Below are 55,234 nucleotides of genomic sequence, written 5' to 3' on the forward strand. Positions count from 1 at the left end.
GCAAACCCCTTTCTGGTGGCCTGGAACAACGTGTACCCCAGATGCGCCACGACCAGCCCGACCAGGCTCATGATGCCCAGGATCAACAGGTCGGGGGCCTGCCCTTGCAGCGCGGCTGCCCGGCCCGCCTCGATCGGGAAGGTCATCGGATTGGCCAGCATCCACGACTTGAACTTCTCCGGGAAAGCGCTGCCCGGGAAGAAGATCGGCGACATGAACATCGTGCTGATGACCACGAAGCCGACGATATGGGTTACGTCACGCACATACACGCCAATGGCCGCCAGGAACCAGGACAGCCCCAGTACCAGCAGCACTACCGGAATCAGCAGGACGGGAAGCCAGACGATCTGCCAATGGATGTGTGCGCCGAGCACGAACGCCAGGCACGCCAGTACCACCACACCCACCATGAAGTTGAACAGCGCGGCCCCCATGTTGACGACCGGCAGCACTTCCAGCGGGAACACCACCCGCTTTACATAGTTCGCATTGCCAGTGATCGAGATCGGCGCCCGCGAAATGCACTCGGCAAACACGTTGAACATGATCATGCCCAGGAACAGCGGCACCGAGAAATTGCCCTCCGCACCGGGGATGTTCCAGCGTGCCTTGAAGATCGTCCCGAACACGAAGCTGTAGATGGTCAGCAACATCAGGTTATTGATGATGTACCACAGCAGGCCGCCATAGGCCCCGCGGTAACGCCCTTCAATTTCGCGCCTTACCAGCGAAAGGGTGAACGTCTTGTTCCGCCATAGCTGGGCCCACGGACCCAGCACAAGCGTATGCAGCAGCTTTCCAATACGCCCACTCATCAGCGGCACCCGATCTGCATAGTCAAGGAGATATCTTGCATCAACCCAGCGCCCGCTCCAGATCCACCTGCAGATCCCCCAGATCCTCAACACCCACGCTCAGCCGCACCAGCGCATCGCTGATGCCCAGCTGCTCACGGCGCGCAACCGGGATCGACGCGTGCGTCATCACCGCCGGGTGGTTGACCAGGCTTTCCACGCCGCCCAGCGACTCGGCCAGGGTGAACAGCTCGGTCTTCTCGCAGAAGCGCTTGGCCGCCTCGAACCCGCCCTTCAGCACGATCGAGACGATGCCGCCGTAACCAGCCATCTGCTTGCCGGCCAGCTCATGCTGCGGGTGCGAGGGCAGGCCCGGGTAGATCACCTTCTCCACCGCCGGGTGCTTTTCCAGCCACTGGGCCAGCGCCAGCGCGTTGGCGCAGTGCGCCTTCATGCGCAGCGGCAGGGTCTTCAGGCCACGCAGGGCCAGGAAGCTGTCGAACGGGCCCTGCACGCCACCCACCGAGTTCTGCAGGAAGGCCATCTGCTCGGCCAGTTCGGCGTTGTCGCCAACCACCACCATGCCACCGACCATGTCCGAGTGGCCGTTGAGGTACTTGGTGGCCGAATGCAGCACCAGGTCCGCGCCCAGTTCCAGCGGACGCTGCAGCATCGGCGAGGCGAAGGTGTTGTCGACCACCACGATCAGGCCATGGCGCTTGGCGATGGCGGCGACCGCGGCGATGTCCACGATCTTCAGCATCGGGTTGGTCGGGGTCTCGATCCACACCATCTTCGTCTTCGACGTGATGGACGCTTCAAACGCAGCCAGGTCGGTCAGGTCGACGAAGCTGAAATCCAGTCCGGCGGTGCGGCGGCGCACGCGCTCGAACAGGCGGAAGCTGCCGCCGTAGATGTCATCCATCGCCACCACGTGGCTGCCAGCGTCCAGCAGCTCGATCACGGTCGAGCTGGCCGCCATGCCCGAGGCGAAGGCGAAGCCGCGGGTGCCACCTTCCAGCGATGCCACGCAGCGCTCGTAGGCGAAGCGGGTCGGGTTGTGGGTACGCGAGTACTCGAAACCCTGGTGCTCACCCGGGCTGGACTGCGCATAGGTCGAGGTGGCGTAGATCGGCGGCATCACCGCGCCGGTGCTGGGGTCGGGCGACTGGCCGCCGTGGATGGCCAGCGTGGCCAGGGCGAGGGCGCGATCCTGGGAAGTAGCGTTGGACATGTTCTTTCCTGATGGGCGCCGAAGCTCGGCGCCGTCGAAGGTGCGGAAGTCTACCAGCGCGGCCTTAACGACCTTTGACGCGGATAAACCGGGATTCAGCAGCGAACGTCTGCGATCGGCGGCTTACTGCACGCGACGGCGCAGATAGTTCAGCAGGTCGATACGGGTGATCAGGCCCAGGAAGGCATTGCCGTCCATCACGATCGCCACCTGGCCGCGGTCGAACACCGGCAGCAGCGCCTCGATCGGCGACTTCACGTCCAGCCGGTCCAGCTTGCTGACCATCGCCGTGGCAACGGTGTCGCGGAAGCGTGCTTCGTCACCATAGACGTGCAGCAGCACGTCGCTTTCGTCGACGATGCCGACCAGCTGGTCACCGTCCATCACCGGCAGCTGCGACACGTCGTACAGCTTCATGCGCTGGTAAGCGGTGGTCAGCAGGTCGTTCGGTCCGATCACGACAGTGTCGCGCTGGCCGTACGGGCGCAGGATCAGGTCGCGCAGGTCGCCGTGCTGCGGGCGCTGCAGGAAGCCGTTGTCCAGCATCCAGTAGTCGTTGTACATCTTCGACAGGTACTTGTTGCCGGTATCCGGCACCAGCACCAGCACCTTCTTCGGCGTGGTCTGCTCCTTGCAGTACTTCAGGCCGGCGGCCAGCAGCGTGCCGGTGGACGAACCGCCCAGGATGCCTTCCTTGCCCAGCAGTTCGCGCGCGGTGTGGAAGCTCTCGGCATCGCTGATGGCATAGACCTTCTTCACGCGGCTGAAGTCGGAGATCGACGGCAGGAAGTCCTCGCCGATGCCCTCCACCAGCCAGCTGCCCGACTTGTCGTTCAGATTGCCGTCGTTGATGTACTCGGCCAGGATCGAGCCGACCGGATCGGCCAGCACCAGCTCGGTCTTCGGCGACAGCTTGGCGAAGGCGCGCGACAGGCCGGTCATGGTGCCGGAGCTGCCACAGCCGAACACGATGGCGTCGAGGTCGCCGCCCATCTGCTCCAGGATTTCCGGGCCGGTACCGAATTCATGCGCGGCCGGGTTGTCCGGGTTGCCGAACTGGTTGATGAAGTAGGCGCCCGGGGTCTGCTCGGCGATGGTCTTGGCCAGGTCCTGGTAGTACTCCGGATGGCCCTTGGCCACGTCCGAGCGGGTCAAGCGTACTTCGGCGCCCATCGCCTTCAGGTTGAAGATCTTCTCGCGGCTCATCTTGTCGGGAACGACCAGGATCAGCTTGTAACCCTTCTGCTGCGCGACCAGGGCCAGGCCCAGCCCGGTGTTGCCGGCGGTACCCTCGACCAGGGTCGCACCCGGCTTCAGGTCGCCGCGCTGCTCCGCCGCCTCGATCATCGACAGGCCGATGCGATCCTTGATCGATCCACCCGGGTTGGCGCTTTCGAGCTTCAGGTAGAGCTCGCAGACGCCGGTGTCCAGGCGCTGGGCCTTGACGATCGGGGTCTGGCCGATGAGTTCGAGGACGGAAGAATGAATGGGCATTCGGAGGACTTTCGGTTCGCGCCGCAGGGGGCCGGACCGATGATTATCCGTCGGATGGCGATGAATGTCAGGTCGGCGCGGAGACGGGCCGCAAGCCCGCAGAAAGAGATGCGGACGGCCCCGGATCGACGAGGAGACCGGTACCGCCCGCATCGGTGAGTTGTGCCTGCAGGCCAAGGCACCACCGCCTGTGGTGCCTTGGCGCGGCCGCCTCATCGGCGGTGCCGCGATGCCGGGGCAGGAGCGCCCGGCGGGGCCATCGATGGCCGGGTCACGCCGTTCCGGGCGTGACGGGGTGCGTCAAAGCGTGGGGGACGTCGTTGGGAGCGGTGTTTCGTACATTCGCAGAAGTCGTTGCTTGGCCAGCAGCTTCTCGCGCTTCATGCGACCCAGGGTGACATCATCGATCGGGAGTACACCCAACTCCGCGTCCATGCACTTCTTGTTCAACTTGCGGTGCTGGTCATGGAGTGCCCTGAACTCCGGATCACGCGCGCGACGTGCGTCGATCTCGCTCTGGGGCTGATCTTCAAACATGATGGACCTCCTTCGACAGATACACGAACGCCCCGGCCGCAAGGCACGGGGCGTTGTTCATGGAGGAGCGCCGGTCGATGGCCACCTGGACGCCTGCAACGACCTGCGGCACTGGCCTGCGCACGTCGATCTGCTGCGGTTCGCGCCCTGCTTGCATCGGCCCGGCCCTCCCATCGTCCGGTCAGCGGCATTGCGTCCCGGACGATTGACCCTACGCCTGCTCAAGGCGGGGTACAAGACCCCTGCGTCAAAAAGACCGAACCCCGCCGGGGCGGGGTTCAGGCTGAATGCTCATCACAACGAAAAACAAACAATATCAAGCAATTACGGGGCGATGATGACCTCGGCCGAACGTGCCTGGGTGGAGGCCGCCTTCTTGCCGGCAAGCTGGATCCGGTTGCTCGCGACACCCGCCGCAACCAGGGCATCGCGCAGGGCCTCGGCACGCTTCTGGCCTACGCCGTTGGCACTGTCGTAAGCCTCGATGCGCAGGCGGCCCTTCTTGCCGATGTTCAGGTATTCGGCCAACGCCTTGGCCTGGTTGCGGGCGCCGCCGGACAGGCTGGAGGCGCCAGCGGCAAACGCATCGCCACGGAAGGTGAAGACCTCGCCGCGGCCATCGAACTTCGAGCCCGGCAGCTTCTGACCGGACACCAGCTCGGCTTCCTCGCGGGCCAGCTTGGCGGCGTTCTGCTGGGCGGCGCTGAGGCGCTGCTGCTGCTTGCCGGCGACGCTGGTCAGGGCGTTCTCGGCGTCCTGGCGGGCCAGGGTCTCGGCCTCGGCGGCCTGGCGCAGGCGTTCAGCCTCCTCGGCCTGCATCTGTGCCTGCATGCGCAGCTGTTCGGCTTCCTGGCGGGCACGCGCGGCATCGCGGCGGCTGGCCTCGATCAGCAGGTCGCTGCGGGTCCGCTCCAGGCGGTCGACCTCGCGGGCGGCCAGCGCGGTACGCACGGCCGTCTCGGCGATCTCCACCCGGCGCTCAGCCAGGTAGGTGGCCAGCTCCTGGTCGCGGCGCTTGGCCTTGTCCAGGGTGGCGATGGCCTGCTGGGCCTGCATGCGCTCGAAGGCGCCCAGCTCAGCGGTATCCGGGTTGGCCTGGATGGCCATCAGGCGCTGGCTCAGCTGCGCCACCATCGGGTTGTCGGCGGCCACGGCCAGGGTCGGCAGCGCCAGCAGCGCGGCCAGGGTTGCGGCAGTCATCGGCTTCACCGGCGATCCTCCCCGGTCGACAGCTGGCGTTGCAGCTGGTTGACCTCGTTGCGGCGCAGCTGCAGCTGCGCGGTCACGGTGGCTTCCTCGCTGCGCACGCGGGCCAGGTCGGCATCGGCGGCGGCACGCAGGGCCATGGCCGGGGCATTCTTGCGCTCGCGGCGGTCGCCGGCGGCGCGCTGGGCCTGCTCCAGCCCCTGCCGGGCCAGCCCGATCAGGTCCGGGGCGTACTGGTCGGCATCGGCCTGGGTGGCCTTGTCGACCGCCTGCCGGGCCTGGGCCAGTTCCATCGCGCCATCCTGCGCCCAGGCGGGGGCAGACAGTGCGAATGCAAACGCCATCACATACAGGCTGTGGCGCATTCGTGCGAAGCTAAGTCGTTTCATTGGGGAGGCCGTACCGGTTGTCGGTTCACGGCCATTGTCGTCAAGCCGACACCGTGCTGGCAACGGGCGTCGGCCGTTTCGTTGGGGAAAATTCGCAATGGATATCGGCTACTTCCTGAAGCTGATGACCGAAAAGAACGCTTCGGACATGTTTCTGACCACCGGGGCACCGGTCTACATCAAGATCGAGGGGAAGCTCTATCCGCTGGGCAACACCGGCCTGCCGCCGGGCATGGTCAAGAAGATCGCCTACTCGCTGATGGACGAAGGCCAGGTGCCGCAGTTCGAGCGCGAGCTGGAACTCAACATGGCCATCGCCCTGCCCGATGCCGGTCGCTTCCGCGTCAATGTGTTCAAGCAGCGCGGCGAAGTGGGCATGGTCATCCGTGCCATCCGCAGCCGGATTCCGAGCATCGAGGAGCTGAACCTGCCGCAGGTGCTGAAGGACGTCATCATGACCCCGCGCGGGCTGGTGCTGGTGGTGGGGTCCACCGGTTCCGGCAAGTCCACCTCGCTGGCGTCGATGATCGACCACCGCAACAGCACCACCACCGGTCACATCCTCACCATCGAAGACCCGATCGAGTACCTGCACAAGCACAAGATGTCGATCGTCAACCAGCGCGAGGTCGGGCTGGATACCCATGCCTTCCACAACGCGCTGAAGAACGCCATGCGTGAGGCGCCGGACGTGATCCTGATCGGCGAGATCCTGGACGCAGAGACGATGGAAGCGGCGATCGCCTTCGCCGAAACCGGTCACCTGTGCCTGGCCACCCTGCACTCCAACAACGCCGACCAGACCATCGAGCGCATCCTCAACTTCTTCCCGGAAAGCGCGCACAAGAACGTGCTGATGAACCTGGCGCTGAACCTGCGTGCGGTGATCAGCCAGCGCCTGGTGAAGAACAAGGAAGGCCGTCGCCTGCCGGCCACCGAAGTGCTGCTCAACACGCCGATGATCCGCGACCTGCTGCGTCGCGGCCAGGTGCACGAGATCAAGGCGGCGATGGAAGCATCGCTGGAAGAGGGCATGGAGAGTTTCGACCAGTGCCTGTTCCGGCTGGCCAAGGCCGGCACCATCGAGCAGGAGGAAGCGCTGCGCGCGGCCGACTCGCGCGATGGCCTGGCACTGAAGTTCCGCCTGTCCGAAGGCAGCAGCGGCGAGCATGACCCATACGCGGATTTCTCGGCCGGCGCACCCAGCATCACCCACGGCTTCTGACCGCACGAAAAAGGGGACGGAGGGGATTAAGTCGTATATGCACTTACGACTCAATCCCCTCCGTCCCCTTTTCCTGAAGAATTCAGGGGCCGTCTCATCCAATGAGACCCCTCATCCGTAGGTTTCCTCAATGGAAACCATCCGCAAGCTGGCCATTCTGGCCGATGCCGCCAAATACGACGCCTCCTGCGCCTCCAGCGGCTCGGGCAAGCGCGATTCGCGCGCCAGCGGCGGTATCGGCAGCACCGAGGGCATGGGCATCTGCCACAGCTATACGCCCGATGGCCGCTGCGTATCGCTGCTGAAGATCCTGCTGACCAACTTCTGCGTCTACGACTGCGCCTATTGCGTCAATCGCGTGTCCAGCAATGTGCCACGCGCGCGCTTCAGCGTGGACGAGGTGGTCACGCTCACCCTGGACTTCTACAAGCGCAACTACATCGAGGGCCTGTTCCTCTCCAGCGGCATCATCCGCAATGCGGACTACACCATGGAGCAGATGGTGGAGGTGGCCCGGCAACTGCGCGAAGAACACCGCTACGCCGGCTACATCCACCTCAAGACCATTCCCGAGGCGTCGCCGGAACTGCTGGCCAGCGCCGGGCGTTACGCCGACCGCCTGTCGATCAACGTCGAACTGCCCACCGAAGCCGGGCTGAGCGCCTTGGCGCCGGAGAAGACGGTGCATTCGATACGCGGCGCGATGGGCGAACTGCGTTGGCGCATCGAGGAAGCCAAGGAGGCGCGCAAGGCCCCCGCAGCGGTGGCGCCGACGGCCAGCCGCAGCGCACGCCCGCGCCCTCCCCGTTTCGCCCCGGCCGGGCAGAGCACGCAGATGATCGTCGGTGCGGACGGGGCCAACGACCAGCAGATCCTGGCCAGCGCCGACAGCCTGTACGGCAGTTACCGGATGCGCCGGGTCTACTACTCCGCGTTCAGCCCGATTCCCGATGCCAGCCGGCAGCTGCCGCTGCAGCCTCCACCCCTGCAACGCGAGCACCGGCTGTACCAGGCCGACTGGCTGTTGCGCTTCTATGGCTACGGCGTGGACGAGATCACCGACACCACCCAGGGCGGAATGCTCGATCTGGACATCGATCCGAAGATGGCCTGGGCGATCCGCCATCCCGAACGCTTCCCGGTCGATCTGAACCGTGCACCGAAGGAAATGCTGCTGCGGGTGCCCGGCCTCGGCGTGCGCAATGCAGAGCGCGTGCTGATGGCGCGCCGGCACGGGCGCCTGCGCGTGGCGGACATCGCCCGCCTGAAGGCGCCGATGAGCAAACTGCTACCGTTCGTGCTGTTGGCCGACCATCACCCGCGCAAGGCACTGGATGACCCGGCCGCGCTGCGAGCACAACTGGCCCCGCCGCCGCGCCAGGGATCACTGTTCGATGCACCGCCGGCAGCCTGACGCGCCGCGCTGGTCGCAGCGGGTGGATCCGCCGTGGTCGCTGCAGGCCTGGCGCGACGGCGCGCGTGATGCGCTGCTGCGGGGCGTGCGGCCCGAGCAATTGGACTGGCTCGAAGGCGGCGAGGCATCGCTGCTGGATGCGCCGCCGGTGCAGCAGGCACCGGTGGCAGCACAGGCAAGCGTTCCCGGCGTCCCGCGCGAATTCCTGGAACTGGCCGACACCTGCCTGTGCCATGGCGAACCGCAGCGCCTGTCACTGCTGTACCGGCTGCTGTGGCGGATCACCCATGGCGAACGCGCGGTGCTGACCAATCCCGCCGATGCCGATGTGCTGCGTGCGATGACATTGGCCCAGGCCGTCCGCCGTGACACGCACAAGATGAAGGCATTCGTGCGCTTCCGCGAGCTGCCCGGCCAACCTGATGCGTTCATCGCCTGGTTCGAGCCACAGCACCACATCGTCGACCGGGTCGCGCCGTTCTTCGCACGCCGCTTCACCGGCATGCGCTGGGCGATCCTCACTCCTTCGCGCAGCGTGGCGTGGGATGGACAGGCGCTGACCTTCGGCCCCGGCGCACGCCGCGAGGACGCCCCGGCCGAAGATGCGCGCGAGGCCCTGTGGCAGACCTATTACGCCAGCATCTTCAATCCGGCCCGGCTCAACACCCGGATGATGATGCAGGAGATGCCGGCCAGATACTGGCGCCACCTGCCCGAGGCGCAGCTGCTGCCGCGCCTGGTGCGCGATGCGGGCGATCGCGTGCAGGAAATGCATGACCGGCCCGCGCAGGCACCCCAGCGCAGGATTCCCATGCGTGGGGACGCTGCGGCAGCGCGCCCAGATACCGCCAGCCTGCAGACGCTGCGACAACAGGCCAGCGCCTGCCGCCAGTGCCCGCTGTGGGAGACCGCCACGCAGACGGTGTTCGGCCAGGGGCCGGCCGATGCGCAGGTGATGGTGATCGGCGAGCAGCCTGGCGATACCGAGGATCTGCGCGGCCAGCCGTTCGCCGGCCCTGCCGGCCAGTTGCTGGACCGCGCATTGGCCGAGCTGGGAATCGATCGCGCCACGCTGTACCTGACCAACGCGGTGAAGCACTTCCACCATGAGCGGCGCGGCAAGGTAAGGCTGCACAAGCGGCCGGAAAGCCGCCACATCCAGGCCTGCCGGCCGTGGCTGATGGGCGAGATCGCGCGCGTGCGGCCGCAGCTCATCGTCTGCCTGGGCGCAACCGCGGCAGCCTCGGTATTTGGCCGTGATTTCAATCTGTCGCGCGACCGTGGACGCTGGCACACGCTGGAGGAAGGCACCCGCGGCTACGCCACCGTGCACCCGGCGTGGGTGCTGCGGCAAGGCGATGGCGCGCGCCGCGAACGGGCCTATGCACTGTTCCGCGATGATCTCGCGCAACTGCTGCAAAAAGGGGACGGAGGGGATTAAGTCGTGAATGCACTTGCGACTTGATCCCCTCCGTCCCTCTACTTTCAGGCTGCGTCGGGCTGGTTTTCCGGGCGCGCGCGGTCGAAGGCGTCCAGCGCCTGACAGGCGGCCTCGATGCGGCGAAGGGTCGGGTACGGCGCAAGGTCCAGGCCAAAACGATGGGCGTTGTACAGCTGCGGCAGCAGGCAGAGGTCGGCCAACCCGGGGCGGTCACCGTGGCAGAAGGTGCCGGTGTCACGGCTGTTGGCCAGCATCGCCTCCATTGCCGCGAAGCCCTCGGCCATCCAGTGCAGGGTCCACTGCATACGGGCATCGGCCGGCAGCTGCAGACTGCGTTCCAGGTACTGCATCACCCGCAGATTGTTGATCGGGTGGATGTCGCAGGCCACCAGCTGGGCCAGTGCCCGCACCCGCGCGCGGCCGGCGGCGTCGGCCGGCAGCAGCGGCACCTGCGGGAAGCGCTCGTCCAGGTACTCGACGATCGCCAGCGACTGCGTCAGCGCATGCCCTTCGTGCAGCAGGGTCGGCACCAGCTGCTGCGGATTGAGCCTGCGATAGGCGTCGAGGTGTTGTTCGCCGCCGTCGCGCACCAGATGCACCGGCCGGGCCTCCCAGGCCAGGCCCTTCAGCTCCAGGCCGATGCGCACGCGGTAGGCGGCGCTGGATCGCCAGTAGGTGTACAGCACGATGCCGTCGTCGACCGGAATCTCCATGGCCGCCTCCATGCTCAGGGCTTGGCGGCCTGTTCGATGCGCTGCTCGATCGCACCGAAGATGCTGTTACCGGCGGCATCGAGCATCTCGATGCGGACCACGTCGCCGAACGACATGAACGGCGTGCTCGGCTTGCCGTCGCGCAGGGTTTCGACCACGCGCTGCTCGGCGAAGCACGACGCACCCTTGCTGGTGTCTTCATTGGCGATGGTGCCCGAGCCGACGATGGTGCCGGCGCCCAACGGACGGGTCTTGGCCGCATGCGCGACCAACTGGGCGAAATTGAACTGCATGTCCACGCCCGCTTCCGGCGCACCGAACCACTTGCCGTTGATGTGGGTCAGCAGCGGCAGGTGCACCTTGCTGTCCTGCCACGCAGCGCCCAGTTCGTCGGGGGTGACGAACACCGGCGACAGCGCCGAGCGCGGCTTGGACTGCAGGAAGCCGAAGCCCTTGGCCAGCTCGCCCGGAATCAGGTTGCGCAGCGACACATCGTTGACCAGGCCGACCAGCTGGATGTGGCCCGCCGCCTGTTCGGGGGTGGCCGCCATCGGCACGTCGTCGGTGATCACCACGATCTCCGCTTCCAGGTCGATACCGTAGTCCTCGCTGACCACCTTGACCGCATCGCGCGGGCCGTAGAAGCCGGCGCTGGTAGCCTGGTACATCAGCGGATCGTTGTAGAAGCTCTCCGGCACCTCGGCGCCACGGGCACGGCGCACACGCTCGACGTGCGGCAGGTAGGCGCTGCCGTCGACGAATTCATAGGCGCGCGGCATCGGCGCGGCCAGGGCCTGCGGGTCGAGGTCGAACACACCGTCGGCGTCGCCGGCATTGAGCGATTCGTACAGGGCGTTCAGGCGCGGCGCGATGTGGCTCCAGTCTTCCAGAGCCTGCTGCAGGGTGGCGGCAATGCCGGTGGCGCGCACGCCGTGGCGCAGGTCACGCGAGACGACGATCAGGGTGCCGTCGCGGCCGCCTTCCTTCAAAGAACCAAGCTTCATGGGTGGGTGTCCGGAGTCGTGGGCAAACAAGTTTCAAGTGTAATCAAATCTGCGGCGGCGCCAAGCTGCAGCGCGGCATCGGCCCACCCTACCGTAGTGGGGGGTTCGGCAGGGCTTGCAGCCCTGCACCGGCTCAATGCAACAGCAACGGCAACGTCAAAAGCGGCTCTGGCTTTCTGCTGGTTGGGCGGGGCGGTGTGGGCCGGCAGGACACGCCGTAAACCCGTCCATGGGGGCTCGATGGCGCCATCCATGGCGCCAACGGTCCTGCCCACCCACACCGCCGCACCCCCGACAGGTTCCCAATGACTGATCGAACATCCACATCATTCATCGTCGAGATCCGTCAGACACCGAAATTGATCGAATGAGATTCGACAGATCGCGGAAAACTGTCGAAGGCGGGGTGGGTCCGGTGACAGGGGCGTGAGCCGCATGGATGCGGCGACCGAGCTTACATGGACGTACTTGCAGCGCCCCCTGCCACCGGACCCACCCCGCCTCCCACAGGAACCCGGCCTTTGACGTTGCGTCAGCCTCTGCGGGTGCAGGGCGCAGCCCTGCAGAGAGAACCCCTACCTGAACAGGTCTTTTTGCGTGAAGTCTCAAACATCGTTTAGACTTGCGCAGTCTGCAGCGGCCGTCCGTTTCCCTCCGGGATCGCCGGCGACCAGGGTCCGCCCTCTTCGCCCGCCCCCACTCCGACGCCGTTCGTCACGCATTCCAGCCTGCGCTTCGTGCCGGCTGCACCCAATTCTCGCAGCGCGGTTCACGGGAACGCTCCGAGTCAGCCGATCAGTTTGATCTGCCCCCGTCTGTCCGTTCGGACAGGCGTTTCTTGTACTTGGAGCAAACTCAATGTCTTTTGAATCGCTGGGCCTGGCGCCCTTCCTGCTGCGTGCGCTTGCCGAGCAGGGCTACGAAAACCCGACCCCGATCCAGCAGCAGGCGATCCCGCTGGCACTGGCCGGTCGTGACCTGCTGGCCGGCGCACAGACCGGCACCGGCAAGACCGCCGCCTTCGGCCTGCCGCTGCTGCAGCACCTGGGCACCGCCTCGCAGGAAGTGCGCAGCGGCCCGCGCAAGCCGCGCGCGCTGATCCTGGCACCGACCCGCGAACTGGCCACCCAGGTGCACGACAGCCTGCGCGGCTACAGCAAGTACCTGCGCATTCCCAGCGCCTGCATCTACGGCGGTGTCGGCATGGGCAACCAGCTGGACATCCTGCGCCGTGGCGTGGACCTGCTGGTGGCATGCCCGGGCCGCCTGATCGACCACCTGGAGCGTCGCAGCATCGACCTGTCCGGCATTGAACTGCTGGTGCTGGACGAAGCCGACCGCATGCTCGACATGGGCTTCCTGCCGTCGATCAAGCGCATCCTGGCCAAGCTGCCGAAGCAGAACCGGCAGACCCTGCTGTTCTCGGCCACCTTCGAGGACAACATCCGCCAGCTGGCGCTGGAGTTCATGCGCAACCCGGAACAGATCCAGGTGACGCCGAAGAACACCGTGGCCGAAACCATCACCCACCGCGTGCACCCGGTCGATGCCGGTCGCAAGCGCGACCTGCTGCTGCACCTGCTGGCGCAGGACAGCCGCGAGCAGACCCTGGTGTTCGCCCGCACCAAGCACGGCAGCGACAAGCTGGCCTCGTTCCTGGAAAAGTCGGGCATCAAGACCGCGGCGATCCACGGCAACAAGAGCCAGGGACAGCGCCTGCGTGCACTGGGTGACTTCAAGGCCGGCCGCGTGACCGTGCTGGTGGCGACCGATATCGCTGCGCGCGGCATCGACATCAACGAGCTGCCGAAGGTGATCAACTTCGACCTGCCGATGGTGGCCGAGGACTACGTGCACCGCATCGGCCGTACCGGCCGCAACGGCGCGACCGGCCAGGCGATTTCGCTGGTGGCACAGGATGAAGTGAAGCTGCTGCGTGCGATCGTGCGCCTGCTGGGCCGCGACATGGACATCCGCGATGTGCCGGGCTTCGAGCTGCAGACGCCGATCCGCTGGGGCAACAGTGCGCCGGGCAAGGCCGAGCACGATACCGGCGAGCGCGCACCGCGCAAGAGCCATGCGCGCCGTCCGCACGGTGATGCGCCGCGCCACGCGCACGCAGGCCCGAAGAAGGCCGGCGGTGGCCGTCGCGAAGGCGGTGGCAATGGCCAGCAGCGTGCAGGTGCCGGCCAGGGCCAGCGCCGTGGTGGTGGCGGCAATGGTGGCGGCCGCGGTCGTGGCCAGGGTGGCAACGGCGGCGGTCGCGCCGGCTGATCCCAGCTGACATCGAGGGTGCTTCCCGCTGCGCGGGGACTATCGAGGGACGGCGCTGACGCGCCGTCCTTTTTTTGTTGCCGGCTACCGGGTGATAACGCACGCGGTGGCAGTACCGAGGGCGGATGGGCATGGGGGCAGCGCAGAACACGCTGTAAATACGTCCATGTAAGCTCGATGGCGCCATCCATGGCGCCAACGGTTCTGCGCTGCCCCCATGCCCATCCGCTTCAAGCATTGCCTGCGCCTTCTTCTCCCGCCGGGTAGCCGGGAGAAGAAAGATCAAATTCAAATTCAAATTCAAATTCAAACTCAAATTCAAAGGCAAAAGCCGAAGTCGCAATTCCTGGCTTTGCTTTTGCTTTTGCTTTTGTATTTGCCCTTGCTCCCGCCTTGGGGTCTGATGCGTCCGCGCCCGCAGGAAACTGTCATGGGAGGCAGGGGGCCTCAGCCAGGACCGTTGGCGCCAAGGATGGCGCCATCGAGCCCCCATGGATGGGTTTACGGCGTGTCCTGGCTGAGGCCCCCTGCCTCCCAAGCACAACAGAAACTCGGCGCCAAACACCTCAACCCCGCGCTTTCGCCGGATTCACCAGATTCCCGAAGAAGATCGCGTTGATCAGCAGTCGGTCCGTTCCGTGCCAGTACTTGCGGTGTGCCGGGTCATCGGCAAACAGCACCACGTTGCCCTGCCCCTGCGCCGACACCAGCAGCCATGCACTGCCTGCCACCCGCGTGCGGTTACGCTCGGACAGGTAGCCGTTCACCCGCGGCGGCGTGTCGATGCGCACCACCGTGGAGAACGGGTTCGCGCTCGGCTGCAGCGTCCCCGTGTTCTCCTTGTTGATCGCCAGCTGCCGGCGCGGCACGCCGAATGCCAGCGGATGGCTGGTATCCACGTCGGCACTGAGAATGTTGCCGCTGACCCGCTCGATCGCGGCAATGTCGCGCTGATCGCCGAACGCACGGCGGCTTTCGTCAGCAGCGTCTTCTTCCTTGCCGAGCTTTTCGCCGTCGGCGAGCTTCTGCTCGATCGCCCACTTCGAGGCACTGCCGTAGGTCACCAGTGAACCACCGGCCTGCACCCAGCGCTTCAGTGCAGCCACCGCCGTGGCATCGACGCCCGTGTAGGTGCCACCGGACAGCACGATCGTGGTGTAGCGGTCCAGCGGTACCTTGCCCAGCTGCTGCGGATCCAGCTTGCTGGCTGGCAACTGCAGCTGCTGGTCTAGCAGGAACCACGCCGATCCGATTTCGGTGGCGGCCACGCCCTCGCCCATCACCAGTGCCACCGCAGGCTTGCGCAGCGCCTTGACGCCGTCACTGCCGAGGTCGATGCCTTCGCGGCTGCGGCCGCTGGACAGCGCGTGGACCTGTACGCCCGCCTCGCGCGCGGCGGATGTCACTGTCTCGAGCAGCGCCGCGCCCTGCAGCGATTGCCCGGCAACCGGAATGACCAGGCTGCCGGCGGCGAAGCTGACGTCACCCTGCGCGGTCGCGGTGGTGAACGGCTGGAATGCCGCGCGTGCATTCACGCCCTTGCCCTGCAGCGCGGCCAGCGCGCGCCCGGCGTTGTAGTCGCGCCAGTCGATGGCGTAGGCGAATCCGGCCTCGCCGCCCAGCACCGCGCCCTGCTCCAACGGCAGCGCGGCCACGCGTGCGCCGCCTTCGATACGGCTGCGACTGCCCGCAAAGGCCAGGCCGTAGGCTGGTGCGATCGCATAGCTGGTGCTGCCGTAGAACACATCACCCTTGATCGGCGGCGTCTCGGCAAAGATCGAATGCACCAGGCGGAACTGCGCCTGCTGCACCGGCACCACGTAGGCGCTGCCGGCATCGAAGCGCTGCCCATCGACAGTGACTGCACGGTCCAGTGCGCGCACCTCGATCCGGTGCAGCAGCAGCAGTTCCAGCAGGCGACGGGTCAGGGCCGGGTCATGCGCATCGCCGAACACGAAGCTTTTCACAGGCTGCTGCGCAGCCTGCTTCAGCGCGCTCTGGAAGAACTGCTTCTGCAGGTCGAACAGGCCGCTGCGCTCGGTCACCGCGCCACGCACCGTGCCCAGCCCGGTGGCGACCTGGTTGCGGATGGTGAAGGGGAAGGTCAGCAGGCCATTCACCGATTCCTGCACGCGGCCGCGCGAGCTGGCCTGCTCGACGGTAACGCCGACAGCGCCATGGAAGTCCGGATAGGTGGAACCGTACACCGGCGAGAAGTTGTCGAAATTCTCGCCGGTGTAGTACAGCGACCCCAGCGCATCCAGCGCCTGCGCGTGGTACTTGGCGAGGGTCTTGTTGAATTCATACGACGCCGCCGGAATCAGCGGGCTGTGCATGCTCTTCGGCGAGGGCTCGAAGTAGTAGGTGCTGTCCTTGCCCATTTCGTGGAAGTCGATCTGCACGTTCGGGTACCACTGGTGGAACACCTCCACCTTCGGCCGTGAGTCCTGCTGGGTCAGGGCCAGCCAGTCGCGGTTGAGATCGGTGAAGTAGTGGTTGGTACGACCCTGCGGGAACGGCTCGACGTGTTCCTTGTCGGCGGGGTCGGCAGAAGCTGGGTCGGACGCCCAGGCGTTGTGCCAGTTGGCAGCACGGTCACGACCATCCGGATTCTGCGCCGGATCGAACAGCACCACTGCCTGCTGCAGCCATTGCTGGGTTTCTGCGCTGCGGTTGGCCACCAGGTAGTACGCCGTCAGCATCGCTGCCTCGGCACTGGAGGTCTCGTTGCCGTGGACGCTGTAGCCCAGCCACACCACCACCGGGCTGTCACCGGCGGCGCTGCGCGGCTGCGCCGGATCGGCCAGGGTCGCGTGCTGCTGGCGGATCTGTTCCAGCCGCGCATGATTGCCTGCAGCGGTGACGGTGGCGATCAACAGCGGGCGGCCTTCATAGCTGCGGCCGATCTCGCGCACGCTGATCTTGTCCGAGCGTTTCGCCAGTTCCTGGAAGTACGCCACCAGCTGGTCGTGCCGTGTGTAACGGCTGCCGATCGAGTAGCCGAGGAACTGCTCCGGCGTCGGCACCGCTGCATCGAACGCCGCTGCGTCGGTGACCTGCGGAAAGAAGTACGCGCTCTGTGCCTGCGCCGGCTGCGGCGAGGACAGTGCGGTGGCGGCGGCAAGCAGCAACGGAAGAACGGCACGGCGATGCAAGGACACGGTGACTCCCCTGGAACACAACGGCAGACGATCGCGCGGCCGGTCCCCTCAGGTGACCGGCCGCGGCGGATGGATCAGAAGCGGTAATCGAAGCCCAGCGTGAAGTAGCGGCCACGCAGGTCGTACTGGCTGAAGTCGTACGGCGCGCGGATGCCCGGGAACGAGGCGTCGTACGGCGGCGTCTTGTCGGCCAGGTTCTGCACCTTGGCATACACGGTCAGCTTGTCGATGCCGGTGTAGGCCAGGTACAGGTCGTACTGGCTGTAGCTGCCGACGCGCTGCTGCACGGCTTTGGCGGCGGTGCTGGCCTCCTGGCGGTAGCTGCTGGTGTAGTACCAGGTCACGGCTGCGTTGAAATCACCGTACTTCCAGTCCAGCGTGGTGGTGGCCTTGTCCTTGGGCAGGGTCGCGCCCAGGTTGCTGCCGGCGTAGTCGACCAGCGGCCCACCGACCACGGTCGGGCGACGGTAGTCGCGCACGTGGGTGTAGGCCGAGGACACGGTGAAGTCACCCAGTGCCGCGGTCGGGATGCGCTGGCGCAGCTCGACATCGATGCCCGAGGTCTTCAGCTCGCTCAGGTTCTGGTAGCGGTTGTAGACCGCCTGCAGCTTGCCACGCTCATCGCGCTGCACGGCGCCGGCCACGTTGTCGTTGACCAGGGTCTGGGTGTTGTTGGTGCCGACCAGGTTGTCCAGCTGGATGCGGTAGTAGTCCACGCTCAGGTTGGTGTTGGCCCACGGCGACAGCACCACACCGAAGTTGACGCTCCTGGTGCGCTCCGGCTTCAGTTCGTTGTTGCCGACGGTGAAGAAGGTGGGGTTCTGGCGCGAGCCCGGCACGTCCGGATCACGCGGGTCGACCACGCTACCGTAGGCGATGCTGGTGCTGTTGGAGTTTTCCGACAGCGACGGTGCACGGAAGCCCTTCGACGCCGACGCACGCACCAGCAGGACATCCAGCGGCTGCCAGCGCAGGCCGATCTTCGGCGAGAACGCATCGCCGAAATCATCGTAGTGATCAGCGCGCGCGGCGGCGGACAGCTCCAGCGTCGAGGCCAGCGGCACGTTCACTTCGGCGTAGGCCGCACTGACCTGGCGCTTGCCGTGCACTTCAGCAATGGCCGGGCGCACCTGCAGGCCGGCATCGATCTGCCACGGGTTGTTGGAGTCGAGCTTTTCGCGGCGCCACTCGGCACCCGCAGCGAAGCCGATCTCGCCGGCCCAGGTATGGCCCAGGCTGCCGGAAATCTTCGCATCGATACCCTGCAGCTTGGATTCGGCCGGACGCAGCGTGGCGATGTTGATCGAATCACGCACCGACTGCGGCGTGGCCGCCGGGTTGAGCAGGTTGTAGCTGCCCGTGGCCAGCGCGTCGGCCAGCGCCCAGCGGTTGGCGAAGCCACCGGACACGCTCTCACGCTCGCTGCTGCGCGCACCGAATGCAGCCACTTCCCAATCCCACTTCGCGGTGGTGCCGCGCAGGCCGAACACACCGCGGTAGGCGGTGGAACGGTTGGTCTTGATCGTGCCGCCCAGGTCGAAGAAGGTGTACTCGACGGGAATCGCGCGACCGTACGGGTTGTACGGATTGTTGGCCGGCAGCAGCGACGACACCGGCTCGGCCAGTCCGCTGTTCGCGTTCAGTGCGAAGCGGCCGCTCTCCAGGGTGAAGAACGGGCTGCTGCCGAACCACGCGGCACTCTTGATCTGGCTGTACAGCACTTCGCCGAACGCTTCGACGTTGTCGTTCAGGCGGAAGGTACCGTTGGCGTAGGCCTGGTAGCGCTTGGTCGAGGGGATCAGCGTGGTGAACGGTGCCTGGTTGAAGCCGCAGGTGTCGCCGGCCAGGCCGTCGATCGGTGCGCTGGCGACGCGGGTGGTGCCGGTCGGGCAGTTACCGTTGGCATCGAGCATCGGCACCGAGACGCCGTTGACCAGGTAGCGCGCGCCCTTGGCCGACCAGCCGTTCCAGCGGCCACCCGGCTTGTCGGTGTAGATGCCGCTCCTGGTCAGGTTGCGCTCGTCCTGGTCCAGGCGCTCACGGTTGTACCCCTGCAGGCTGAAGAGGATGTTGTAGCCATCGGTGTCGAGATCACCGAGGCCGCCGACGAACTTCAGGTTCTGCTCGTGCAGGCCGCCCTGGTCGGCACCGCCGAAGCTGCCGCCGATCTCGGCGCCTTCGAAGTTCTGCCGGGTGATGATGTTGACCACGCCGGCCACGGCGTCGGAGCCGTACACCGCCGAGGCGCCGTCCTTGAGCACCTCAATGCGCTCGACCGCGACCAGCGGCAGCGCATTGAGATCGACGAAGGTGTCGGACAGACCGCCGGCCGGGAAGCCGTAGTTGGCCAGGCGACGGCCGTTGAGCAGCACCAGCGTGTTTTTCTGCGACAGGCCACGCAGGCCGATGCCCGCCGAGCCGGACGCCCAACCATTGTTGGTGGTTTCGTTGCTGGCGTTGCCGGTGTTGGCCGAGATCGAACGCAGTACATCGGCCACGGTGGCCTTGCCGGTCTGTTCCAACTGTTGGCGGCCGATCACCTGCACCGGGTTGGAGGCCTCGGTATCGGTGCGCTTGATGTTGGAACCGGTGACGCGCACGGCGGCCAGGGTACTGGCTTCGCCACTGGCATCGGCGGAGGTTTCGGCGGCGGCGGACAAAGGCGCGGCCAGAGCGACGGCCAGGGCCGCCACGAGCAGGGTGTGCTTGGGCATGACGATGTGGGGGAGGTGGAAAGGGCGACGTAGTTCCGCAGTAGTCCATGCCTGGCCGGGATCCGGCCAATAACATCTCTTCATACGGATATAAGAGAAACTATCATCTCTTCATCCGGATGGAAAGAGTTACTTCACGAAAGCCCAACATCCGCTCAGGATGGCCGGCCACCTGCGGCGTACAATCGCGCCATGGAAATCTTCAAAGTCTTCATGCTCGAGGCGGCGCACCGCCTCCCCAACGTGCCGCCGGGGCACAAGTGCGCGCGCCTGCATGGCCACTCGTTCCGGGTGGAACTGAAGGTCGAGGGCGAGCCGGGGGCGCAGACCGGCTGGATCATGGATTTCGGCGACGTGAAGGCGGCCTTCCAGCCGATCTACGACCGCCTGGACCATCACTACCTCAATGACATCCCCGGCCTGGAGAACCCGACCAGCGAGAACCTGGCGGTGTGGATCTGGAACGAACTCAAGCCCAGCCTGCCGGCGCTGAGCGAGATCACCGTGCACGAAACCTGCACCTCCGGCTGCCGCTACCGCGGCCCGACGGCCTGATCAACCCATTGATCTGAAAGGTGTTTCAAAGGCGCCTGGGGCGCCTTTGTTATTTTTGTTGCATTGCCGCATCAACGGCGTATGCTGCAATGCATCAAGCCACTCCCTGATGCCCCCATGGCCGCCGCCTTCAGCGATCGCTTCAGTGATGCCACCCGCCAGCTCGCAGCCGCAGCAACCCGCGCGAACCGGTTGGCGTTGGAGAACGCGGAAAGCATGTTCGGCGTGCAGCTGAAGGCGATGGAGCGCAACCTGACCGCGACCGGCGGCTGGTTGGGGGAACTGGCCCGTAGTGACGACACGGCCGGGATGCTCAACAAGGGCGCACAGCTGTGGCAGGACAACCTGCAGCGGCTGGGCCAGGCCCAGCAGGACGTGGTCGGTCTCGGCCTGCAGGCCGGCAAGGCCTGGTCCGAACTGGTGCAGGGCTACAACGAATCAACGGCGGACGCGAACAACCACTGACGCGACGCAACGCTCATTGCGTGGGTCCCTCCCCCCACGCAATCCGGACCCGGCAGATCCCTCCCTCTGCCGGGTCTTTTTTTTGCCTGGCGTCTGCATTGAAGAGCGCTTCCTCGTCTGGATTCGCCGCGAACTGAAGGGCCCCGCCGGGACAGGCAGGGGCCTGGGCAAATGTCCCCCGGCGCCGGCCGTTGGCCGTCACCTCCTCCTTTACTTTGCCCAAACCCCTGCCCGCCCCGACGAGGCTCGGCGTGCGGTGAGGAAAGCGCAGCACGCGCGGCCGCCTTTCAAGGAAGCGCCGACAAACTCCGAACGCCGGGCGGATGCCCTTGCGTACGAAGTAAAGGGGGAGGTGACGGCCAACGGCCGGCGCCGGAGGACATTCGTACGCAAGGGCATCCGCCCGGCGCCACGCAGAATGAATCCGCCACACGCGTGTCTTCGTCCCGATTCCCCGCGAACTGACGGGCCCCGCCGAGACAAGCAGGGGCCTGGGCAAATGTCCCCCGGCGCCGGCCGTTGGCCGTCCCCTCCTCCTTTACTTTGCCCAACCCCCTGCCCGCCCCGACGAGGCTCGGCTTGCGGTGGGTAAGGCTGCGAACAATCTGCCTTCAATGAGGCGCCGACGAACTCCGAACGCAGGGCGGATGCCCTTGCGTACGAAGTAAAGGGGGAGGTGACGGCCAACGGCCGGCGCCGGAGGACATTCGTACGCAAGGGCATCCGCCCGGCGCCACGCAGATTGAATCCGCCGCACGCGATGCAGGAACGGCTCAGCGCCCGCGAGCACCGTGCCAGTGCTGGTGCCACGCCTGGAACATCAGCACGTTCCACAGGTGCGTGTGCCACTTGCGTTCGCCACGCAGGAACGCTTCCCAGATGCCGCGCACGCGTGCCGCATCGAAGCAGCCCTGGTTGCGCAGCAGCTGCGGGTCCAGCAGTGCCTCCGCCCAGTCGCGCAGCGGGCCCGCCAACCAGCGCGCCATCGGCGGTCCGAAGCCGCGCTTGGGGCGATACACCAGCGGCTCGGGCAGGTAGCGCGCCAGCAGGTGCTTGAGGATCCGCTTGTGCTCACCGTCGTGGTACTTCAGGTGCTGCGGCAGGCGCCAGGCCAACCGCACCACCTCCATGTCCAGCAGCGGCGCGCGCGTCTCCACGCCCGCCGCCATGCCCGCGCGATCGACCTTGGCGAGGATGCCCTCCGCCAGATCCATGCGGAAATCCAGCAGCTGGATGCGGGCCTCGGCCGGCAGCGCCGTGTCCTGCTGCTGGAAGATCGTCATCGGCTCGCGTGCACCCAGCACCACCTGCGCCGGCTGCCGCCAGCGCGTCACGCGCTGCAGGTAGTGACCTTCCACGTCGTTGGCGGCGACTTCCGCCACCAGTGCGCGCCAGCCGCCCAGGCGGCCGCGCTCGACATTCATGCGGTTGCCGCTGCGCCGCGCCAGATCACGCACCCAGTCCGGCAGGCCACCGCACAGGCGCGCATTGCGCAGCGCGCGGCCATAGCTGGGGTGGCCGAAGAACAGTTCATCGCCACCGTCGCCGGTGAGGGCCACCGGCTTGCGCGCGCCCAGCAGTTCACTGGCCAGCAGGGTCGGCAGCTGAGAGGCATCGGCGAACGGTTCGCACCAGACCTGCGGCAGCCGCTGCAGCAGATCCAGGCCTTGTCGCGCGTCCATCCGGTGCAGGTGGTGTTGCACGCCCAGATGCCGCGCGACCTGCGAGGCCCAATCGCTCTCGTCATGGCCGGGATCGTCGAAGCCAACCGTCCACGCTTCGATCGGAAGCGTCGACTGTGCCTGCATCATCGCCGTCACCAGCGAGGAATCGGTGCCGCCGGACAGGAACGCGCCGCAGGCCAGCGGCGAATGCATGCGTGCGGCGATGGCCTTCTGCAGCACAGCTTCCAGCTGGTCGGTCGCCTGCTCCAGGCTCGGCGCCGGCAGCAGCGGTTCCTGCAGTGCGCTCTGCATCGCATCGCGTGCGCACCAGTAGCGTGAACCACTCTGTGCGGTCTGGCTGGAGCCGCCAGCCGCATGGTCATTCAGATCGATGCGCAGCATCGCGCCTGCCACCAGCTTGTGGATGCCGCGGTAGATGGTGTGCGGTGCCGGCACGTAGTCATGGCGCAGCAGCAGGCTCAGCGCATCCTGGTCGATGCTCGGGGCGAAACCGGCAAAGGCCTGGAGTGCCTTCATTTCCGAGGCGAACAGGAACCGGCCCTGGTACCAGCCGTAGTACAGCGGCCGCTCGCCAACCGGGTCGCGGGCCAGCCACAGTTCGCGCGACTCGCGGTCCCATACGCTGAAACCGAACGCGCCCTCGATGCGGGAAAGCGCCCGTTCCACGCCCCATTCGATGATCGCCTGCAGCAGCAGCCGCGCATCGCTGCAGCTGCGTGGCAGATCGCGCAGCTGCGACTGCAGGTCGGCCCGGTTGTACAACCGGCCATCCAGGCACAGCACGTAACGGCCACAGTCCGAACTCAGGGGCTGCAACGGCGTATCGGTTGGCGCCCGGCAGTGGCCCAGCGCCAGGCCGGCCTCGGCATCGGTCCAGTAGCCGATGCGCCCCCGGCCGCGCTGCTGCAGGGCGCGCAGCATTGGCGCCAGCTGCTGCAGCAGGTGTTCGTCCTCGGCGGGCGGCAGCCAGGCCCCGACCACGCCGCTCATCGGGCACCTCCGCAGCGGCAGCGGCGGGACGGGTTCAGCAGGCAGGCGGCGGCGGGCGACATGGGAGCGACACGCGGAGCGGAGGAGACTCCATGCTCGGCCCGCCCCCGGCCCTGCGTCAGTCGCATTGCTGTCAGCGATGGTCACCGTGCGTATCACGAAGGTAACGTTTTGTAACAGCATCAGGCTATGCTGGACGCCAAGTTGTTGCCAGGCCTGAGGCCCGGCCCGTGCGCCAGCAACCCCGGCTGAATGGCGCCCGCCCCCGGGACCCGGGCGGCCCGAAGGCTGGGATAGCATCGCCGCGCTCGTGCCGTGGCGGTACGTGTGCGTCCACGGAGGCCTTGAAAATGCTGGATATCGTACTGGTCGAAGACGATGCCCGCCTGGGTACGATGGTCAGCGACTATCTGCAGCGGCATGGCTACCAGGTGGCCCACGAGCGCAGCGGTGAGCGTGCGGTGGCCCGGATCCTGGCCGACAAGCCCGCCCTGGTCCTGCTCGATGTCGGCCTGCCCGACCAGGATGGTTTCGAAGTGTGTCGGCAGATCCGCCCCCACTATGACGGCATCATCTGCGTGCTGACCGCCCGCACCGACAACATCGACCAGGTGCTGGGACTGGAACTGGGCGCCGATGATTACATCGGCAAGCCGATCGAACCACGGGTGCTGCTGGCCCGCCTGCGCGCCCACCTGCGCCGCCACCGCCGGGTCGAACCACGCGACGGCAGCCTCCGCTTCGGCGAGCTGAGCATCGACCCGTCCACCCGCAACGTGCACCTGCAGGGCGCGCTGCTGGAGCTCACCACTGCCGAGTTCGACCTGCTGTTCCTGCTGGCCAGCAATGCCGGCCAGATCCTGGACCGCGATGCGCTGCTGCGCGGCCTGCGCGGGATCGCCTTCGACGGCCTGGACCGTTCGATCGATGCACGCATCTCGCGCCTGCGCCGCAAGCTGGGCGACAACCCTGAACAACCGGAGCGGATCAAGACCGTGCGTGGCCGCGGCTACCTGTTCAGCCGCTCGGCATGGGGATGAAGCGCACGCCCTCGGCGATGCGCGGCCACGCCTTCCACTTCCTGCGCTACGGCATCGGCTTCCTGGTCGCCCACCTGCTACTGATCGTGCTGGGCCTGTGGGCCTGGGATGCGCTGCTGGAAGACCGCACCGAAGCCGGACTGCTGGCCGAGATGCGCGGTACCCATGCCCTGCTGCAGCACCGCTTCGCCGAAACCCCGCGCGAGCAGTGGCCGACGCTGGCGCGCGAACTGGACGCCGACTTCGCCTATGCCCTGCGCATGGTGCCGTTGGCAGAGGCGATGAAGGCGCTGCCGGCCAGCCAGCGCCCCCCCTTCAGCAACGGCCGGGTGCAGATCGACCTGGAGCACATGCGCAGCCTGCAGCGGATCGGCGACAGCGACTACGCGGTGATGCTCGGGCCGTTGGACGAAGCGCTGCCTGACGAGGGCTGGCAGGACAGCGAAGTGTCAGGCGTGGCGATCCTGCTGCTGATCCTGATGGTGGCCGTGGCGCTGCCGATGTACGTGATGGTCTACCGCCTGTGGCGCGACGTCTCGCAGCTGGCCCAGGCCGCCCGGCAGATGCGCGACGGCCAGCTGGATACCCGCGCGCCGCGCGCCGGAACCGCGCTGGTGCGGCCGCTGGCCAATGCCTTCAATCACATGGCCGAGCAGCTGCAGCAGCTGCTGGAAAGCCAGCGCGTGCTGGCCCAGGCAGTGGCGCACGAAGTCCGCACGCCGCTGGCGCGGATGCGTTTCGGCCTGGCCGACCTGGAGGACACCGCGCTGGACGAGATCCAGCGTGATGCCTTGGGCGGCCTGCGCACTGATGTCGATCGGCTGCAGCACCTCACCGATGCCGGCGTCGAGTACGCCGCGCTCGGCCGCTGCCATCAGCTGACCCGCCAGCGCCTGCAGCTGGCGGCACTGGTACGTGGCGTGGTGGCCCAGTTCGCACCGCTGCCGATGCCGGTACAGCAGGTGCTGTCGCCGGCGGGCCTGGTCAACGTCAACCGGCACATGCTGGAACTGGCACTGCGCAACCTGCTCGGCAATGCCCTGCGCTATGCGCGGCGGCAGATCCGTATCGCCAGCACGGTCAACGACGGCTGGCTGTGCCTGCAGGTGGAGGACGATGGCCCCGGCATCGCACCCGAACTGCGCGGCCAGGTGCTGCAACCCTATGTGCGGCTGGATCCGGGTAGCCCCGGTTTCGGCCTCGGACTGGCGCTGGTGCAGGTGGTGGCCGACAAGCATGGCGGCCAGGTCGAAGTAACCGATTCGGAGCTGGGTGGTGCCTGCATCCGACTGCACCTGCCGTTGGAAAGCGGCGCTGCCGTGGAGTGCGATGCGGCCTGCTAGACCGCTGGTTCCGCACGCGGCAACGCAAACGCGAACAACGCGCCGCGCTCGCTGTCACGCAGTTCGATGCGACGGCCGTGCAACTGCACGATGCGCTGCACGATCAGCAGGCCCAACCCGCCGTTCTCTCCACGTCGCGCGCCCAGCGCGGCCGGTGCCTGGAACAGCTGCGTGCGCAGTGCAGGGGCAACACCAGGTCCATCATCGGCCACGCTCACCTCCACGCTGTCCGGCGTCGCGCGCAGGCACACCTCGATCCGCCCACCGTCGGGCGCATGCCGCAGCGCGTTGTCGAGCAGGTTGGTCAGCACCCGCTCGACCAGGCCCAGATCGGCGCGCACCAGCGGCAGGCCGGGCGGGAAGTCCGCGTGCAGGTACTGGTTGCGAGCCTGCGCCGCCAGCTCGAATTTCTGCAGCACGTCCTGCAGCAGCTCCGGCAATGCGAACACCTCCCACTCCAGGCGCACTTCGCCATGTTCCAGCCGCGCCAGCTCGAACAGCGCACGCGCCAGCCGGCCAACCTTGGCGCTCTGCGCCAGCGCGATACCGAGGTAGCGGCGGCGCTCGTCCGGCGACAGCGTGGCGTCTTTCAGCGCCAGCGTTTCCAGATAGCCGTGCAGCGATGACAACGGCGTGCGCAGGTCGTGCGAGATGTTGGCGACCAGCTCGCGGCGCTGCAGGTCCTGCTGGCGCAGCTGCTGCCACTGCTCGCCCAGCCGCTGCGCCATCTGCGCGTGTGCGTGTTCGAGGATCACCAGCTCGTCGCGCTCACCGGGACGCAGCGGCTCCGGCGGCGGCAACGGCGTGGGTGCGTCGATGTCGAAGGCCTGGATGCGCCGGGTCAGCCGCCGCAGCGGGCGCGTCACCCAGTAGAAGGCCACCAGCCCGGCCAGCAGGCCCAGGCTGCCGACCAGCATCACCGACCACAGCGTGGTGTTCCACTGGCTGCCGGCGGCAAGGTCGTCGGACAGCATCTGACGGTGTTCGCCGACCAGCACCACGTACACATAACCGGCCTGGCGACCCTGCACGATCAGCGGCGCGGCACTGAACACCTTGCGGCCGTCCGTGCTGCGCGGGTCATCGCCCAGGATCGGCAACGGCGCACCGGCCAGCAGCCGGCGCAGCGGTGCCACGTCCACCCGGTTGCGCACCAGATGGCCTGTCGGCGCATCGTGGCCGAGGATGCGGCCCTGGTCGTCCAGCAGGTAGACCTCGACGCTGGGGTTGACCGCCATCAGCTGGCCGAACAGCGCGCGCACGGCGGCATCACGCATGCCGCTGGTGTCCATCAGTTCGCTGCGCTGGGCAATGTGCTCGGCCAGGCCCAGCGACAACCGCTGCACCACTTCCTGCTCGTGGCGGGTGTTGGCGCGCATCTGCAGCGCCAGCAATGCCATGCAGCACATCAGCATCAGCGCAGCGATCACCGCCGCCAGCTTCTGCCACAGGTTCGGCTTGATCATGCCGCCGCCCCGGCAGGATCGACCAGCTTGTAGCCACGGCCCCACACCGTCAGCAACCGCCGTGGATTGGCCGGGTCCGGCTCGATCTTGCTGCGCAGGCGATTGATGTGGGTGTTGACCGTGTGCTCGTAGCCATCGTGCTGGTAGCCCCAGACCTGGTTGAGCAGTTCCATGCGCGCGAACACCTGGTCCGGATGACGGGCGAAGAACAGCAGCAGGTCGAACTCGCGCGGGGTCAGCTCCAGTGCGTTGCCATCCACTGAGGCGGTACGCGCGACCGGGTCCAGCTGCAGGCCGCCCAGCTCGATCGCGCCGGCATCGATGCGCGCGCTCTGCGCCATCGCCTCGGCCCGGCGCAGCAATGCGCGCACCCGTGCCACCAGTTCCGGCATCGAGAAGGGCTTGGCCAGGTAATCATCCGCCCCCAGTTCCAGGCCGACGATGCGCTGCGTTTCGCTGCCTCGCGCGCTGATGATGATGATCGGCACATAGCGCGCCATCGCGCGTGCACGCTGGCACACCTGCAAGCCGTCCACGCCGGGCAGCATCACGTCCAGCACCAGCGCATCCCATGGCCCTTCCTGCTCGAGCAGGCGCAGGCCGGCATCGCCGCTGGCGGCATGGGCGACGTCGTAGCCCTCATCGCCCAGATGCATGCGCAGCAGGTCGGCGATGTGGGCATCGTCTTCAACGATCAGCACGCGTTTGGTGGACATCGGCAGCTCGGGGCCAGTTGGGAGGCTGGCTGCATTGTGGCGCGGGATGGACGCCGATACCTCACGAAAAATTGAATCCTGCGTGAGGATTCGTTGACCCGGGCGGGCGCAGCATGGCCCCGTCGCCCCTTCCCGGAGTCCGCCATGTCCCTTACCCGACGCCATCTGCTGGGCCTGGGCGGTGTTGCCACCGCCGCCGGCCTGCTCGGCCTGGGGGCCTGCAGCCGTGCCGCCCCGGCCGCCGCTGAAGCGCGCCCGTCGCGACAGTTCGAGGTCATGCGCAGCGATGCCGACTGGCGCCAGCGCCTGACCCCGGCGCAGTACGCAGTGCTGCGCCAGCAGGCGACCGAGCGCCCGTACAGCAGCCCGCTCAACAAGGAACACCGGCAGGGCACGTTTGCCTGCGCCGGCTGTGCGCTGCCGCTGTTCTCCTCCTCCACCAAGTTCGAGAGCGGCACCGGCTGGCCCAGCTTCTGGGCGCCGCTGCACAACGCCATCGGCGAAGACCGCGACGTCACCTTCGGCATGCTGCGGGTGGAGGTGCACTGCCGCCGCTGCGGTGGCCACCTCGGCCATGTGTTCAACGACGGGCCTCGCCCAACCGGACTTCGCTACTGCATGAACGGCGCGGCGATGGTGTTCGTTCCCGGTGCCGCTGAGGGCGGTACTGCCGATGGCTGGCGGGTGCCGGTCGGTTCTTCCCCTGCTTCCGGAGCCTGACGATGCTGCTGTTGCTGCTTGCCTACCTGGGGGGCGCGCTGACCCTGCTCAGTCCCTGCATCCTGCCGGTGCTGCCGTTCGTGTTCGCGCGTGCCGACCGCCCCTTCCTGCGCAGCACGCTGCCGCTGCTGCTGGGCATGGCACTCACCTTCACCGTGGTCGCCAGCCTGGCTGCGGTGGGCAGCCAATGGGTGGCACAGGCCAACCAGGTCGGACGCTGGATCGCCCTGCTGCTGATGGCGCTGTTCGCACTGGCATTGCTCTGGCCACGACTGGCCGACCACCTGCTGGCGCCGTTCCAGCGCGTGGGTGCCCGCTTGAGCGCGCGTGCCGATGCGGCCGACGCAGCGGGGCGTGGCGGTGCGTGGACCTCGCTGCTGATCGGCATCGCCACCGGCCTGCTGTGGGCACCCTGCGCCGGGCCGATCCTCGGCCTGGTGCTGACCGGTGCCGCGCTGCACGGGGCCAGCGCCGGCACCAGCACGCTGCTGCTGGCCTACGCGCTGGGCGCAATTACCGCACTGGCGCTGGCGGTATGGGTAGGTGGCCGCGTGTTCCGCGCGCTGCAGGCGCGGCTCGGCCTCGGCGATGTGCTGCGCAAGGTACTGGGCGTGGCCGCACTGCTGGCGGTGGTGGCGATCGGGCTGGGCTGGGATACCGGCCTGCTGACCCGCCTGTCTACGGTCAGCACCGCGCGCATCGAGCAGGGCCTGCTGGATGCCGTTCCCGGTGCGCAGCCGGCAGCACCGTCGATGATGATGGCGGGCCCCGATGCGAATGCCAATGCACCGCTGCCAGTGGAAGGCACCCTGCCCGCGCTGGATGGTGCCACCGGCTGGCTCAACAGCCCACCGCTGACGGCCCAGCAGTTGCGCGGCAAGGTGGTACTGGTCGATTTCTGGACGTACTCCTGCATCAACTGCCTGCGCGCGATGCCGTTCGTGCACGAATGGGAGCGCCGTTATCGCGACCACGGCCTGGTAGTGGTCGGCGTGCACACCCCGGAGTTCGCCTTCGAGCGTGACCCGCGCAACGTCATGAAGGCGGTGCAGCAGCTGAAGGTTGAGTACCCGGTGGCACTGGACAACCAGTACACGATCTGGCGCGCGTTCAACAACCGCTACTGGCCGGCGCAGTACTTCGTCGATGCGCAGGGCAACATCCGCGGCCACCAGTTCGGCGAGGGCAACTATGCGCGCTCGGAACAGGTGATCCGTCGCTTGCTGACCGAGGCCGGCCAGACGAACCTACCGCCGCCGGCCGATCCGGCCGCCGCCGATCTGAAGGGCGTGGCTGCGCAGGCCGACATGGGCAATCTGCGCTCGCCGGAAACCTATCTGGGCCACGCCCGTGCCGAGCAGTTCGCCTCGCCCGGTGGGCAGCGCAGCGACACCGCGTTCGACTACACGTTGCCGGCCAGCCTGGCGTTGAACCAGTGGGGCCTGTCCGGACGCTGGACCGTTACCGACGAGGCTGCGCAGCTGCAGCAAGCCGGTGGCCGCATCGCCTTCCAGTTCCATGCGCGCGACCTGCACCTGGTGCTGGCACCGGGCCAGGAAGGAAAGCCGGTGCGCTTCCGCGTCCTGCTGGATGGCAAGCCATTGCCCGCCACCGATGCCGGCACTGATGTCGGCGCCGATGGCAGCGGCGTGGTCGACGAGCACCGCCTCTACCAGCTGGTGCGCCAACGCGGCACGGTCAGCCCGCACCGCTTCGAGATCGAGTTCCTCGATGCGGGCGTGCAGGCCTATGCCTTCACCTTCGGTTGAACCGGGAGGACACGATGAAATTCTCCTTTGAACAGGGCATTGCCGCTGGCGTTGCCGGACCGGTGGCCACGGCACTCATCGCCGGCGTGCTGCTCGTTGACCATGGCGCCATCGCGGCACCGGTCGAAGCCAGCGCGCAGACCCAGGCACTCCCTGTACCCACGGGCGACGCTGCGTTCCGCGATGACGCCACCCACGCCAGCGTGGTGTTCGCCGGCGGTTGCTTCTGGGGCGTGCAGGGTGTGTTCCAGCATGTCAAAGGCGTGAGTAATGCGGTGTCCGGCTACATCGGTGGCAGCGCTGCCAATGCCCGCTATGAGCGGGTCAGCAGCGGTCAGACCGGTCATGCCGAAGCGGTGAAGGTCGACTACGACCCACGCCAGGTCAGCTATGGGCAGTTGATGCAGGTGTTCTTTTCGGTGGTGCACGACCCGACCCAGCTCAACCGCCAGGGGCCCGACCACGGCAGCCAGTACCGGTCGGCGATCTTCACTGATGACGCCCGCCAGCAGGCAGCCAGCCGCGCCTACATCGCCCAGCTCGGCCAGGCCGGCAGCTACCGCGCACCGATCGTCACCCAGCTGGTCAGCGGCCAGCGCTTCTACCCGGCCGAGAGCTACCACCAGAACTACATGACCAACTACCCGCAGGCCGCGTACATCCGCTACTACGACGCGCCGAAGCTGGCCGCGCTGGGCAGGCAGTTCCCGGGGCTGTACCGGCGCGATGCGGTGCTGGTGCCGATGCGCTGACGGCATTTCCGTGGGGCCGGCTGGCGCTCGGTGACGCTCCTGCCAATGCGGTAACGATCCGGGTAGTGCCGGCCGCTGGCCGGCTCTTGCGGTTCCAGGGAATGCCGGCCAGCGGCCGGCACTACCAAAAAAAGAGGCACGGCCATCCAGCCGTGCGCTTGGAAAGTACCGGCCGTGCCCCGATCAGGCCCGGCCGACAACGACATGCTAGGCTCGCCGTCATCATGGGTACAGCACCAGATGGCGGGAAACTCGATGGATACAGATGATCAGAGCGCAATGATCCCCCCCCGCTACCAACGGCTGTCCGACGAACTGGCCGAGGCCATCCACGGCGGACGCCTTCCGGTCGGCAGCCGCCTGCCCTCGCTGCGGCAGATGGCCCTGCAGCGCCGGCTCAGCCTGAACACGGTGATTGCCGCCTACCGCCAGCTGGAAGACGCTGGCCTGGTCATTCCGCGGCCGAAAGCCGGCTTCGAGGTGGCGCCGCGGCTGTCGGTGCCGGAACGTTCGCTGCGCGACACGCCTTCTGCGCCCACCGCGCCGCTGCAGCAGGTACTGATGGCCCGCGTGCTGGAAGCACAGCGCCGCCCCGGCGTGATCGACCTGGCCTTTGCCGGCCCGCGCGGTCGCCAGTTCTACCCCGGCGCGCAGCTGGCCAAGCACACGGCGCAGGTACTGCGCCATGGCCAGCAGACCGTGGAGACCTATGCACGCCCCAACGGCTCGCCACGGCTGCTGGCGCAGATCGTGCGCCGCGGCCCGCGCATGGGCCTGCATACCCACAGCGAACGCCTGCTGCTGACCCACGGTGCGATGGAAGGGCTGCAGCTGGCGCTACGCGCGGTCACCCAGCCCGGTGATGCGGTCGGCATCGAGGCGCCGTCCTACTTCAACCTCTACCCGTTGCTGGCCAACCTCGGCCTGCAGGCCATCGAACTGCCCACCCACCCGCAGCTCGGCCTGGATGTGGATGCGCTGGATGCGCTGCTGGAGCACACGCCGCTGGCCGCACTGGTGGTGATGCCGACCGTGCACAACCCGCTCGGCTGCACCATGCCGACCGCCGCCAAGCAACGCCTGGCCGAACTGGTCAACGCACGCCAGCTGCCGCTGATCGAAGATGCGGTGTATGCCGAGCTGCAGTTCTGCGAACCGCCGGCACCGCTCCTGAAGGCCTTCGATCGCGGTGGCTGGGTGATGGTGGCCGGCGGCTTTTCCAAGACGCTGGCGCCGGATTACCGCATCGGCTGGCTCGATGGCGGCCGCTTCGCCGAGCGCATCGCGCTGCTGAAATTCCAGTCCACCGGCGGCGAGCCGCAGCTGCTGGGCGACGCGGTGGCGGCCTATCTGGAAGCGGGCAGCTACGAGCACCATCTGCATCGCATGCGCCGGCTGTACCGCGAACAGGTCGGACGGCTGCGCCAGCTGGTGGCCGAACACTTCCCGGCCGGCACCCGCGCCACCGAACCGCAGGGTGGCTTCCTGCTGTGGCTGGAACTGCCGGGCGTGGACACGCGCGAGCTGTTCGAGCGTGCACTGCAGGAGGACATCGTGTTCATGCCCGGCCAGGTGTATTCACGCGGCGCGCGGTATCGCCATTGCCTGCGGCTGTCGTGCTGCCAGACGCTGGATGCACGCTTCATCGGCGCGGTGGAGCGGTTGGGTGCGATCGCGCGGGAGCTGGCGGCCGCAGCACGGTAGTGCCGGCCGCTGGCCGGCAACTGCACGCAGGTGGATACATCGAGGTTGCCGGCCAGCGGCCGGCACTACCCCAGGTCAATCGAGCAGACGCGCGCTCAACGCTTCGCCATCCGCTCCCGGCAGATGTGGCAGCCGCCCCCAGCACGGCATCGCCAGGCGCTGCTGCAGCGTTGCGATGTTCTCATCCTGGCGCTGCATCGCCGGGTCGATGTGGTTGCCGATCCAGCCCAGGCACTCCACGCCGCTGGCCTGCAGCGACTGCGCAGTCAGACGCGCGTGGTTGACGCAGCCCAGCCGCATGCCCACCACCAGCAACACCGGCAACCGCAATGCGCGCACCAGGTCGAGCTGGTCGAGCGTGGCCGAGACCGGTGCCAGCCAACCGCCAACACCCTCCACCACCACGACATCGGCCTGCGCGCGCAGCCGCTCGAACGCTGCCACGATCGGCGCCAGCTCCACCTGCACGCCGTCCTCGGCAGCGGCCAGCTCCGGTGCCAGCGGCTGGCGCAACGCATACGGGTTCAGATCGGCATAGTCCGGTACCGGCCAGCTGGCCGCCTGCAGCGCCAATGCATCCTCGTTGCGCAGGCCCTGGCCCAGGTCTTCGCTGCCGCTGGCCACCGGCTTCATGCCGACCGCGCGCAGTCCGCGCCGGCGCAGTGCGTGCAGCAGTGCGGTGCTGACCGCGGTCTTGCCGATCTCGGTATCGGTGCCGGTGACGAACAGGGCGGGCGGCAGCGTGGCGGGCAACGGCATCGACGGGCTCCAACGGGGCAACAGAGCGTGCATTATCGCCGGCCCGGCGCGCTTGCTAGACTGCAGGCATGTTCGCCAATGCCTCGCTCACCGGCAGCAAGCCGGAACAATACGCCCAGCTGCTGGAACAGGCCCGTGGCCTGGTCTACGCTGAGTCCGACCGCATCGCCAACGCGGCCAACCTCTCGGCCCTGGTCTACCACGCCCTGCCCGACCTGAACTGGGTTGGCTTCTACCTGTACGACGGCAAGGAACTGGTGGTCGGCCCGTTCCAGGGCCTGCCGGCCTGCGTGCGCATCCCGCTGGACAAGGGCGTGTGCGGTGCCGCCGCCAGCCAGCGCGTGACCCAGCGCGTAGAGGACGTCGACGCCTTCCCCGGCCACATCGCCTGCGATTCGGCCTCGCGCTCGGAACTGGTGGTGCCGCTGCTGCGCGGCGATGAACTGATCGGCGTGTTCGACATCGACAGCCCGAAGGTGGGCCGCTTCGATGCCGACGATCAGGCTGGCCTGGAAGCCATCGCCCGCGTGTTCGTCGAGGCGCTGGGATGAGCGCACCGAAGCTGCGCAACATCGGCCCGAAAAGTGCGGCGTGGCTGCGCCAGGTCGGCCTGCGCAGCCGCGACGACCTGGTTGCGATCGGAGCCGTCGGCGCCTTCGTCAAGGTCAAGCGCGCCGGCTTCAAGCCCAGCCTGAACCTGCTGTACTCGCTGGAAGGCGCGTTGCTGGACTGCCATTGGCAGGAGCTGAGCGAGCCACAGCGTGAAGCACTGGTGCAGGATTACGAAGCACGCATCGCTGCGCATCCGCTGAAGGCAGCCGGCCCGGCGTCGGGCCCGGTGCATGAGCAGCGCTTCGATGCCGACGATGACGCTGAGGACAGCGTGCCCGAGGGCGCGGACGAGGATTGAGGCCTCCGCGTTCCTGGGGATGCCGGCCAGCGGCCGGCACAACCAGTGTGATGCAGGATCGGTAGCGCCGGGCCATGCCCGGCGAGTGCGCTCAGGGCTGCTGCAGCTCCAGCAATTCACCCACCAGCCCAATCTCACCGCGCTCCAGCCATACCCGCAGGCGCGTGCCGTGGTCGATACGCAGCGCCCAGCTCAGCGACATCGGCAGGCCGCAGACCTGCGACAGCACCATGCGCAGCGGGCCGCCATGGCTGACCACCAGCGTCGGCACCGGATCGTCATCATCGAGCAGGCGATCCAGCGCGCGCGCGATGCGTCGCTCGAAGTGGCCCCAGCTCTCGCCATTGGGCGGCGGGAACGCGTGCGGGTCGGCATGGAAGGCCGCCAGTGCATCCTCCGGCAGGTCGAACAGCGACCGCCCGTCCCAATCGCCGAAGTCCAGCTCTTCCCATTCCTCGTCCGCTTCCACGTCCAGCCCACGCGGCGCGGCCAGGGCCATCGCCGTATGCAGCGCGCGCAACCGCGGTGAACTGATCACCCGCTCCCAGCGCTGCCCGGCATAGGCCTCGACCAGCTCCTGCGGCAGCCCGGCCAGCTGCGGTGGGTCGCTGCGGCCATCAAGGAACTCGTCACGGCCATTGCCGGCATGGCGGACCAGGTCGAGGATCATGCGCGCGTCCCGGACGGGCGACGCAGGTACAGCGGAAAACGGGCGGACATCGGCAACGGCACCACGGGATCGAGCAACCATTCTAAAGGCACAGCAAAGGCAGTCGCGCAGGCGCGACGCAACGGGACGGCCTGCGATGCCGTAGACTGCGCGCACTTCCAGGTGACCTGCGGCCATGGCCGGCAGGTTGAAACGGGAAGCCGGTGACGCGTGATTCCACGCCAGGCCGGCGCTGCCCCCGCAACGGTAAGCACGTCAGTTCCAGGCAACACCGCCACTGTGCCGCAGGCATGGGAAGGCGCCTGGACGGTGGCCTCGCGCCACCCGGCGGCAAGCCCGGAGACCGGCCCGGAAGCCTCAGGTCGCGATGCGGTGGGCATGGCGCTGGATGACCGTGGCGTGCGCTGCGGCATCGGCGCACGCCTGCCTTCGCGGCTCCTCCCCTTCGCCACGCGGGCGTGCGTGGCACCCGGAGTCCCCCATGAAGCTGCAGTCCCGAATGCTGTCCCTGGCCGTGCTGGCCGCCCTGCCCGCGCTGGCCCAGGCCGCCAATGACACCACCGCGCTCGACCAGATCCTGGTCACTGCCACCCGCACCCCGATCGCCCTGCAGGACAGCATCGCGCCGGCGCAGGTGATCGACCGCGCCCAGATCGAATCCAGCCAGGCCACTTCGCTGCAGGAACTGCTGCGCGGTCGCGCCGGCATCAACCTGGCCAATGCCGGCGGCCTCGGCAAGCAGAGCTCGCTGTTCCTGCGCGGTACCAATTCCGGCCACACCGTAGTGCTGGTGGACGGCGTGCGCATCAACAGCGCCGACCTCGGCCTGGCCATGTACCAGGACCTGCCGCTGGCGCAGATCGAGCGCGTGGAAATCGTGCGCGGCCCGCAGTCGAGCCTGTACGGCGCCGACGCCATCGGTGGCGTGATCCAGATCTTCACCCGCCGCAACCAGGGTGATTTCGCCCCGCACTTCCAGCTTGGCGGTGGCAGCAACGGCCTGCGTGAAGCCAGCGGTGGCATTGGCGGCGGTACCGAACGCGGCTGGTTCGGTGCGGATATCGCCTACCAGCATTCCGACGGCATCGATGCCTGCCGCGGCTCGGCCACGCTGTTCGCCGGCTGCTTCGCCGACGAGCCCGACCGCGACGGTTACCGCAACCTGTCCAAGAGCCTGCGCGGTGGCTACACCTTCAACGACCAGTGGAACGTGGAAGGCAGCGCCCTGCGCGCCGACGGCAGGAACCATTACGACGGTTACTACAACTATTCGGAAACCCGCCAGCAGGTGCTGGCCGGCAAGGTGCGCTACACCCCGTCCGAGCGCCTGGCATTCACCGCCAACGTCGGCCGCAGTGACAACGAGTCGGACAACTTCGGCGACTTCGGTGCACGTGGCAGCGCACAGACCCACCGCGACAGCGCCTCCCTGCAGGGCGATTTCGGCGTGGCCGAGGGCCAGCTGCTGAGCGCAGGCGTGGACTGGAGCGAAGACAACCTGGATGGCAGCAGCGCGGGTTACCTGGTCGACAGCCGCCGCAACACCGGCGTGTTCGTGCAGTACCAGGGCCGCTTCGGCCGCCACCAGCTGCAGGCCAGCGCACGCAACGACGACAACCAGCAGTTCGGCAACCACGCCACCGGCAGCGTTGGCTGGGCGATGGAGCTGGGCCACGGCCTGCGCCTCAACGCCAGCTATGGCACGGCGTTCAAGGCACCGACCTTCAGCGATCTGTACGACCCGTGGAGCGGCGTGCCGACGTTGAAGCCGGAGAAATCCAAGAGTGCCAACCTGGGCGTTTCGCAGCAGGGCCAGGGCTGGCACTGGGGCCTGGATGTGTATGAAACCCGCATCGATGATCTGATCACCTACGATGCGGCGACCTTCAAGATGCAGCAGGTGGAGAAGGCCCGCATCCGCGGTGCCGAACTGACCGGCGGCGTGCTGCTGGCCGGCTTCGACATCAACGCGCAGCTGAGCTACACCGACCCGCGCAACCGCACCGGCGGCAGCACCCAGTTCGACAACTGGCTGCCACGCCGCGCGCAGCAGACCGCGCGCCTGGACATCGACCGTCGCTTCGGCGATTTCCGCGCAGGCCTGACCGTGCAGGGTGCCGGCAAGCGCTACGACGATGCCGCCAACGCGGTGAAGGTGGGCGGCTACGGCACGCTGGACCTGCGCGCTGAGTACGCACTGACGCCATCGTGGTCGCTGCTGGCACGTGCCGCCAACGTCTTCGACCGTCGCTACGAAACGGTGGCATGGTTCAACCAGCCCGGCCGCGAGTACCAGTTGAGCGTGCGTTACCAGCCGAAGTGAGCGCAACGTTCATGGTAGTGCCGGCCACTGGCCGGCAACATCATGACCTTCGGCAACGCATTCCGGGTTGCCGGCCAGCGGCCGGCACTACCCCTCTGCTTCAGCCCCGCAACCCCGGCAGTTCACGCAGGTCGTCGATCACCGCCACCGCATGCGCGGTGGCCAGGTCCAGGCCGCGCGGATAGCCGTAGCGCACCAGCGCGATCGGCATGCCGGCCTCTTCGGCGGCGCGGTAGTCGGTCAACGAATCACCCACCATCAGGCAGGACTCCACCGGCAGCCCGAAGTGCGCGGCGATGTGCCGCAGTGGCTCGCCACTGGGCTTGCGCTGCGGCAGCGAATCCCCCCCCAGTACCAGCGCGAATGCATCACCGATACCCAGGTGCTGCAGCAGCGGCGGCACCAGTGCTTCGGGCTTGTTGGTGCAGATCGCCAGCGGCACGTTGCGCGCACGCAGTTGCGCCAGCGCTTCGCCCACGCCGTCGAACAGTCGCGGGCTGCGCAGCAGGCACTCACGGTAGTGCACCATGAACACCGGCATCACCTCGGCCAGGTCCACCTCGCGGCCGGCGGCCTGCACCGCCTGTTCGACCAGACGACGCACACCGTCGCCGATCCAGCCCAGAACCGTGGCTTCCGGCACGCGCGCCAGGCCGATGTCTTCCAGCGTGCGGTTCAGTGCTTCGGCAATATCGGCAGCGCTGTCGACCAGCGTGCCATCGAGGTCGAACACGACCAGCGGATAGGGATACGACAAGGGAACGGCACCTGTGCGACGTGGGGCCGTCCATTGTACGCCGCTGGTTTTTGCACCGATCCGCCTCAGCCGATCCGGCGCGCGCGGGTAGCCAGGAAGGTGGGCAGATAGCGGTCGATCAGGAAGCGCGGCTGCGGCTGCCAGTCTTCCATGAAGCGATCGATGACGAAGCCGGCATCGAGCTGGCCACCGATCAGTTCGGTCAGGCTGTGGCCGAAGGTCAGCGCATCGCCCCGCGCCAGTTTCGCCTCGCGCTCGGCCGGTGGCAGGTCTTCCAGATCCGAATAGGGAATGGCGTACTGCGGTCGGATCAGGCCCTGTGCATCCAGCTGCGGATCGCGTGCACCGACGAACAGCACCGGGTTGTAGAAGCTGGCCATCAGCATGCCATCACGCGCCAGCACGCGGCGGCATTCGGTCCACACCGGCCGGACGTCGGGCACGTACAGGTTGGAGATCGGGTGGAACACCACATCGAAGCTGTCGTTGGCGAAGGCGTGCAGATCGCGCATGTCGCCCTGCACCGTGCGCAGTTGCAGGCCATCACGCGCCGCCACCTGACGATCCTGCTCGAGCTGGCCATCGGACAGATCGAACACGGTCACCTCCGCCCCGGCCGCCGCCAGCACCGGGGCCTGCTGGCCACCGCCCGAGGCCAGGCAGAGGATGCGGCGGCCGCGCACATCCCCCAGCCAGTCCAGCGGCAGGGCGCGAGGCGTCAGGTGCACCTGCCAACGTCCTTCGCGCGCGGCGGCAACGGTTGAACTTTCCACCGGGCGCGACCATTCGCGCACTTCACTGGCCTGGCGGTCCCAGGCAGCACGGTTGTGGTCGATCAAGGCCTGTCCGTGGTTCATGTGTTCTCCTTGCCCGGTGGGCGCCAATCCAGATCCTGGAAGGCCGGGCTGGCGAAACACTCGGCCAGGAAGTCCAGGAATCGCCGCATGATAGCGGGCTGCTGGCGCCGTGATGCGTACACGGCATGAATGCCGAGTTCGTCCAGACTGAACTCGGGCAACAACTCGATCAGCTCGCCACTGCGCAGCAGTGGCGCCACCTGGTAGGTCGGCAGCATCGCGATGCCGGCGCCCGCACGCACCGCTTCCAGCAACAGCGAGGCTTCGTTGGCGCTGATGTTGCCGCCCACCGCCACCGACAGCGAACGGCCATCGCGGTGCAGCTGCCACAGGCTCTTGCCCACGTAGTGATGGGTCAGGCAGTTGTGCGCGGCCAGGTGTTCCGGGGCGGTAGGCGTACCGCGCGCCTGCAGGTACGACGGCGTCGCGCACAGCACCGAGCGGCAGGTGGCCAGCCGTCGTGCGATCAGGCTGGGATCGATCTGGCGGGCGATGCGCACCGCAAGGTCCACCCGCTCTTCCACCAGGTTCACCATGCGGTCGACCAGCAGCAGCTCGATGCGCGCCGCCGGATGGCGTGCGACAAAAGCGGCCACCGCACGCGCCAGGTGGCTCTGCCCGAACGACACGCTGGCGGTCACCCGCAGCGTGCCATGCGGTTCGGGATCGTCGCTGGCCAGCTCGCCCTGCAGTTCCTCGCCGATGGCCAGCATCTGCCGGAAGCGCGCCAGCGCCGCCTCGCCCGGGCCGGTCAGGCTGACCCGGCGCGTGGTCCGGTGCAGCAGGCGCGCGCCCAGCCAAGCCTCGACCTCGGCCAGGTAGCGGCTGACCATCGCCCGCGACATGTCCAGCACCTCGGCGGCGGCGGTGAGGCTGCCGCGCTCGGCCACCTCGACGAATACGGTCATGGCGGTCAGTCGGTCCATATGCTCGATCCATGCAACAAACAAGCGCGTTATACGCTGTTTTTCGAGCGACTGCAGCGGCCTAGAGTGGCCCCATTCCCACCCCACACCGCCCCACGGAGTCCTGCCATGAAGATCGCCCTCGTTGGTTCCACCGGCAACATCGGCCGCCAGATCGCCCGCCACGCGCTGGCCAACGGCCACGAACTCACCGTCATCGTGCGCAGCGCGCAGGATCTTCCGGCCGAACTGGCCGGTGCCCATCCGGTGATCGCCTCGCTGGATGACCAGGATGCCCTGGTCGCCGCCATCGCCGGCCACGACGTGCTGGCCAGCGCCTATGGCCCGCGTCCGGGCGATGACATCGGCCGCGTCGGCGAAGTGGCCGCGCAGCTGGCCGCCGCCGCGCGCAAGGCCGGCGTACCGCGCCTGGTGGTGGTCGGTGGCGCCGGCAGCCTGGAAGTCGCGCCGGGCGTGCAGCTGGTCGATACCCCCAACTTCCCGGAGGCCTACAAGCCGTACGCGCTGGCCCATCGTGAAGCCTTCAATCGCCTGCAGGCGGTGGACGACCTGGACTGGACCTTCTTCTCGCCGGCCGCCGAAATCGGCCCGGGCGAAGAGCGCGGCCAGTACCGCGTGCAGCCCAAGGCCTTCCTCGCTGATGCCAGCGGCCACAGCCGCATCAGCTACGCCGACTACGGCGCCGCGTTCGTCGCCGAGCTGGAAGCGCAGCAGTACCCGAAGCAGATCATCACGGCCGCGTACTGATCATGGCGTCCGCCGGGCATGGCCCGGCGCTACCCAGCTGTAGAGCCGAAGGCAACGGCAGGAGCCGTTGCCAGCGTCGCTTGCGACGGCCCGCAGGGGCCCGGGCAAGGACGCCCGGCATAGCCCACGTTCGGCTCCCCATTCGACACAAGGAATTTCCAATGCGCACCGCTGCCCTGCTGCTTCCCCTCGCCCTGGCCGCCAGCTTCACCAGTGCGCCGCTGCTGGCCGCACCGGCCACCGCGGCGCCCGCGGCAGCGACAAAATCCCAGCTGCACCTGCAGACCTTCCATCCCGGTCCGCAGGCGATGTTCTCGGTGTCCTCGGTGCTGATCGAAGGCCGCCGCGATGCGATCCTGGTCAACGCGCAGTTCGGCGCCAGCGATGCGCGCAAGCTGGTCGAGCTGATCCGCGCCAGCGGCAAGCAGCTGACAACGATCTACATCAGCCACGGTGATCCGGACTACTACTTCGGCCTGGCTACCCTGCAGGACGCGTTCCCGCAGGCACGCATCGTCGCCACTGCGCAGACCGTTGCCCACATCCAGCAGACCCAGGCCGGCAAGCTGGCCTACTGGGGGCCGAAGATGGGTGCCGACGTGCCGTCGCGCATCGTGGTGCCGCAGGTGCTGGATGGCGATGCCCTGCAGCTGGAAGGCCAGCGCCTGCCGCTGATCGGCCTGGATGGCCCGGCCCCGGACCGCACGGTGCTGTGGGTGCCGTCGCTGCGCGCGATCGTCGGCGGCATTCCGGTGGTGGCCGGTGAACACGTGTGGATGGCCGACACGCAGACGCCGAAGTCGCATGCCGACTGGCTGCAGACCCTGCAGCGGTTGCAGGCGCTGAAGCCGAAGGTGGTGGTGCCGGGGCATTACGCGCCGGGTGCCGCACTGGATGCCAGCGCGCTGGTGTTCACGGCGGACTACATCCGCGCGTTCGATGCCGAGACGGCAAAGGCCAAGGACAGTGCGGCGCTGGTGAAGGCGATGCAGGCGCGCTATCCGAAGCTGGCGGGCGTGGCGTCGCTGGAACTGAGTGCGAAGGTGGCCAAGGGCGAGATGCAGTGGCCGTGAGGTAGGGAGTTTTCTTTTTGCAGGGCTGCGCCCTGCACCCGCTCAATGCAACGGCAACAGCCGAAGCAACGGCAGAAGCTGGTTTCCTGAGGGTGGGCGGGGGGGGTCCGGTTGCGGGGGACGCTGCAAGTACGTCCATGTAAGCTCGATCGCGGCTTGCTCGTGTGCGCTGTCCTGCGCACACGGCAAGACCGGGGTTGGGCGTCCTGCCCAACCCGCCCGAGGCATGCCTCGGGCCCATGCGGCTCACGCCCCCGCAACCGGACCCACCCCGCCTTCGACAGTTTCCCGCTATCTGTCGGAACCTGCTGCTGATGGTGGGTGCCGACCGTTGATCGGCACGGGGCCGGATCCCATTGCTGCGCAACGGGCTCTGACCCCACTGTTTGATGATTAGGTATCTGTGGGATTGATCATGTCGTGCTCGAACAATTCCCCCTGCACCACCGGCTCCTTTTCGCGGAAGCCACCCAGCCCGACGCCGACCAGGCGGTAGCGCGTCTCGGCCGGCAGATCGACGCGGGCGCGCAGGGCCAGTGCGATGTCACGCAGCTCTTCCATCGATTCCGGCGGGCGCTCCGGGGTGAAGCTGCGGGTGAGGATGCGGAACTGCGCGGTCTTCAGTTTCAGCACCACGGTGTGGCCGATGCGCTCGGTCTTGCGCGTGGCGTTCCAGGTCTTCCCGGCCAGCTGCACGATCGCCTCGGTCAGGTCTTCCAGCAGCAGGTCTTCGGCGAAGGTGTCCTCCGAGGAGATCGACTGCACCTGCTGGTCCGGTTCCACCGGCCGCTCGTCGATGCCACGTGCGCGGTTGTACAGGCTGCGGCCGAAGCTGCCGAATGCCTCTTCCAGATCGATCAAGGCCCACTGCCGCAGGTCGCCGCAGGTGACGATGCCGCGCGCGGCCAGCTTGCCTTCCATGACCTTGCCGACACCGGGCACGCGGTTCACCGGCAGCGGCGCCAGGAACGCATCCACGCGCTGCGGTGGAATCACGAACTGGCCGTCGGGCTTGCGCCAGTCCGAGGCGATCTTGGCCAGGAACTTGTTCGGCGCGATCCCGGCTGAAGCAGTCAGGTTCGTTTCCTCGCGGATCTGCGCGCGGATGGTGCGGGCGATGTCGGTGGCCAGTTCAATGCCACTCTTCGGCTCGGTCACGTCCAGATAGGCCTCGTCCAGCGACAGCGGCTCGACCAGGTCGGTATGGCGCAGGAAGATCGCGCGTACCTGCTGTGACACCGCCTTGTAACGCGCGAAGTCCGGCGGCACGAAGATCGCGTCCGGGCACAGGCGCTCGGCACGCACGGCGGGCATCGCCGAACGCACGCCGAACACGCGCGCCTCGTAGGACGCCGCACACACCACCGAGCGGGCGCCACGCCATGCCACGACCACCGGCTTGCCGCGCAGTGACGGATCGTCGCGCTGCTCCACCGACGCGTAGAACGCGTCCATGTCAACGTGGATGATCTTGCGCAGTCGGGTCATGTCAGGTGGGAAAGGCGGGGCCGGGCCGGGTGGGCCACACGCCGAAGTATGGTCGTTGCACATCAACAGGATGCGCGTATTCCCTTGAAAACACTACGGTTGCGTACGGTTGAAATGTTTGATCGGCGCAGTTTCCACGGGCATTCTCGGGCGCTTGTTTCCCTGTTCTTCGCTTCCAGGATTGTGCTTCATGACCCGTCTCCACGCGTTCAACCGCGAACAGCTGCTGGCCAGCGCACGCGGTGAACTGTTCGGCACCGCTGCCGGCCGTCTGCCCAACGACCCGATGCTGATGTTCGACCGCATCACCGACATCCGCGAGGACGGCGGACCGCATGGCAAAGGCATGGTACGCGCCGAACTGGATATCCACCCGGACCTGTGGTTCTTCGGCTGCCATTTCATTGGCGACCCGGTGATGCCCGGCTGCCTGGGCCTGGACGCCATGTGGCAGCTGACCGGCTTCTTCCTGACCTGGCTGGGCGCCCCCGGCAAGGGCCGCGCGCTGGGCTGTGGCGAAGTGAAGTTCACCGGCCAGGTGCTGCCTGAGGCCAAGCTGGTGCGCTACGAGATCGACATCAGCCGCGTCATCAACCGCAAGCTGGTGATGGCCCAGTCGGACGCCCGCATGTACGTGGATGACCGCGAAATCTACAGCGCGCGCGACCTGCGCGTCGGCCTGTTCACCGAAACCGGGAGCTTCTGATGCGTCGCGTCGTCATCACCGGCATGGGCATCACGTCCTGCCTCGGCAATGATCTGGATACCGTTTCGGCCGCGCTGCGCGAAGGGCGCTCGGGCATCACCGCCCTGGCCGACCACGCCGAAGCGGGCCTGCGCAGCCAGGTCGGCGGTCGTGTCGACCTCGATCTGGAGGCACTGATCGACCGCAAGCAGAAGCGCTTCATGAGCGATGCGGCAGCCTTCGCCTATCTGGCCATGCGCGATGCCATCGCCGATGCCGGGCTCAGCGCCGAGCAGGTCAGCAGCCTGCGCACCGGCCTGATCGCCGGTTCCGGTGGCGGCTCCAGCGAATGGCAGATCGGCGCGGTCGACCTGCTGCGCGAACGTGGCGTGCGCAAGGTCGGCCCGTACATGGTGCCGCGCACGATGTGCTCGACGGTCTCGGCCTGCCTGGCCACGGCCTACCAGATCAAGGGCGTCAGCTATTCGCTGTCGGCCGCCTGCGCGACCTCGGCGCACTGCATCGGCGCGGCCGCGGACATGATCCGCCATGGCGCGCAGGACATCATGTTCGCCGGTGGCGGTGAAGACCTGCACTGGTCGATGAGCGTGATGTTCGATGCGATGGGCGCGCTGTCGACCAGCTTCAACGAAACCCCGGCCAGCGCCTCGCGTCCGTACGACAAGGACCGCGACGGCTTCGTCATCGCCGGTGGTGGCGGCATGCTGGTGCTGGAGGACTACGACCACGCCGTTGCGCGCGGCGCGCACATCCACGCCGAACTGATCGGCTATGGCGTGACCTCCGACGGCGCCGACATGGTCGCTCCGTCCGGCGAAGGCGCGGTGCGCTGCATGAAGATGGCGCTGCAGGGCGTCGATCGCCCGCTGGACTACCTCAACACCCACGGCACCTCCACGCCGCTGGGCGACGTCACCGAGCTCAATGCGATCCGCGAAGTGTTCGGCGATGCGGTGCCGCCGCTGTCCTCGACCAAGGCGCTGTCCGGCCATTCGCTCGGTGCGGCGAGCGTGCACGAGGCGATCTACTGCCTGCTGATGATGCGCGATGGCTTCGTTGCCGGTTCGGCCAACATCGGCGAGCTGGACCCGAAGGTGGAGAGCTTCCCGATCCTGCGCGAAAGCCGCGAGCAGAAGCTGGATACGGTGATGTCCAACAGCTTCGGCTTCGGTGGCACCAACGCCGCGCTGGTGTTCGGGCGGGTGTGAGGGGCAGGTGTGCCGACCAACGGTCGGCACCCACCAGGGCAGTAAAGAGTGCCAACCAAGGTTGGCACCCACCAACGCAGTAAAGAGTGCCGACCAACGGTCGGCACCTACCGGTTACCTCGGCAACAACGGCAGCAGGAGCGCGTGCGCGTCCACCAGCGAGCCGACGATGCGGTGGCCCAGTGCGCGTAGTTCTTCGTCAGGATGCACCAGGTCAGGCACCTGGATCACGGTCATGCCGGCCGCCAGCGCCGCACGCGTACCGGCCGGTGAGTCTTCCAGCGCCAGGCAGCGTTCCGGCGCCTGGCCCAGCCGCTGCGCGGCCAGCAGGTAGATATCCGGCGCCGGCTTCGGCCGCGCGACGTCGCCACTGGTGATCACCGCATCGAAATACGGCAGCAGGCCGGCAGCGGCCAGCTTGCGGTTGGCGCGCGGCTGCCGCGTGGTGGTCGCCACCGCGCGCGGAACCGCATGCGCCTTCAGCAGTTGCAGCAGCTCCAGGATGCCCGGCCGCAACGGCAGGCCGGTCTGCGTGCGTGCTTCATACAGGTCGTGGCAGCGCGCGGCCACCGCCTCGATCACGCTGTCCTCGATGCCCTGCGCACGCAGCAGCGCGTGCGTGTCACGGTCACCGAGGCCGACCATGCGCAGGAACACCGCCTCGTCCAGGCCCAGTCCGAACTCGTCGGCGGCCTGGCTCCAGCAGGCCAGCGAAACCCGCTCGCTGTCGATCATCAGGCCGTCCATGTCGAAGATGACGGCGTCGGGGAGGAACGGCAGCGCAGCGATGGTGGTCATGGAGCGAACAGCGTATCCAGGTCGGTGGAGGTGAGCTGCCGCCATTGCCCCTCGTCCAGCCCCTGCAGGTCCAGCCCGCCGACGCGGCTGCGGTGCAGGGCCTGCACGTGGTTGCCGGTGGCGGCGAACATGCGGCGTACCTGATGGTAGCGGCCTTCGTGCAGCACCAGGCGCGCGCGACGCGCATCCAGCACTTCCAGTTCAGCCGGCAGCAGGGGCGTCTTCTCGGACTCCAGCATCAGCGTCCCGCTGGCGAACAGCGCTACCTCGTCGCCGCGCAGGTCGCCGCTCAACTCGACCTCATAGACTTTCGGCAGCTTCGACTTCGGCGAGATGATCCGGTGCAGCAGGCCGCCATCGTCGGTCAGCAGCAGCAGGCCACTGGTCTCGCGGTCGAGGCGGCCCACCGTGGACAGCACCGGATCGCGATCGCGGAAGCGCGGCGGCAGCAGATCGTAGATCAGGCGGCCGGTGTCCTTGGTCGAGCAGGTGTAGCCGGCCGGCTTGTGCAGCGCGATCGACAGGCCCACCGGCGGGTCCAGCGGCTCGCCGTCGACACGGATCGCCTCGTGCGGCACCTGGTCGTCGGCATACAGCACCTCGCCGTCGGCGTCGGTGACGCGGCCTTCGCGGAACATCCACTGCACCTGCTTGCGGCTGCCATAGCCCAGGTTGGCGATGAGCTTGACCAGCTTCACTTGCCCTTCCCCTTCACCGCTTCCACCAGCTTGAAGCCATCACGCTCGGCGATCACGCGCACCGCGCCAAAGCTCTCGTTGAGCGTGTACTCGTACGGCAGGTGGCGGTTGGCCACTAAGTACAGGCGTCCGCCCGGGCGCAACGCCTGCGCGGCCACGGCGATGAAGCGCTGGCCGATGTCCGGGCGATCGGCGCGCGACGGCGTGTGGAACGGCGGGTTGCTGATGATGACGTCGTAGCCCGGTTCGATACCCGCGGTGACGTCCTGCCACAGGAAGCGCAGCGGCAGCGGGCGCGGCGGCGGCGCCAGATTGAGTTCGGCCAGTGCCAGCGCGCGCTGCTCGGCTTCGTACAGGTCCAGCGCGGTGATCTTCGGGCAGCGTTCCAGCAGCTCGCGCGACAGGTAGCCGTAGCCCGCGCCGAGGTCGGCGGCACGCCCGGCCAGGTCGGCCGGCAGGTGTTCGGCCAACAGCGCCGACGCCGGGTCGATGCGATCCCAGGCGAACACGCCCGGGCGGCTGAGGAAACGGCCCCCGACAATCGGGCGCACTGCATCCAGCGCCGACCAGCGCTTGGCCAGGTCGGCGTCGTGCTGGCCCTGCATCGGCGCGGTCCAGTACACGCGGCAGTGATTCTTGGTCAGGCTGCCGCCGAGGCCGGTCAGCTGCTTGAGGTCACCCTCGCCCGAGCGTGCGCCTTCGTTGTTGGACTGGCAGGCAACGATGCGGCCGCCGTCGGCGACCAGCGCCAGCGCGCGGGCGAACAGCGCGCGGGCTTCTTCACGCTGGCGCGGCGGCAGCACCAGCACCAGCGGGTGGCGGCCCTTGCCGGCCACATCATCCAGCTGGCCGCTGACGGTCCAGCCGGCGGCCTGCTGCAGCGGCTGCGCGAACGGGGCGAAGCTCTGCTCGCAATGCACCTCGCGGTTGCCGGCCACTTCGCGCAGCGGCCAGCCGTCGCGGGCCCGCAGGAAAGCCACGGGGCCTTCCGGCCAGCGCAGAGCGCCTTGGGAGAACGGCAGGAACAGGGTCTGCAGGGGGGCGTCGTCGCTGGAGGCCATCGGCGCGGGTACTTCAAGCGTGAGGGCCGTCCATTGTACCGGCTTGACCGGGTCGGCCCCGGCAGCCGCTTTGCGAAACCCGAACGGGGCCTTGATCTGCCAGCAACATTGGAACGTTCAGGGTAGAGGCTCCCCCGGAAACCCAGGAGAACCTGCATGCGAGCCTTGTTCGTCGGTGGCGTGGTCGACAACAGTGAAATGGACCTGGAAGGCAGCCATCCGCCCGTGCATTACCCCGAGGACACCGGCGGCGGCCACTCGCGCTACCGGCTGCACCAGGTCGGTCATGGTGCCGACGGCAGCGTGGCCTATGCGGTGTATGGCGCGCCGGACCTGGCCGATGACGAGGTGGCGAGGGTTGCGGAGGAGCGGGCGTATGCACGCCGGTTCGAGGCGACGCCGACCCTGTTCGAGCACTGAGCGCAGCAGCCACGCATGGCGTGGCTCTACTGCAACCTCTGGTAGATCCACGCCAAGCGGGGATGGGCCCGGCAGGTTGCCGTCAAACCCTCGGCGGCAACCTGCGGATGCTGGCGATCTCGTCCAACCACACATGGTGCTGCTGCACCGGCGTGTCGTAGTCATCCAGGCGCAGCTGGCCGTTGCTGCCTTCATCGCCAGCGACGTTGCGGTATTGCTGCACGGTTGGCCTCACGGCCACCGTGCCGAGCAGGCGGCGGCCATCGTGCAGAATCAGTTCCACCTGCGTTTCGCCATCCAGCTGCGGCAGCAGGGCTTCCAGGCGCGCGATCTGCGCCGGATCGGTGTGGATACGTGGAGCTATACGGGACATCGGCGACCTCCTGATTGCAGGGTCGCCGATCGGCCGTGAATGTTCAGTGCAGCGCGCTGTCCGCGCGCGGCACCTGCACCTTGCGTACGGCAGCCACCAGCTGCGCCACCGAGTACGGCTTGGCGACATGCTCCTGGAAGCCCGACGCCAGCGCGCGGCGGCGGTCATCGGCACGCGCCAGTGCAGTCACCGCCACCGCAGGCAAGGTTGCCGCGTCCACGCCCATGTCCTCGCGCAGCGTGCGCACCAGCCCATAGCCATCCATGCCCGGCATGCCGATGTCGGTCAGCATCACGTGGTACTGCAGATGGCCGGTGTCGGCCAGCAATGCCAGTGCCTCGCCGGCCGAGCTGGCCGCCGACACGCTGGCGCCCTGCTCTTCCAGCATGCGCCGCAGGTACTCCAGCACCTCCGGCTGGTCTTCCACCGCCAGCACATGCATGCCCCGCAGCGGATACGGTTCGACGATCACCGGCTCCAGGATCGGCCCGCTGATGACTTCGCGCAGCGGCCGGCGCTCGGCATCCGGCAGGTGCTGGGGCAGGCGAACGGTGAACGTGGCGCCGTGGCCATGGCCTTCGCTGGCGGCGGCGACGGTGCCGCCGTGCAGTTCGACCAGCTGCTGCACGATCGCCAGGCCCAGGCCGAGGCCGCCATGGCGGCGCGTGGTGGTGCCATCGGCCTGGCGGAAGCGGCTGAACAGGTGGTTGAGGAACTCCGGTGCGATGCCATCGCCGGTATCGCGCACCGTAATCACCCAGTGGGTGCCGTCGGCCTGCAGCTGAACGTCGATGCGGCCCTCGGCCGGGGTGAACTTGATCGCATTCGAGAGCAGGTTCCAGAACACCTGCTGGAGGCGCGTGGCATCGCCCAATACCAGGCTGGGCTGCTCGGGCAGCTGCAGGTGCACGTCCAGCGCCTTGCCTTCGGCCACCAGTTCCTGCGCGCCGATGGCTTCGCCAAGCAGCGTGCGCAGGTCCAGCACTTCCACCTCCAGCTGTACCTTGCCCAGCAGCATGCTGCTGAGGTCGAGCATGTCCGAGATCAGCCGCTTCTGCGCACCGGCGCTGTTGGCGATCACGTTCAGGCCCTTGTACAGCGGGCTGGTGTTGTCCACGCGCTGCAGCAGCAGCTCGCTCCAACCGAGGATGGTGGTCAGCGGCGTGCGCAGCTCGTGCGACAGCGTGGCCAGGAACTCGTCCTTCAGCCGCGCCATGTTCTCGGCGGCGCTGCGCGCGGCGCGTTCGGACTGCAGCAGTTCCTCGCGTGCCAGTTCGATCTCGCGGCGCTCGGTCACGTCCGGACTGCTGCCAGCCAGGCCGATGAAGCGGCCCATGCGCGAGAAGCGCGGCCGCGCGTTCATCTCCAGCCAGCGCCACTGGCCGTCGGCGCGCCGCGCACGTACCAGCGCATGCATCGAACGCTGCGCCTTCAATGCTTCCTGCAGCTCGTACTCGAATACGGACGCATCGTCTGGATGTACCAGGCCGCGCCAGACATCTTCCGGAACGCGCGTTTCGTCGCCACCGAAAAACTCGCTGAAGGCGCTGTTGACGAAGCGGGCGTGGCCGCGCTCGTCGAGCACCCATACCGGCATCGGCAGGCCATCGGCCAGTGCGCTGAAGCGGGCTTCGCTTTCGCCCAGCTCCACTTCCATCTGCTTGCGCGCGGTGATGTCGAAGAACAGGATGCCGACCTTGTCTTCGCCCGGACGACCAACGCGCACCGCATCAACCGCGAACGAGCGGCCCAGGGCGCGCGCTTCCATCTCGAACTGGGCGGGGCGACCACTGCGGGCCACTTCACCGTAGATGCGGAACCAGTCTTCCTCGTGGTTCGGTTCCAACGCACTCATGCGCTGACCGCGTGCGTCCTTCAGGCCGGTATGGCGCTCGAAGGCGTCGTTGACCTCGATGAAACGATAGTCTACCGCGCGGTCGCCTTCGAACAGCACCTGGATCACGCAGAAACCGGCGTTGATGCGCTCAAGCACGCCATGATGCAGGTCGGGTTCGGGCGCCGGCACCATCATCGGTGGGCGCTCCACTAGGGGCGGCAGTGTGGACAAGGGCGTCTGGACGGGCCGGATTGGAGACACAGCATGTTCCAGAGAGCGTATTCACAGCGTCAAGCGCCGTCAGTCAGGGTTGACGACGATGAATTGGCGGTAACCCCCCTTGCATACGCCGCAGCCGGCCATTGCAGTGACCCGGCCACAGGATCACACTCGATCCGTGATCAACATCGTCCCCAGCGCGGGGACGCAGGAGACCGTCATGAAACGCGCACTCGTGATTGCCCTGCTGGCAGGCGCCCTGGTGGTGAGCGGCGCCAACGCTGCAGCGCGCAACGTAACCGGTACGGACGCGCCGCGTGCGTTGCAGGCCAATGGCCCGGTCAGCGTGAAATGGGAGGATCCGGCCACGTTCACCGAGATCCGCCAGAGCACCAACCGCTTCGAGGCCGAACGCGGTGACTGGGTACAGCAGCTGGCCCGCTACCTGCAGACCACCGCTGCCAAGCCGCTGCAGCCTGGGCAGACCCTCGATGTCACCCTGGTGGACATCAAGCGTGCCGGTGACTACGAGCCGTGGCACGGCCCGCGTGCGCGCGACATCCGCGTGATGCGCGATATCTACCCGCCCCGCATCACCCTGCAGTACACGTTGAAGGACGCCGACGGCCGTATTGTGAGCGAAGGCGACGCGCGCCTGAGCGACTCCGGCTACCTGCAGGGCAGTGGGTTGCTGACCAACAGCGATCCGCTGCGCTACGAGAAGCGCCTGATTGATGACTGGGTGAAGCGCCAGCTGGCCAGCCAGGCCACCGCTGCGCGCTAGGCCCCTCGGCAGGTGTCGACCTTGGTCGACACGCATTAGCCGACCAAGGTCGGCCGCTACCGGAGCCGCGCATGGCGACCGCTGCGCGCCAGGCCCCCGGTAGGTGTCGACCCTGGTCAACACGCATTACAGGGCGCCGACCAAGGTCGGCCGCCACACCGAAGCCGAGCGTGGGCTCGGCGCTACACGTACACCTTCGCCACGCGCTTGACCGCGCACGGCAGCTGGTACGCGCTCACGCCGCAGCGCGGCGCCAGTTCCGCCAACGTCGGCGCACTGCCCCACAGTTCCACCACGCTGCCCACCGCGGCCTGCGGATGCGCCGTCAGGTCCACCGTCAGCATGTCCATCGACACGCGCCCGATCAGTGCGCCGGGCTGGCCATCGATCAATACCGGCGTGCCATTCGGGGCGAACTGCGGATAACCGTCGGCATAGCCCAGTGCAACCACACCCACGCGGGTGCGCGCCTTGGCCACGAAGCGCGCGCCATAACCCACCGGCTCACCCGCTTCGATCCAGCGTTCGGCGATCACTTTCGACTGCATCGTCATCACCGGGCGCAGGCGCTCGGTCAGCGTGGTGTCGTCCGGCAGCGGGTTTGCGCCATACAGCATCAGGCCCGGGCGCACCCAGTCGCTGCGCACGTCCGGCCAGCCCAGCAGCGCCGGCGAATTGCACACGCTGGTCTCGCCGTGCAGGCCGTCGATGGCGCGCGCGAACGTCGCCGCCTGTTCGTGGGTGCGTTCGCTGTCCAGCTCGTCGGCGCGCGCCAGGTGGGTCATCAGCACGATGCGCTCGACCTGCGGCAGCGCTGACAGGCGCGCGTGCGCCGCGCGGAAGCTGTCCACGTCCAGGCCGAGGCGATGCATGCCGCTGTCCAGCTTCAGCCACACCGTCAACGGGCGCGGGCTGTCGAAGGCGGCGACGGCCTCCAGCTGCCACGGCGAACCCACGGCGAACCAGAAATCATGCTCGGCCACCAGCGCCATGTCGCTGGGTTCGAAGATGCCTTCCAGCAGCAGGATCGGCGCACGGATGCCGGCCTGGCGCAGTTCCAGCGCCTCTTCGATGGTGGCCACGCCGAAGCCATCGGCCTCGCCTTCCAGCGCCTGCGCACAGCGCACCGCGCCATGCCCATAGGCATCGGCCTTGATGATCGCCAGGGCCTTGCCACCGCCCAGTTCACGGGCGAGCCGGTAGTTGCTGCGCAGGGCGCCCAGATCGATCAGCGCGCGGGCAGGACGCATGTGCGGTTCTCTTGTTGCGGCGCGTGACCGTACTGGCCGTAGCGGAAAATATCCAGGCCTTCAGTGCTGATCTGCGGCTGGCGCGCGCTCATCAGGTCGGCCAGGTAGCGGCCCGAGCCGCAGGCCATGGTCCAGCCCAGCGTGCCGTGGCCGGTGTTGAGGTACAGATTGCGGAACGGCGTGGCGCCGATCACCGGCGTACCGTCCGGCGTGGCCGGGCGCAGGCCGGTCCAGAACTGCGCGCGCGACAGGTCACCGCCCTTCGGGTAGAGGTCGCTGACCACCAGCTCCAGGGTCTCGCGGCGGCGCTGCGACAGCGACAGGTCGAAGCCGGCCACTTCGGCCATGCCACCGACGCGGATGCGGTCGTCGAAACGGGTGACCGCCACCTTGTAGCTCTCATCGAGGATGGTCGAGGTCGGCGCCATCGCCGGGTCGGTGATCGGCAGGGTCAGCGAGTAGCCCTTCAGCGGGTACACCGGCAGGCGCATGCCCAGCGATGCGACCAGCGCCGGCGAATAGCTGCCGAGCGCGACCACGAAGCGGTCGGCGGTTTCCAGCTTGCCGTCGATGCGCACGCCGGTGATGCGGTCGCCATCGACCTCCAGGCCGGTGATGTCCTGGTCGAAGCGGAACTCGACACCGGCATCCACGCACATCTGCGCCAGGCGGCGGGTGAACAGCTGGCAGTCGCCGGTCTGGTCACGCGGCAGGCGCAGCGCGCCGACCAGGCCATCGACATGGGCCAGGGCCGGTTCGGCCTGGATGATGCCGGCGCGGTCCAGCACCTCGTACGGCACGCCGTACTGGGCCAGGATCTCGATGTCCTGCGCCGAGGCATCCAGCTGCTGCTGGGTGCGGAACAACTGAGTGGTGCCCAGGTCGCGGCCTTCGAATTCGATGCCGATCTGCGCGCGCAGTTCGTTCAGGCAGTCGCGGCTGTACTCGGACATGCGCACCATGCGCGCCTTGTTGATCGCGTAGCGCTCATGGGTGCAGTTGCGCAGCATCTGCCACAGCCAACGGTACTGGGCCAGATCCATGCCCGGCTTGATCGCCAGCGGCGCGTGCTTCTCGAACAGCCAGCCGATGGCCTTCTTCGGCACGCCCGGGGCCGCCCACGGCGAGGTGTAGCCGAACGACAGCTGGCCGGCATTGGCGAAGCTGGTCTCCAGCGCCGGTCCGGGTTGGCGGTCGATGACCGTGACTTCAAACCCGGCCTGTCGCAGGTACCAGGCACTGGTGGTGCCGATCACGCCGCTGCCGAGAACTAGGACTCGCATGGGACTTCTCCAACCCGATCATTCCCTGCACTGGAGCGTGCCGGGACCATAATTGGGGAAGTATAGACAGCCATTCCCAGTTGATTTGCCTGTTTTGAAATCAACCGGCAGGATGTTCTCCTGCAATTCATTCCCCAAGGTTGACGGCCATGGCCACCCGTATCCGCGAACTGGACAAGATCGACCGCAAGATCCTGCGCATCCTGCAGGCCGAGGGCCGTATCTCCTTCACCGAGCTTGGCGAGCGGGTCGGCCTGTCGACCACCCCGTGCACCGAGCGCGTGCGTCGATTGGAGCGCGAAGGGGTGATCACCGGCTACCACGCCCACCTTGACCCGGCCGCAGTGAAGGCCAGCCTCCTGGTGTTCGTGGAAATCAGCCTGGCCTACAAGTCCGGCGACATTTTCGAGGAGTTCCGGCGCGCGGCGCTGAAGCTGCCCAACGTGCTGGAGTGCCATCTGGTGTCGGGCGACTTCGATTACCTGCTGAAAGCGCGGATCAGCGAAATGGCCTCCTACCGCAAGCTGCTCGGCAGCACGTTGCTGACACTGCCGCACGTGCGCGAGTCGAAAAGCTACATCGTGATGGAAGAAGTGAAGGAAACACTGAGCTTGCCGATTCCGGATTGAGGCTGGGGAAGCGGTTGGGGTCAGAGCCCGCCGCGCGGGATCCGACCCCGATCGCGGGATCAGGCAAGGGGTCGGATCCCGCACAGCGGGCTCTGACCCCGACCATGGTGACAGTCAACGCTGCTGTGGATGTTTCTGCGAGCGCTGTTCCTGCTGCTTGCCGCCCTTGTGCGGCTGCTGCGGGTCCATCTGCTGTTGCTGTTGCTGCTGCGGGTTGCGGCCCTGCGGTTCCTTGCCGGGATGACGGTTCTGCTGGTTTTTCATGATCGCGATCCAGTGGACAAAGGACATGCGGCGGCGAAATGCCGGCGCACGGTCACGTTGGTCCCGGAACGGTTAATCGCAGGCGAAAAAGCAGTGATCGCCAGGAAGCTGTTTTCGTGCGTTCAGCCCGCACGGCTCGCAGTAGCTGCCAACCTTGCCTGGCACCAGAGGTCAGCGCTTGATCTGCTGGCCATCGCCGGCCGGTACGCTGTCGTAATAGCGCCCGGTGCGCGAGTCGAACACGCGGTTCGGGCCGGCCGGGCGCACCCCGGGAACGATGCGGCCATTGCGGTCATAGACCTTGTCGGCCGGCTTCGGTACCGGCGCCGGCACGGCCTGGGCCGGACCGGTGGACTTGATCGGCTGTGCCGGCTGCGGCGAGGGCA

The 55,234-nt window shown here is 67.5% G+C and carries 50 protein-coding genes and 1 riboswitch (2 of these 51 cut by a window edge); of the genes, 22 read left to right on the forward strand and 28 right to left on the reverse strand.

Going from position 1 to position 55,234, the window contains the following annotated elements:
• The 6 genes from AC5P5X_RS06820 to AC5P5X_RS06845 all read right to left on the reverse strand — a co-directional run.
• Nucleotides 1-911, reverse strand: partial view of an ABC transporter permease gene (locus AC5P5X_RS06820; protein WP_495215937.1) — the 5' portion only. It extends 13 nt beyond the left edge of the window; only the first 911 of its 924 coding nucleotides appear in the window; it begins with the start codon at nt 909-911; its stop codon lies beyond the left edge, outside the window.
• Nucleotides 859-2,031 carry a cystathionine gamma-synthase gene (locus AC5P5X_RS06825; RefSeq protein WP_100438837.1) on the reverse strand — a complete coding sequence of 391 codons (1,173 nt, stop codon included), beginning with the start codon at nt 2,029-2,031 and terminating at the stop codon, nt 859-861. Before AC5P5X_RS06825 ends, AC5P5X_RS06820 begins: the two co-directional genes overlap by 53 nt.
• A 123-nt stretch (nt 2,032-2,154) precedes the next feature.
• A complete protein-coding gene (locus AC5P5X_RS06830) occupies nt 2,155-3,525 on the reverse strand; it encodes a pyridoxal-phosphate dependent enzyme (protein ID WP_111189301.1) in 1,371 nt (456 codons plus the stop codon).
• Nucleotides 3,526-3,825: 300 nt separating this feature from the next.
• Nucleotides 3,826-4,062 (reverse strand): HP1242/YdcH family protein, encoded by a 237-nt coding sequence (locus tag AC5P5X_RS06835; RefSeq protein ID WP_005407964.1) that lies wholly within the window; start codon nt 4,060-4,062, stop codon nt 3,826-3,828.
• Between the two features lie 324 nt (nt 4,063-4,386).
• Nucleotides 4,387-5,271 carry an OmpA family protein gene (locus AC5P5X_RS06840; RefSeq protein WP_005407962.1) on the reverse strand — a complete coding sequence of 295 codons (885 nt, stop codon included), beginning with the start codon at nt 5,269-5,271 and terminating at the stop codon, nt 4,387-4,389.
• Nucleotides 5,268-5,633 (reverse strand): DUF4398 domain-containing protein, encoded by a 366-nt coding sequence (locus AC5P5X_RS06845; protein ID WP_005407961.1) that lies wholly within the window; start codon nt 5,631-5,633, stop codon nt 5,268-5,270. The genes AC5P5X_RS06840 and AC5P5X_RS06845 overlap by 4 nt, the downstream gene beginning before the upstream one ends.
• Nucleotides 5,634-5,754: 121 nt before the next feature.
• Between AC5P5X_RS06845 and AC5P5X_RS06850 the strand changes: the two genes are divergently transcribed.
• From AC5P5X_RS06850 to AC5P5X_RS06860, 3 genes are all read left to right on the forward strand, one after another.
• The gene (locus AC5P5X_RS06850; protein WP_004141526.1) at nt 5,755-6,882 is read left to right on the forward strand and encodes a PilT/PilU family type 4a pilus ATPase; all 1,128 of its coding nucleotides are present in this window, start codon (nt 5,755-5,757) and stop codon (nt 6,880-6,882) included.
• Between the two features lie 130 nt (nt 6,883-7,012).
• Nucleotides 7,013-8,296, forward strand: a complete 1,284-nt coding sequence (locus AC5P5X_RS06855) for a putative DNA modification/repair radical SAM protein (protein ID WP_005407960.1) — start codon at nt 7,013-7,015, stop codon at nt 8,294-8,296.
• On the forward strand, nt 8,277-9,737 hold the full coding sequence (locus AC5P5X_RS06860) for a UdgX family uracil-DNA binding protein (RefSeq protein WP_111189299.1): 1,461 nt from the start codon (nt 8,277-8,279) through the stop codon (nt 9,735-9,737). The genes AC5P5X_RS06855 and AC5P5X_RS06860 overlap by 20 nt, the downstream gene beginning before the upstream one ends.
• A 44-nt stretch (nt 9,738-9,781) precedes the next feature.
• On the opposite strand, the gene maiA is transcribed toward AC5P5X_RS06860, so the two are convergent.
• Together maiA and AC5P5X_RS06870 are read right to left on the reverse strand one after the other, a co-directional pair.
• Nucleotides 9,782-10,450 (reverse strand): maleylacetoacetate isomerase, encoded by a 669-nt coding sequence (gene maiA, locus AC5P5X_RS06865; RefSeq protein ID WP_033835418.1) that lies wholly within the window; start codon nt 10,448-10,450, stop codon nt 9,782-9,784.
• A 14-nt stretch (nt 10,451-10,464) separates the two neighbouring features.
• Nucleotides 10,465-11,454 carry a fumarylacetoacetate hydrolase family protein gene (locus tag AC5P5X_RS06870; RefSeq protein ID WP_111189298.1) on the reverse strand — a complete coding sequence of 330 codons (990 nt, stop codon included), beginning with the start codon at nt 11,452-11,454 and terminating at the stop codon, nt 10,465-10,467.
• 858 nt (nt 11,455-12,312) lie between these two features.
• Here AC5P5X_RS06870 and AC5P5X_RS06875 point away from each other — a divergent pair.
• Nucleotides 12,313-13,728 (forward strand): DEAD/DEAH box helicase, encoded by a 1,416-nt coding sequence (locus tag AC5P5X_RS06875; RefSeq protein WP_043033908.1) that lies wholly within the window; start codon nt 12,313-12,315, stop codon nt 13,726-13,728.
• Between the two features lie 566 nt (nt 13,729-14,294).
• On the opposite strand, the gene AC5P5X_RS06880 is transcribed toward AC5P5X_RS06875, so the two are convergent.
• Entirely contained in the window at nt 14,295-16,889 is a 2,595-nt protein-coding gene (locus AC5P5X_RS06880; protein ID WP_111189504.1) for a M14 family zinc carboxypeptidase, read from the reverse strand.
• Between the two features lie 74 nt (nt 16,890-16,963).
• Complete coding sequence (locus AC5P5X_RS06885) at nt 16,964-19,603, reverse strand: TonB-dependent receptor plug domain-containing protein (RefSeq protein ID WP_012479047.1); 2,640 nt, start codon at nt 19,601-19,603, stop codon at nt 16,964-16,966.
• A gap of 192 nt (nt 19,604-19,795) precedes the next feature.
• Between AC5P5X_RS06885 and queD the strand changes: the two genes are divergently transcribed.
• Together queD and AC5P5X_RS06895 are read left to right on the forward strand one after the other, a co-directional pair.
• Entirely contained in the window at nt 19,796-20,158 is a 363-nt protein-coding gene (gene queD, locus AC5P5X_RS06890; protein ID WP_005407953.1) for a 6-carboxytetrahydropterin synthase QueD, read from the forward strand.
• Between the two features lie 117 nt (nt 20,159-20,275).
• Entirely contained in the window at nt 20,276-20,623 is a 348-nt protein-coding gene (locus tag AC5P5X_RS06895) for a phasin family protein (RefSeq protein WP_005407952.1), read from the forward strand.
• A 773-nt stretch (nt 20,624-21,396) separates the two neighbouring features.
• Here the strand turns inward: AC5P5X_RS06895 and asnB are convergent.
• Complete coding sequence (gene asnB, locus AC5P5X_RS06900; RefSeq protein ID WP_111189665.1) at nt 21,397-23,298, reverse strand: asparagine synthase (glutamine-hydrolyzing); 1,902 nt, start codon at nt 23,296-23,298, stop codon at nt 21,397-21,399.
• Nucleotides 23,299-23,648: 350 nt separating this feature from the next.
• On the opposite strand from asnB, the gene AC5P5X_RS06905 reads away from it, so the two are divergent.
• Both AC5P5X_RS06905 and AC5P5X_RS06910 read left to right on the forward strand, forming a co-directional pair.
• Nucleotides 23,649-24,338 carry a winged helix-turn-helix domain-containing protein gene (locus AC5P5X_RS06905; protein WP_005407950.1) on the forward strand — a complete coding sequence of 230 codons (690 nt, stop codon included), beginning with the start codon at nt 23,649-23,651 and terminating at the stop codon, nt 24,336-24,338.
• Nucleotides 24,335-25,681: an ATP-binding protein gene (locus AC5P5X_RS06910; RefSeq protein ID WP_043033912.1), complete on the forward strand. Its 1,347-nt coding sequence runs from the start codon at nt 24,335-24,337 to the stop codon at nt 25,679-25,681. Before AC5P5X_RS06905 ends, AC5P5X_RS06910 begins: the two co-directional genes overlap by 4 nt.
• Here the strand turns inward: AC5P5X_RS06910 and AC5P5X_RS06915 are convergent.
• Both AC5P5X_RS06915 and AC5P5X_RS06920 read right to left on the reverse strand, forming a co-directional pair.
• Nucleotides 25,678-27,147 carry a sensor histidine kinase gene (locus AC5P5X_RS06915; RefSeq protein WP_005412149.1) on the reverse strand — a complete coding sequence of 490 codons (1,470 nt, stop codon included), beginning with the start codon at nt 27,145-27,147 and terminating at the stop codon, nt 25,678-25,680. The genes AC5P5X_RS06910 and AC5P5X_RS06915 overlap by 4 nt on opposite strands.
• Entirely contained in the window at nt 27,144-27,863 is a 720-nt protein-coding gene (locus tag AC5P5X_RS06920) for a response regulator transcription factor (protein WP_005407947.1), read from the reverse strand. Before AC5P5X_RS06920 ends, AC5P5X_RS06915 begins: the two co-directional genes overlap by 4 nt.
• 144 nt (nt 27,864-28,007) lie before the next feature.
• Between AC5P5X_RS06920 and msrB the strand changes: the two genes are divergently transcribed.
• The 4 genes from msrB (at nt 28,008) to AC5P5X_RS06940 (ending at nt 32,808) form a co-directional block, all read left to right on the forward strand.
• Nucleotides 28,008-28,583: a peptide-methionine (R)-S-oxide reductase MsrB gene (msrB, locus tag AC5P5X_RS06925; protein WP_005407946.1), complete on the forward strand. Its 576-nt coding sequence runs from the start codon at nt 28,008-28,010 to the stop codon at nt 28,581-28,583.
• Nucleotides 28,584-28,585: 2 nt separating this feature from the next.
• Nucleotides 28,586-30,352, forward strand: a complete 1,767-nt coding sequence (locus AC5P5X_RS06930) for a cytochrome c biogenesis protein DipZ (RefSeq protein WP_111189666.1) — start codon at nt 28,586-28,588, stop codon at nt 30,350-30,352.
• A 14-nt stretch (nt 30,353-30,366) separates the two neighbouring features.
• Nucleotides 30,367-31,104 (forward strand): peptide-methionine (S)-S-oxide reductase MsrA, encoded by a 738-nt coding sequence (gene msrA, locus AC5P5X_RS06935; protein WP_111189667.1) that lies wholly within the window; start codon nt 30,367-30,369, stop codon nt 31,102-31,104.
• Between the two features lie 255 nt (nt 31,105-31,359).
• Entirely contained in the window at nt 31,360-32,808 is a 1,449-nt protein-coding gene (locus AC5P5X_RS06940; protein WP_111189668.1) for an aminotransferase-like domain-containing protein, read from the forward strand.
• Between the two features lie 75 nt (nt 32,809-32,883).
• Here the strand turns inward: AC5P5X_RS06940 and bioD are convergent, their stop codons facing one another.
• Nucleotides 32,884-33,567: a dethiobiotin synthase gene (gene bioD / locus AC5P5X_RS06945; RefSeq protein ID WP_111189397.1), complete on the reverse strand. Its 684-nt coding sequence runs from the start codon at nt 33,565-33,567 to the stop codon at nt 32,884-32,886.
• Nucleotides 33,568-33,635: 68 nt separating this feature from the next.
• Between bioD and AC5P5X_RS06950 the strand changes: the two genes are divergently transcribed.
• Nucleotides 33,636-34,118: a GAF domain-containing protein gene (locus tag AC5P5X_RS06950; protein WP_005407940.1), complete on the forward strand. Its 483-nt coding sequence runs from the start codon at nt 33,636-33,638 to the stop codon at nt 34,116-34,118.
• Nucleotides 34,115-34,477 (forward strand): TfoX/Sxy family protein, encoded by a 363-nt coding sequence (locus AC5P5X_RS06955; protein ID WP_049418785.1) that lies wholly within the window; start codon nt 34,115-34,117, stop codon nt 34,475-34,477. The genes AC5P5X_RS06950 and AC5P5X_RS06955 overlap by 4 nt, the downstream gene beginning before the upstream one ends.
• Before the next feature lie 91 nt (nt 34,478-34,568).
• On the opposite strand, the gene AC5P5X_RS06960 is transcribed toward AC5P5X_RS06955, so the two are convergent.
• Nucleotides 34,569-35,147 (reverse strand): histidine phosphatase family protein, encoded by a 579-nt coding sequence (locus AC5P5X_RS06960; RefSeq protein WP_062608094.1) that lies wholly within the window; start codon nt 35,145-35,147, stop codon nt 34,569-34,571.
• A gap of 143 nt (nt 35,148-35,290) precedes the next feature.
• A riboswitch (cobalamin riboswitch) is annotated at nt 35,291-35,513 on the forward strand.
• A 115-nt stretch (nt 35,514-35,628) separates the two neighbouring features.
• On the opposite strand from AC5P5X_RS06960, the gene btuB reads away from it, so the two are divergent.
• Nucleotides 35,629-37,470: a TonB-dependent vitamin B12 receptor gene (btuB, locus tag AC5P5X_RS06965; RefSeq protein ID WP_012479038.1), complete on the forward strand. Its 1,842-nt coding sequence runs from the start codon at nt 35,629-35,631 to the stop codon at nt 37,468-37,470.
• Between the two features lie 100 nt (nt 37,471-37,570).
• Here the strand turns inward: btuB and gph are convergent, their stop codons facing one another.
• From gph to AC5P5X_RS06980, 3 genes are all read right to left on the reverse strand, one after another.
• Nucleotides 37,571-38,227 carry a phosphoglycolate phosphatase gene (gene gph / locus AC5P5X_RS06970; protein ID WP_024957092.1) on the reverse strand — a complete coding sequence of 219 codons (657 nt, stop codon included), beginning with the start codon at nt 38,225-38,227 and terminating at the stop codon, nt 37,571-37,573.
• Between the two features lie 65 nt (nt 38,228-38,292).
• A complete protein-coding gene (locus AC5P5X_RS06975; protein WP_012479036.1) occupies nt 38,293-39,084 on the reverse strand; it encodes a class I SAM-dependent methyltransferase in 792 nt (263 codons plus the stop codon).
• Entirely contained in the window at nt 39,081-40,010 is a 930-nt protein-coding gene (locus AC5P5X_RS06980) for a LysR family transcriptional regulator (protein ID WP_012479035.1), read from the reverse strand. The genes AC5P5X_RS06975 and AC5P5X_RS06980 overlap by 4 nt, the downstream gene beginning before the upstream one ends.
• A gap of 108 nt (nt 40,011-40,118) precedes the next feature.
• Between AC5P5X_RS06980 and AC5P5X_RS06985 the strand changes: the two genes are divergently transcribed.
• Both AC5P5X_RS06985 and AC5P5X_RS06990 read left to right on the forward strand, forming a co-directional pair.
• Complete coding sequence (locus AC5P5X_RS06985; RefSeq protein WP_012479034.1) at nt 40,119-40,757, forward strand: NAD(P)-dependent oxidoreductase; 639 nt, start codon at nt 40,119-40,121, stop codon at nt 40,755-40,757.
• A 161-nt stretch (nt 40,758-40,918) separates the two neighbouring features.
• Complete coding sequence (locus AC5P5X_RS06990) at nt 40,919-41,830, forward strand: MBL fold metallo-hydrolase (RefSeq protein WP_111189398.1); 912 nt, start codon at nt 40,919-40,921, stop codon at nt 41,828-41,830.
• 393 nt (nt 41,831-42,223) lie between these two features.
• Here AC5P5X_RS06990 and dinB read toward each other — a convergent pair whose 3' ends face one another.
• Nucleotides 42,224-43,318: a DNA polymerase IV gene (gene dinB / locus AC5P5X_RS06995; protein WP_005412135.1), complete on the reverse strand. Its 1,095-nt coding sequence runs from the start codon at nt 43,316-43,318 to the stop codon at nt 42,224-42,226.
• 190 nt (nt 43,319-43,508) lie between these two features.
• On the opposite strand from dinB, the gene fabA reads away from it, so the two are divergent.
• Nucleotides 43,509-44,024: a 3-hydroxyacyl-[acyl-carrier-protein] dehydratase FabA gene (gene fabA, locus AC5P5X_RS07000; protein ID WP_495215938.1), complete on the forward strand. Its 516-nt coding sequence runs from the start codon at nt 43,509-43,511 to the stop codon at nt 44,022-44,024.
• Entirely contained in the window at nt 44,024-45,232 is a 1,209-nt protein-coding gene (gene fabB, locus AC5P5X_RS07005) for a beta-ketoacyl-ACP synthase I (protein WP_012479031.1), read from the forward strand. Before fabA ends, fabB begins: the two co-directional genes overlap by 1 nt.
• Before the next feature lie 114 nt (nt 45,233-45,346).
• Here fabB and AC5P5X_RS07010 read toward each other — a convergent pair whose 3' ends face one another.
• From AC5P5X_RS07010 to AC5P5X_RS07020, 3 genes are read right to left on the reverse strand one after another with little or no spacing between them, the layout of a single operon-like run.
• Nucleotides 45,347-46,030: an HAD family hydrolase gene (locus AC5P5X_RS07010; protein WP_043033919.1), complete on the reverse strand. Its 684-nt coding sequence runs from the start codon at nt 46,028-46,030 to the stop codon at nt 45,347-45,349.
• The gene (locus AC5P5X_RS07015; RefSeq protein WP_065184145.1) at nt 46,027-46,728 is read right to left on the reverse strand and encodes a pseudouridine synthase; all 702 of its coding nucleotides are present in this window, start codon (nt 46,726-46,728) and stop codon (nt 46,027-46,029) included. The genes AC5P5X_RS07010 and AC5P5X_RS07015 overlap by 4 nt, the downstream gene beginning before the upstream one ends.
• Nucleotides 46,725-47,789, reverse strand: a complete 1,065-nt coding sequence (locus AC5P5X_RS07020; RefSeq protein ID WP_111189076.1) for a class I SAM-dependent methyltransferase — start codon at nt 47,787-47,789, stop codon at nt 46,725-46,727. Before AC5P5X_RS07020 ends, AC5P5X_RS07015 begins: the two co-directional genes overlap by 4 nt.
• A gap of 156 nt (nt 47,790-47,945) precedes the next feature.
• On the opposite strand from AC5P5X_RS07020, the gene AC5P5X_RS07025 reads away from it, so the two are divergent.
• Nucleotides 47,946-48,209: a hypothetical protein gene (locus tag AC5P5X_RS07025; RefSeq protein WP_005407925.1), complete on the forward strand. Its 264-nt coding sequence runs from the start codon at nt 47,946-47,948 to the stop codon at nt 48,207-48,209.
• 82 nt (nt 48,210-48,291) lie between these two features.
• Here AC5P5X_RS07025 and AC5P5X_RS07030 read toward each other — a convergent pair whose 3' ends face one another.
• Nucleotides 48,292-48,582 carry a DUF3247 family protein gene (locus tag AC5P5X_RS07030; protein ID WP_024957100.1) on the reverse strand — a complete coding sequence of 97 codons (291 nt, stop codon included), beginning with the start codon at nt 48,580-48,582 and terminating at the stop codon, nt 48,292-48,294.
• Nucleotides 48,583-48,625: 43 nt separating this feature from the next.
• Complete coding sequence (locus AC5P5X_RS07035; RefSeq protein WP_005407923.1) at nt 48,626-50,614, reverse strand: hybrid sensor histidine kinase/response regulator; 1,989 nt, start codon at nt 50,612-50,614, stop codon at nt 48,626-48,628.
• A gap of 244 nt (nt 50,615-50,858) precedes the next feature.
• Here AC5P5X_RS07035 and AC5P5X_RS07040 point away from each other — a divergent pair, with 244 nt between their 5' ends.
• Nucleotides 50,859-51,422, forward strand: coding sequence for a DUF3016 domain-containing protein (locus AC5P5X_RS07040; protein WP_043033923.1), 564 nt, complete (start codon nt 50,859-50,861; stop codon nt 51,420-51,422).
• A gap of 182 nt (nt 51,423-51,604) precedes the next feature.
• Here the strand turns inward: AC5P5X_RS07040 and alr are convergent, their stop codons facing one another.
• Both alr and AC5P5X_RS07050 read right to left on the reverse strand, forming a co-directional pair.
• Entirely contained in the window at nt 51,605-52,672 is a 1,068-nt protein-coding gene (gene alr / locus AC5P5X_RS07045) for an alanine racemase (protein ID WP_005412128.1), read from the reverse strand.
• The gene (locus tag AC5P5X_RS07050) at nt 52,651-53,955 is read right to left on the reverse strand and encodes a D-amino acid dehydrogenase (RefSeq protein WP_010484119.1); all 1,305 of its coding nucleotides are present in this window, start codon (nt 53,953-53,955) and stop codon (nt 52,651-52,653) included. Before AC5P5X_RS07050 ends, alr begins: the two co-directional genes overlap by 22 nt.
• A 149-nt stretch (nt 53,956-54,104) precedes the next feature.
• Here AC5P5X_RS07050 and AC5P5X_RS07055 point away from each other — a divergent pair, with 149 nt between their 5' ends.
• Nucleotides 54,105-54,584 (forward strand): Lrp/AsnC ligand binding domain-containing protein, encoded by a 480-nt coding sequence (locus AC5P5X_RS07055; protein ID WP_019660918.1) that lies wholly within the window; start codon nt 54,105-54,107, stop codon nt 54,582-54,584.
• Between the two features lie 114 nt (nt 54,585-54,698).
• Here AC5P5X_RS07055 and AC5P5X_RS07060 read toward each other — a convergent pair whose 3' ends face one another.
• Both AC5P5X_RS07060 and AC5P5X_RS07065 read right to left on the reverse strand, forming a co-directional pair.
• Nucleotides 54,699-54,875: a hypothetical protein gene (locus AC5P5X_RS07060; RefSeq protein WP_033833709.1), complete on the reverse strand. Its 177-nt coding sequence runs from the start codon at nt 54,873-54,875 to the stop codon at nt 54,699-54,701.
• A gap of 144 nt (nt 54,876-55,019) precedes the next feature.
• A protein-coding gene (locus AC5P5X_RS07065; RefSeq protein ID WP_111189075.1) for a classical arabinogalactan protein 4 crosses the window boundary here: on the reverse strand, nt 55,020-55,234 show its 3' portion. The gene runs 163 nt beyond the window's last position; only the last 215 of its 378 coding nucleotides appear in the window; the start codon falls outside the window, past its right edge — the gene reads right to left on this strand; it ends in the stop codon at nt 55,020-55,022.

It is taken from the genome of Stenotrophomonas sp. YJH_SMC_91 (assembly GCF_059368495.1).

What these genes read in the sequence shown, in the direction of transcription:
- AC5P5X_RS06825 (WP_100438837.1), bottom strand. Translation starts at nt 2,031, where the DNA reads ATGTCCAACGCTACTTCCCAGGATCGCGCCCTCGCCCTGGCCACGCTG.
- AC5P5X_RS06830 (WP_111189301.1), bottom strand. Translation starts at nt 3,525, where the DNA reads ATGCCCATTCATTCTTCCGTCCTCGAACTCATCGGCCAGACCCCGATC.
- AC5P5X_RS06835 (WP_005407964.1), bottom strand. Translation starts at nt 4,062, where the DNA reads ATGTTTGAAGATCAGCCCCAGAGCGAGATCGACGCACGTCGCGCGCGT.
- AC5P5X_RS06845 (WP_005407961.1), bottom strand. Translation starts at nt 5,633, where the DNA reads ATGCGCCACAGCCTGTATGTGATGGCGTTTGCATTCGCACTGTCTGCC.
- AC5P5X_RS06850 (WP_004141526.1), top strand. Translation starts at nt 5,755, where the DNA reads ATGGATATCGGCTACTTCCTGAAGCTGATGACCGAAAAGAACGCTTCG.
- AC5P5X_RS06855 (WP_005407960.1), top strand. Translation starts at nt 7,013, where the DNA reads ATGGAAACCATCCGCAAGCTGGCCATTCTGGCCGATGCCGCCAAATAC.
- AC5P5X_RS06860 (WP_111189299.1), top strand. Translation starts at nt 8,277, where the DNA reads ATGCACCGCCGGCAGCCTGACGCGCCGCGCTGGTCGCAGCGGGTGGAT.
- maiA (WP_033835418.1), bottom strand. Translation starts at nt 10,450, where the DNA reads ATGGAGATTCCGGTCGACGACGGCATCGTGCTGTACACCTACTGGCGA.
- AC5P5X_RS06870 (WP_111189298.1), bottom strand. Translation starts at nt 11,454, where the DNA reads ATGAAGCTTGGTTCTTTGAAGGAAGGCGGCCGCGACGGCACCCTGATC.
- AC5P5X_RS06875 (WP_043033908.1), top strand. Translation starts at nt 12,313, where the DNA reads ATGTCTTTTGAATCGCTGGGCCTGGCGCCCTTCCTGCTGCGTGCGCTT.
- AC5P5X_RS06885 (WP_012479047.1), bottom strand. Translation starts at nt 19,603, where the DNA reads ATGCCCAAGCACACCCTGCTCGTGGCGGCCCTGGCCGTCGCTCTGGCC.
- queD (WP_005407953.1), top strand. Translation starts at nt 19,796, where the DNA reads ATGGAAATCTTCAAAGTCTTCATGCTCGAGGCGGCGCACCGCCTCCCC.
- AC5P5X_RS06895 (WP_005407952.1), top strand. Translation starts at nt 20,276, where the DNA reads ATGGCCGCCGCCTTCAGCGATCGCTTCAGTGATGCCACCCGCCAGCTC.
- asnB (WP_111189665.1), bottom strand. Translation starts at nt 23,298, where the DNA reads ATGAGCGGCGTGGTCGGGGCCTGGCTGCCGCCCGCCGAGGACGAACAC.
- AC5P5X_RS06905 (WP_005407950.1), top strand. Translation starts at nt 23,649, where the DNA reads ATGCTGGATATCGTACTGGTCGAAGACGATGCCCGCCTGGGTACGATG.
- AC5P5X_RS06910 (WP_043033912.1), top strand. Translation starts at nt 24,335, where the DNA reads ATGAAGCGCACGCCCTCGGCGATGCGCGGCCACGCCTTCCACTTCCTG.
- AC5P5X_RS06915 (WP_005412149.1), bottom strand. Translation starts at nt 27,147, where the DNA reads ATGATCAAGCCGAACCTGTGGCAGAAGCTGGCGGCGGTGATCGCTGCG.
- AC5P5X_RS06920 (WP_005407947.1), bottom strand. Translation starts at nt 27,863, where the DNA reads ATGTCCACCAAACGCGTGCTGATCGTTGAAGACGATGCCCACATCGCC.
- msrB (WP_005407946.1), top strand. Translation starts at nt 28,008, where the DNA reads ATGTCCCTTACCCGACGCCATCTGCTGGGCCTGGGCGGTGTTGCCACC.
- AC5P5X_RS06930 (WP_111189666.1), top strand. Translation starts at nt 28,586, where the DNA reads ATGCTGCTGTTGCTGCTTGCCTACCTGGGGGGCGCGCTGACCCTGCTC.
- msrA (WP_111189667.1), top strand. Translation starts at nt 30,367, where the DNA reads ATGAAATTCTCCTTTGAACAGGGCATTGCCGCTGGCGTTGCCGGACCG.
- AC5P5X_RS06940 (WP_111189668.1), top strand. Translation starts at nt 31,360, where the DNA reads ATGGATACAGATGATCAGAGCGCAATGATCCCCCCCCGCTACCAACGG.
- bioD (WP_111189397.1), bottom strand. Translation starts at nt 33,567, where the DNA reads ATGCCGTTGCCCGCCACGCTGCCGCCCGCCCTGTTCGTCACCGGCACC.
- AC5P5X_RS06950 (WP_005407940.1), top strand. Translation starts at nt 33,636, where the DNA reads ATGTTCGCCAATGCCTCGCTCACCGGCAGCAAGCCGGAACAATACGCC.
- AC5P5X_RS06955 (WP_049418785.1), top strand. Translation starts at nt 34,115, where the DNA reads ATGAGCGCACCGAAGCTGCGCAACATCGGCCCGAAAAGTGCGGCGTGG.
- AC5P5X_RS06960 (WP_062608094.1), bottom strand. Translation starts at nt 35,147, where the DNA reads ATGATCCTCGACCTGGTCCGCCATGCCGGCAATGGCCGTGACGAGTTC.
- btuB (WP_012479038.1), top strand. Translation starts at nt 35,629, where the DNA reads ATGAAGCTGCAGTCCCGAATGCTGTCCCTGGCCGTGCTGGCCGCCCTG.
- AC5P5X_RS06975 (WP_012479036.1), bottom strand. Translation starts at nt 39,084, where the DNA reads ATGAACCACGGACAGGCCTTGATCGACCACAACCGTGCTGCCTGGGAC.
- AC5P5X_RS06980 (WP_012479035.1), bottom strand. Translation starts at nt 40,010, where the DNA reads ATGGACCGACTGACCGCCATGACCGTATTCGTCGAGGTGGCCGAGCGC.
- AC5P5X_RS06985 (WP_012479034.1), top strand. Translation starts at nt 40,119, where the DNA reads ATGAAGATCGCCCTCGTTGGTTCCACCGGCAACATCGGCCGCCAGATC.
- AC5P5X_RS06990 (WP_111189398.1), top strand. Translation starts at nt 40,919, where the DNA reads ATGCGCACCGCTGCCCTGCTGCTTCCCCTCGCCCTGGCCGCCAGCTTC.
- dinB (WP_005412135.1), bottom strand. Translation starts at nt 43,318, where the DNA reads ATGACCCGACTGCGCAAGATCATCCACGTTGACATGGACGCGTTCTAC.
- fabA (WP_495215938.1), top strand. Translation starts at nt 43,509, where the DNA reads ATGACCCGTCTCCACGCGTTCAACCGCGAACAGCTGCTGGCCAGCGCA.
- fabB (WP_012479031.1), top strand. Translation starts at nt 44,024, where the DNA reads ATGCGTCGCGTCGTCATCACCGGCATGGGCATCACGTCCTGCCTCGGC.
- AC5P5X_RS07010 (WP_043033919.1), bottom strand. Translation starts at nt 46,030, where the DNA reads ATGACCACCATCGCTGCGCTGCCGTTCCTCCCCGACGCCGTCATCTTC.
- AC5P5X_RS07020 (WP_111189076.1), bottom strand. Translation starts at nt 47,789, where the DNA reads ATGGCCTCCAGCGACGACGCCCCCCTGCAGACCCTGTTCCTGCCGTTC.
- AC5P5X_RS07025 (WP_005407925.1), top strand. Translation starts at nt 47,946, where the DNA reads ATGCGAGCCTTGTTCGTCGGTGGCGTGGTCGACAACAGTGAAATGGAC.
- AC5P5X_RS07030 (WP_024957100.1), bottom strand. Translation starts at nt 48,582, where the DNA reads ATGTCCCGTATAGCTCCACGTATCCACACCGATCCGGCGCAGATCGCG.
- AC5P5X_RS07035 (WP_005407923.1), bottom strand. Translation starts at nt 50,614, where the DNA reads ATGATGGTGCCGGCGCCCGAACCCGACCTGCATCATGGCGTGCTTGAG.
- AC5P5X_RS07040 (WP_043033923.1), top strand. Translation starts at nt 50,859, where the DNA reads ATGAAACGCGCACTCGTGATTGCCCTGCTGGCAGGCGCCCTGGTGGTG.
- alr (WP_005412128.1), bottom strand. Translation starts at nt 52,672, where the DNA reads ATGCGTCCTGCCCGCGCGCTGATCGATCTGGGCGCCCTGCGCAGCAAC.
- AC5P5X_RS07050 (WP_010484119.1), bottom strand. Translation starts at nt 53,955, where the DNA reads ATGCGAGTCCTAGTTCTCGGCAGCGGCGTGATCGGCACCACCAGTGCC.
- AC5P5X_RS07055 (WP_019660918.1), top strand. Translation starts at nt 54,105, where the DNA reads ATGGCCACCCGTATCCGCGAACTGGACAAGATCGACCGCAAGATCCTG.
- AC5P5X_RS07060 (WP_033833709.1), bottom strand. Translation starts at nt 54,875, where the DNA reads ATGTCCTTTGTCCACTGGATCGCGATCATGAAAAACCAGCAGAACCGT.